Here is a 54,381-nt window from a genome sequence, read left to right as displayed (position 1 = left end):
GAGGCTACCTATTACTCCGCCGAGTCGACAACCATGCGGGCCCCCGCCTCTTGCGGCGCCCCACAACGGCGCGAGCCCCGGTCCACCGGGACCGGGGCTCACCTCGTGAAGCGCCGTGAAGCGCCGCGAAGCGTGTGACCGCGTAGCGCCTCCCGCAGGACCGCGTCAGACGCGCATCGCCTGCGGCGACTCGCGCAGGTCCGCGTCCGGGCCCGGGTACTCCCGGATGATCTCGTAGCGCGTGTTGCGCTCGACCGGGCGGAAGCCGGCTTCCCGGATGAGCTCCAGGAGGTCTTCCCGGCCCAGCTTGTTCGGGGTGCCGTAGTTGTCGGCGTCGTGCGTGATCTTGTACTCGACCACCGAGCCGTCCATGTCGTCCGCTCCGTGCTGCAGCGCGAGCTGGGCGGTCTGCACGCCGTGCATCACCCAGAAGACCTTCACGTGCGGCACGTTGTCGAACAGCAGGCGGGAGACCGCGAAGGTCTTGAGCGCCTCGGCGCCCGTCGCCATCGTCGTGCGCGCCTGGAGCTTGTTGCGGACCTTGCCGTCCTGCATGTCCACGAAGTCGTGCTGGTAGCGCAGCGGGATGAAGACCTGGAAACCGCCGGTCTCGTCCTGGAGCTCGCGCAGCCGCAGCACGTGGTCCACGCGGTGGCGCGGCTCCTCGATGTGCCCGTAGAGCATGGTCGAGGGGGTCTTGAGGCCCTTGGAGTGGGCCAGGCGGTGGATGCGCGACCAGTCTTCCCAGTGGGTGCGGTGGTCCACGATGTGCTGGCGGACCTCCCAGTCGAAGATCTCCGCGCCGCCGCCGGTCAGCGACTCCAGACCGGCCTCGATCAGCTCGTCCAGGATGTCGGAGGCCGACATGCCGGAGATCGTCTCGAAGTGGTGGATCTCGGTGGCCGTGAACGCCTTGAGCGAGACGTTCGGCAGCGCCTCCTTGAGCGCGGAGAGCGAGCGCGGGTAGTAGCGCCACGGCAGGGTCGGGTGCAGGCCGTTGACGATGTGCAGTTCGGTGAGGTTCTCGTTCTCCATGGCCTTGGCCAGGCGGACGGCTTCCTCGATGCGCATCGTGTACGCGTCCTTCTCGCCCGGCTTGCGCTGGAACGAGCAGTACGCGCAGGACGCGGTGCACACGTTGGTCATGTTGAGGTGGCGGTTGACGTTGAAGTGGACGACGTCACCGTTCTTGCGCGTGCGCACCTCGTGGGCGAGGCCGCCGAGCCAGGCCAGGTCGTCGGACTCGTAGAGGGCGATGCCGTCCTCACGGGTCAGCCGCTCGCCGGAACGGACCTTCTCCTCCAGCTCACGCTTGAGCCCAGCGTCCATGCCGGTCCTCTCCTCTGTGTGTCCTGCTCTGTCCTGCACTGCCGTGCCCTGATTCCGGTTGCCCCGCCACCTGGCGGTGGATGGCTGCAACCGCCACCCACCGTACTCTCAGCCCTCCTCGGGCAGTTCCCCGACCCGGTTCTCCCACTTGGTGGAGAGCACGATGGTGGTGCGGGTGCGGGAGACGCCCTTGGTGCCGGAGAGCTTGCGGATGATCTTCTCCAGGCCGTCCACGTCGTTGGCGCGCACCTTCAACATGAAGGAGTCGTCGCCCGCGATGAACCAGCAGTCCTCGATCTCGGCGAGGTCGCGCAGCCGGCGGGCCACGTCCTCGTGGTCGGCCGCGTCCGAGAGCGAGATGCCGATCAGGGCGGTGACGCCGAGGCCGAGCGAGGCCGCGTTCACGGTCGCGCGGTAGCCCGTGATCACGCCCGCCGTCTCCAGGCGGTTGATGCGGTCGGTGACGCTGGGGCCGGAGAGGCCCACAAGACGGCCCAGCTCCGCGTACGAGGCACGGCCGTTTTCCCGGAGTGCCTGGATGAGCTGCCTGTCCACCGTGTCCATTACGTGGAGCCTTCCATTATTCGGCGATTCTGCGACTCTAGGTATAGAATCTAAGGCACACAGGGGTCAACGCCCTGCGAAATCTTTCATCAGATCAAAGACGATCTTCAGGAGTGGTTCACCGTGTACACGATCGAGATGGCCTACGCGCACATGCGACAGCTCCAGGAGCTGGCCAACCGATCCCGCACCGACCAGCCGTCCGCCGCGCACCGCGTCGACAAGATGCGCAAGCCGCGCACCGACAAGAAGCGCTAGCCACCGCTCGCCTCCCGGGGAGCCCGGGAACCTCCGAGCTCCCCCTCCCACCGGCGGTACAGCCGGTGCGGCACGCCTGCCGCATCCAGCACCCGCCCCGCGACGAAGTCCACCAGGTCCTGGATGTGCGTCGCACCCGAGTAGAACGCCGGAGAGGCGGGCAGCACGACCGCGCCCGCCTCGTCCAGCGCCACCAGCTGCTTCAAGGTCTGCCCGTTCAGCGGGGTCTCCCGTACCGCGACCACCAGCCGGCGCCGCTCCTTGAGCGTCACGCTCGCGACGCGCTGGAGCAGGTCCTTCGACAGTCCCAGCGCGACCCCCGCCACGCACGCCGTGGACGCGGGCACGATGAGCATCCCCTTCGCCGGGTACGAGCCCGAGCTCGGGCCGGCGGCCAGGTCCCCGGCACCCCAGTAGCGCACGTCGTCCAGTGCCGGCGGGGCGAAACTGCCCGGCTTGCCGTCCGCCCCGCGTTCCAGCCAGTGGGCGAGGTCCTCGCGCCAGTGCGCGTCACGGAACGCGATGCCGGTTTCGTCCAGCAGGGTGAGCCGCGAGGCCCGGCTCACCACCAGGTCGACGCTTTCCCCCGCTGCGAGGAGCCCGCGGAGCACCGCCGCCGCGTACGGCGTCCCGGACGCCCCGGAAACCCCGACCACCCACGGGGTGCGCTTGCCGTCAGTCATGACTCCGAGACTATCCGGCCACCGCGAGCGGGCACGGAGTAAGGTGCCCGGACGTTCAAAGGGTGGACACGAAAGACGGGGGGTGTCGCCGTGAGCCGGCTGCGCGAGGGGCACGAGGGTTACGGGGTACGGCCGGGCGGCGACGCGGAGGCGGAGGGGTGGAGCCGGGCCGAGCGGGCCAAGGCCGCCGCGAAGCTGATGCTGGGCTGGGTCGCCCTGCTGTGGCTGATCGAGGCGGTGGACTACGCCACGGGCCACGCACTGGACGCGTACGGGATCGCCGCCCGCGAGGCCGACGGGCTGAGCGGGATACCCCTGGCCCCGTTCCTGCACTTCGGCTTCGACCACGTGGCGTCCAACAGCCTGCCGCTGCTGGTGCTGGGCTTCGTCACCGCCCTCGGCGGCATACGCCGCTTCCTCACGCTGTCGGCCGTCATCACCCTCGCCGACGGCCTCGCGGTCTGGCTGGTATCGCCCTCCCACACCGTCACCGCCGGCGCCTCGGGCCTGATCTTCGGCCTCTTCGGGTACCTGCTGGTGCGCGGCTTCGTGGAGCGCAGGCCGCTGGGGGTGGTGACCGGGCTGTGCATAGCCGCCGTCTGGGGCACCACGTTCCTGTCGGGGATCCTGCCCACCGACGCCATCGTCAGTTGGCAGGCCCACCTCTTCGGGCTCCTCGCGGGCGTGGCGGCGGCATTCATGTTCCGCCGCAGCAGCTCTTAGAGGACGCTTAGGCCCGCAGAGGACGGTCAGAGCGTCAGGCCCCGCGCGGCGAGGTCCAGGACGGCGCAGACGAAGAGCGCGATCCCGATGAAACCGTTCACCGTGAAGAAGGCCCGGTTCAGCCGGGACAGGTCGTGCGGCGTGACGATCGTGTGCTCGTAGAGGAACGCGGCCACGACGATCACCAGGCCCGCCCAGAAGAACGGCCCCGCATCCGTCATGACGGCGTACCAGGCGAGCAGCCCGGTGGTCACGGCGTGCGCGCCGCGCGCACCCCACAGCGCGGCCGGGATGCCGAAGCGGGCCGGGACGGACTTCACGCCCTCCGCACGGTCGGCGGCCACGTCCTGGCAGGCGAAGATCAGGTCGAAACCGCCGATCCACACGCCGACGGCGAGACCGAGCACCACCGCGTCCCAGGACCACGTGCCGGTGATCGCCAGCCAGGCCCCGACCGGGCCCATCGCCTGGGCCACGCCCAGGATGGCGTGCGGGAAGTTCGTGAACCGCTTGCCGTACGGGTAGACCACCATCGGGATCACCGCCAGCGGCGCCAGCGCCAGGCACAGCGGGTTCAGCAGCGCCGCCGAGCCGAGGAAGACGGCCAGCGCTATCCCGGCCCCGGTCCAGGCGGAGCGCACGGACACCGCGCCGGTGACGAGTTCTCGCCCGGCGGTGCGGGGATTGCGGGCGTCGATCTCACGGTCGATGATCCGGTTGGCGGCCATCGCGAAGGTCCGCAGGCCCACCATGCAGATCGTGACGAGCAGCAGCTTGACCCAGTGCATCGTCCCGTCGAGCCGGAACATGGCGGTCAGGGCGGCGATGTAGGCGAAGGGCAGCGCGAAGACCGAGTGCTCGATCATCACCAGCCGCAGGAACGCCTTGACCCTGCCGGGCGCCTGCGGCGCGGGACCGGGACCGACCACCCCGTCGGCCGTCGTCATCACGCGAGGCTCCCGCGGAAGTCTTCGAGATCGGCGCGGAGCGCGTCGGTGTCCACGGGCGGGATCTCCAGCGTGAGCGGGGACGGTTCCTCGCCCTCCGGCGGGGTGATGGTGGAGACGAAGCGGCATCCCCCGCCGGCCTGGCCCGGGTAGCCCTGGAGGCGCAGCACCTGGCCCGCGCCGACGAGGAACGGCCCGGTGTCGAAGGACAGCTCGGCCAGCAGACGGTCGGCGAAGTCCTCTGCCTCCGCGTCCCGCATGCCCGGCAGCTCGAAGCCGCCGCCCTCGCCGGTCCCGTCCTCCCACATCAGGGCCCAGACGTTGCCGGGTCCCGCGAACTCCTCGGGCGTGACGCCGGCTTGTCCGGCCGCCTCGCGGACCTCGGGGTCGGCCGGGTCCAGGCGCGGACGCAGGACGGCGACGTAGGCCGTGTCGGTGCCGATGAAGAGGGCGGGTCCGCCCATAGCGGTGCTCACAGGCCGTACTCCTTCCAGCGGCTGTCCACGAGGGCGGCCGTCGCGGGGTCGGACTCGACCATGTCGGGCCAGCCCCCGTCGCGCGTGTAGCCCTCCTCGGGCAGCTTCTTCGTCGCGTCGATGCCGGCCTTGCCGCCCCAGAACTGCTGGTAGGAGGCGTGGTCGAGGTGGTCGACCGGACCTTCCACGACGGTGAGGTCACGGCTGTAGTCCGTGTTGCCCAGCGCCCGCCAGGACACCTCGTGCAGGTCGTGGACGTCGCAGTCCTTGTCCACCACGATGATCAGCTTGGTCAGCGACATCATGTGCGCGCCCCAGATGGCGTGCATGACCTTCTGGGCGTGCTTGGGGTACTTCTTGTCGATCGAGACGATCGCGCAGTTGTGGAAGCCGCCCGACTCGGGGAGGTGGTAGTCCACGATGTCCGGCACGATGATCTTGAGCAGGGGCAGGAAGAAGCGTTCCGTCGCGCGTCCCAGCGGACCGTCCTCGGTCGGCGGGCGGCCGACCACGATCGACTGGAGGAGCGGGCGCTTGCGCATCGTCACGCAGTCGATCGTGAGCGCCGGGAAGGGCTCCTGCGGGGTGTAGAAGCCGGTGTGGTCGCCGAATGGCCCCTCCGGCAGCATCTCGCCCGGCTCCAGCCAGCCCTCGATGACGACTTCGGCGTTCGCGGGCACCTGGAGCGGGACCGTCTTGCAGTCGACCATCTCGATGCGCTTGCCCGCGACGAACCCGGCGAACAGGTACTCGTCGATGTCACCCGGAAGCGGCGCGGTGGACGCGTACGTCACCGCCGGCGGGCAGCCGAAGGCGATCGCGACCGGCAGCCGCTCGCCGCGCGCGGCGGCGACCGCGTAGTGGTTGCGGCTGTCCTTGTGGATCTGCCAGTGCATGCCGATGGTGCGCTTGTCGTGGCGCTGGAGGCGGTACAGGCCGAGGTTGCGCACGCCCGTCTCCGGGTGCTTGGTGTGCGTCAGGCCGAGGTTGAAGAAGGAGCCGCCGTCCTTGGGCCAGGTGAACAGGGCCGGGAGCAGGTCGAGGTCGACGTCGTCGCCGGTGAGGACGACCTCCTGGACGGGGGCGGAGTCGCCCTTCACCTTCTTCGGCGGTACGTGCACCATCGAGCCGAGCTTGCCGAACGCCTCGCGGACGCCGATGAAGCCCTGGGGCAGCTCGGGCTTGAGGAGACCGCCGATCTTGTCGCTGATCTCCGCGTACGACGTGAGGCCGAGGGCCTTGAGCAGCCGGCGGTCGGTCCCGAAGACGTTCATGGCGAGCGGCATCGCCGAGCCCTTGACGTTCTCGAAGAGCAGCGCGGGCCCGCCCGCCTTGTTGACCCTGTCGACGATCTCCCCGACCTCCAGACAGGGGTCGACTTCGGCCTTGATGCGCTTGAGGTCGCCCTCCCGCTCCAGAGCCCGGAGCAGCGAGCGGAGATCGTCGTAAGCCATGGGGCCCAGTATCCGTCACCTACTACCCTGGGGGCGTCACCGGGGCTCCGCGTGGGCCCGCCGCCACTGCCTGGGAGTCGGTCCCGCACCGTGCTGCGCTACCTGCCGTTCCTGCTGATCATCGCGCTGACCATCTACGCCTTCATCGACTGCCTGAACACGCCGGAGGAGGAGGTCAAGCACCTGCCGAAGGTGGTGTGGGTGCTGATCATCCTGCTGTTCTCGATCGTCGGGCCGGTGGTGTGGCTGTTCGCGGGCAGGACCCGGGCGGCGGCCGGCGGCGGGCGGGTCCGCCGCAGCGACTGGGTGGCGCCGGACGACAACCCGGAGTTCCTGCGGTCCCTGCGCGAAGAGCGCGAAAGGGGCCGTGACGGGGACCGTGACAAGGGCCGCGGCAAGGACAAAGACAAGGACAAGGACGCCGACAACGAGTGACGGCCGTGCCGCTCAGGGCCGTCTGGTGAGGGGCCGCGCGTAGGACTCGCGCAGCTCCGCACGGCGGCCCTCGGTCCAGGTGCCGCCCGGGCCCGTCAGCGCCGATTCGAGGAGTTCGAAGTGCTGGTGCCAGTCCGCGAGGACGCCCGGCGGGTCGGCGCCCGGCCCCTCGCGCTCGTTCAGGAACCGGATCACCGTGGAGTCGGTGCCGACCGGCTCCAGGTGGAAGCGGATCCGGCCGAGGCCGCCGAGGGTGTACTCCACGACCCGTTCGACGTCCCAGGCGGTGATCCGGCCGGACGCCGCGGGGCCGCCGTCGAGCGGGCGCAGGGTGACGGCTCCGTCGAGGTGCCGCTCCAGGACCTCCGCCTCGCCCAGCCAGCGGCGCAGCCCGTCCGCCGTGGTCAGCGCGGGCCACAGGCCCTCGTAGGAGCACGGCAGGTGCGGTTCGAAGCGGATCAGCCGGCGGTCCTCGGCGCGGCTCTCGCTGGTGCCATGGCTCACAGGAGACATGACACCAGCGTCCCACTGCCGCCGGTCAGACGCCCGCGTACGAGTGCTTGCCGTTGAGCAGGATGTTCACGCCGTAGTAGTTCCAGATCCAGCAGGCGAAGGCGAAGAGCGCCAGGTAGGCGGCCTTGCGGCCCTTCCAGCCCGCCGTGGCCCGCGCGTGCAGGTAGCAGGCGTACGCCACCCAGGTCACGAAGGACCAGACCTCCTTGGGGTCCCAGCCCCAGTAGCGGCCCCACGCGTCGCCGGCCCAGATCGAGCCCGCGATGATCGTGAACGTCCACAGCGGGAAGAACGCCGCGTTGAGCCGGTACGAGAACTTGTCGAGCGTGGCGGCCGAGGGCAGGCGCTCCATGACCGAGGTCGCGAACCGGCCCGGCTGCACGCCGCGCTCCAGCCGGGCCTCGTACCCGTCGCGGAACAGGTACAGCAGCGTGCCCGTCGCACCGATGTAGAAGACGGCGCCGCAGATGATGGCGGTCGAGACGTGGATCCACAGCCAGTACGAGTGCAGGGCCGGGACCAGCTGGTCGCTCGCCGTGTACAGCCAGGTGGTGGCGATGCCCAGGTCCAGCAGGACGCTCGTGACCAGGATCAGACCCATCCAGCGGACGTTCTTCTTGAGCAGCAGCAGGATCAGGTACGCGCCGACGGCCACCGTGGAGAAGGTGAGCGAGAACTCGTACATGTTGCCCCAGGGGGCCCGCTTGACCGAGGTCGCGCGCGCGACGACACCGGCCGCCTCGATGACGAACGCGAGCGCGGTCAGGGAAACCGCGATCCGCCCGTACAGGTCGCCCTGCTCGGTGCCGCCGGCGGCGCCGGGGCCGTCCGGGACGTCGCGGGTGCCGGCGGCGGAACGGGTGACGACCTTCGGCCGGTCGAGGACGGCGGTGCCCCCCTTGCCGCGCACCTGCACGGCCGGGGCCTCGGCGGCCCGGGCGTTCCCGGTCAGCGCGGCGGCCGTACGGCCGACCTTGCTGCGGCTGCCGAAGATCCACTCGGCGATGTGGGCGAGGAAGGCGAGCGTGTAGACCGCCATCGACGAATAGACCAGGTAGTTGCTGATCTGGGCCAGGTTCTCATTGGCCTCGGCTGCGAGCGGCGTCATCCGCGCTCCCCTTCAACGTTTTCCTTGACAGGTCGGTCGGGCGCCGTGGGCGCCTGCTGGTGGAGCGCGGCGGCGAGCGCGGCCAGCTCCTCCGGGAGCTTGGTGGACTCGCTGCGGCCGAGGGCCGCCATCTCCACGACGGTCACCCCGTCCTCTCCCGCGGTCGCCCGGACCCAGATCCGGCGGCGCTGGATGAACAGGGAGCCGGCCAGGCCGCCGATGGCGGCGATCGCGCCCGCGAGGGCGAGGCCGCTGCCGGGCTGGTGGGTGATCGAGAAAGTGGCCCAGCGCTCGATGCCCTCGAACTTCACGGTGCCCGCGCCGCCCGGCAGGGTCATCGTCTCCCCGGGCAGCATCTTCTGCTTGAACAGCTGGCCCGAGTCGTCCTTGAACATCTGCATCTTCGACGTGTCGAGCTGGTAGACGTTCTGCGGCAGACCCGAGTCCACGCCGAGGCTGCCGTGCCAGGCGCTGAGCATGAGCGCCGGGAAGTCCAGGTCGGGGAACTGGGAGAACATCGTCCCCTTGCCCTCGCCCGCGTACGTCGGCACGAACATGGCGCCGAAGCCGAGCTGTTCCTTCTTGCCGTCCTTGTCCTTGTATCCGTCGGTGACCTTGATGGCACCGGAGGACGTGAGGTTGGAGTCCTGCGGCAGCATCGGCACGGCGTCCTTGAAGATCACCTTGCCGGTGGGGTCGGTCACCGAGACGACCGGCGCGTAGCCGTGGCCGAGGAGGTAGACCTTGGAGCCGTCGACCTCCAGCGGCTTGTTGACCTCGATCTCGCGCTTGTGCGGCGCGCCGTCGGCCCCCTCGCGGAAGGTGACGTACGCCTTGAAGTCGCGCGCGGTGCCCTTCTGCGGGCCGGTCTTCGCGTACGAGGCGTCGAACCGGTCCAGGGTGAAGGAGAACGGCGGGAGGTCGTCGGGGGTGAAGAAGGACCCGGACTTGAAGTCGTCGTACTGGGTGAGCGTGTTGGAGAAGCCCTTGCCGCGCAGGACGAGCTTGCCGCCCTCGGACTTGTAGAGCTGCCCCCAGGCGAAGGCCACCAGCATGACGATGAGGGCGATGTGGAAGACCAGGTTCCCGGCCTCGCGCAGGTAGCCCTTCTCGGCGGCCACGGAGCTCGCGCCCGTCTCGGTGCGGAAGCGGCTGCCGCCCAGTACCTTCCCGGCCGCCGCGATGACCTCGTCGGCGGGCTTGTCCGTACGCCACGTCGTGTACGCGGGCAGCCGGTCGAGCCGCTTGGGGGCGCGGGGCGGGCGGCCGCGGAGCTGGCCGACGAACTGCCAGGAGCGGGGCAGGATGCAGCCGATCAGCGAGACGAACAGCAGCAGGTAGATCGCGGAGAACCACACCGAGCTGTAGACGTCGAAGAGCTGGAGCTTCTCGGCGACCGTCACCCAGGAGGCGTGCTCGCGCTTCCAGGTGGCGACCTTCATCGCGTCGACCTGGGTCTGCGGGATGAGGGAGCCCGGGATGGAGGCGAGGGAGAGCAGGAACAGCAGGATCAGCGCCACCCGCATGGAGGTGAGCTGGCGCCAGAACCAGCGCAGCCAGCCGAGCACGCCGATGCCCACGGGGCCGCCGGGGGCGTCCTCCAGGGGGGCGGTGGACAGCTGCGCTCCGGCGGCGGCGTCGTCGTCGACGCGCGCGGACGCGGAGGATTGCTGGGACGCCTCGGGGGACGCCTTGTCGGTCGTACTCATGTCCGTGTAGTCCTCAGATCCCCACCGTGAAGCCGTTGGTCCAGCTCTGCATGTCGCTGATGAGCGTGCCCCACCAACCTGTGACGAGGAGCAGTCCGGTGACGATCAGCATGCCGCCGCCGATCCGCATCACCCACGCATAGTGCTGCTTCACCCAGCCGAACGCGCCGAGCGCCTTGCGGAACGCGAGCGCCGTGAGGATGAACGGCACCCCCAGGCCCAGGCAGAACACGGTGGTCAGCAGGGCGCCGCGGCCCGCGGTCGCCTGGTCGATGGAGAGCGTGTTGACGGCGGCGAGGGTCGGACCCATGCAGGGGGTCCATCCGACGCCGAAGAGTACGCCGAGCAGCGGCGCGCCGATGAGACCGGCGGCCGGCTTCTTGTGGAAGCGGAACTCGCGCATCGTCACGCCGGGGATCGCGCCCATGAAGAACAGGCCGAGCACGATCACCAGGCCGCCGAGGACCCGGGCTATGACGTCCTTGTTCTCGGCGAGGGTGTCCCCGAAGTAGCCGAAGAGCGCCCCCGTCGAGACGAAGACCGCCGTGAAGCCGAGGACGAACAGGCTCGCGCCGGCCAGCATCCGGCCGCGCCGGGCCTCGGCGAGGTCGGCGCCGCCCACTCCCGTCACGTAGGAGAGGTAGCCGGGGACCAGCGGCAGCACGCAGGGCGAGAAGAAGGAGACCAGGCCGGCCAGGAGCGAGAGGGGCAGCGCGAGCAGCAGCGCCCCGTTGAGGACGGTGGTGTTCACGCCGGTCGCCCCGGCGGCGAGGAGGTGGAGCCCGGTGACCACGCCGGTCACTTCTCCGCGAGCAGCGGGTCGATCATCGAGCGCAGCTGGGTCTCGTTGAGCGCGACCAGCGTGCGGGCGGCGATCTTGCCCTCCTTGTCGAGGACGACCGTGGAGGGGATCGACTGCGGGTTGAGCGTGCCCTTGGGGAAGCGCAGGATCAGCCGGCCGTCGGGGTCGTAGAGGCTCGGGTAGGTGATCCCGAAGTTCTCCTCGAAGGCGGCGGCGTTCTGCTTGCTGTTGTCGCGGATGTTCAGGCCGACGAAGGCGACGTCCTTGCCGGCGTCGGTCAGCTCCTTCGACACCTTCGCGAAGTACGGGGCCTCGGCCCGGCAGGGCGGGCACCAGGAGCCCCAGACGTTGAGGACGACGACCTTGCCCTTGAGGGCGGTCGTGTCGAGCGTCTTGCCGTCGACGGTCTCGCCGTCGAGCTTGGGTGCCTGGGTCCGCTCGCCCTTGGCGACGGTGGAGATGCCGCCGGCGCCCGCGACGTAGTTCCCGCCGGCGGAACCGGAGGGTTTGCTGCTGCCCGAATCGCCGCACGCCGTAAGGGTCAGGGCGCTCGCGAGGGTCATCGCGGTCAGCAGGCTGACGCGGCCGCTGGTCGAGCGGCGGCGGGGGGCTTGGCCAAGGCTCATGTGAAAAGTTTCGCATGACCGATTTGCGGATCTTCCGCGCCCCCCGGGCGTGTGTTAAGCCGCTGGTCAGCTGAGGGTGAGGTAGGTGCGCCAGCCACCGGCCGGCTGCTGACCGGGGGCGAGGGTGCGCAGCTTGGCCAGCAGGCGGGGGTCCTGGACGTCGAGCCAGTCGGCGAACTGCCGGAAGGATACGAGCCTTACATCCTTTTTGTCCGCAATGCCCTTGAGGGCTTCCTCGACGGCGTCCATGTAGATCCCGCCGTTCCACTCCTCGAAATGGTTTCCGATGAACAGGGGCGCGCGGTTGGTCTCGTACGCCCGCCGGAAACCCCCCAGGTAGGCGTCCGTGGCCTGGGTGCGCCAGGCGGGGTAGTTGCCGGGAACGCCCTTGGTGGTGTTGACGGACTGGTTCGCCAGGATGTTGTAGTCCATCGACAGCACCTCGAACGAGTGCCCGGGGAAGGGCATCGACTGGAGGGGCAGGTCCCACAGGCCCTCCCGCTTCTGCGGCCACCGCTGGTCGCCGCCGGGCGAGGAGGCGTCGTAGCGCCAGCCCAGCTCGCGGGCCGTGGGCAGCAGGCCGTCCTGGCCGAGCAGGCAGGGGGTGCGGGCGCCGACCAGCTCCTTGCCGTAGTCGAAGGGCAGCGGTTCGAGGTCGGTGAACCCGGTGTTCGTGCGCCAGTTGGTGACGAAGGACACGGCCTGCTCGATCTCGCTCCGCCAGTCCTGCGGGCTCCAGTGGGCGACGGAGCCGGACCCGGAGCAGAAGTGGCCGTTGAAGTGGGTGCCCACCTCGTGGCCGTCCAGCCAGGCCTGGCGCACATGGGTGAGGGTGGCGCGGATGTGCTCGTCGCTGAGGTAGCCGATGTCGGAGGCGCCCACGGGGTTGCCGGGCGGCCGGTAGAGCTCCCTCTTGGACTCGGGCAGCAGGTAGAGCCCGGAGAGGAAGAAGGTCATGGCCGCGCCGTGGTCCTTGGCGGCCTTGAGGAAGCGCGGGAAGAGGCCGTTGCCCACCTCGCCGGCGCCGTCCCAGCTGAACACCACGAACTGGGGCGGGGTCTCGCCCGGCTGGAGCGGTACGGGGGCGGCGGGCTGGTGCGGCTGCGGGCCGGTGTCGGCGGTGGAGCCGTCACCGAGCAGCTTGACCGGGGGCGGACCGGGCTCGGGCTCGCGGGTCGGGCCCGGGGCGCCCTGGCCGGGCGAGCTGCCGCCGCATCCGGCGAGGCCGGCCGCTGCGGCGCCAAGTCCGAGGCCGAGCAACGCCCTTCGGCTGTAGTCGCGCACATCGCTCATGAAATGTCATACAAACCGACATTCAGGCGGGGTGGGAGGGCGACACGGCTCCCCCCGGAACGGCTTGTACGAAAATAGGCCAACTCTTGGCACATTCCAGGCCGAGCGGGCCCGGACCGACGGCCGGGACGGCGCCGGGCGGGGGCCGGAGCGCCGGGCGGGCGGCGGGCGGGCGGCGGAAGCCGGGACGGCGCCGGGCGGGCGGGGGCCGGAGCCCCGTACCGCCCGGCCGGGGCCCTACGCGCCGAAGGCCTTCGACTTCCCCTTCACCGGCTTGGCGCCCGCCAGCAGATGCGCCGGGACCAGGTCCCGGGCCGGCTCGCTGTAGCCCACCGACACCAGCGCGTCGCCCCGGAACGTGAACGACGTCAGCGACGCCAGCGTGCACTGACGGCGGCGCGGGTCGTGCCACAGACGCCGCTTCTCCGCGAAGCTGCGCACGATCCAGATCGGCAGCTGGTGGCTGACCGCCACCGCCTCGTGCCCGCGCGCCGCGTCACGCGCCGCCTCCAGCGCGCTCATCATCCGCACGACCTGCTCGACGTACGGCTCGCCCCAGGACGGCTTGAACGGGTTCGTCAGGTGCTTCCAGTTCGCCGGCTTGCGAAGCGCCCCGTCACCGACCCCGAAGGTCTTGCCCTCGAAGACGTTCCCCGCCTCCAGCAGGCGCGCGTCGGTCGCCACGTCCAGCCCGTGCGCCTTGGCGACCGGCTCGGCCGTCTCCTGCGCCCGCTCCAGCGGGGAGGACACGACGTACGTGATGTCCCGCGACTGGAGGTGCTCCGCGACCCGCTCGGCCATCTGCCGGCCCAGCTCGGACAGGTGGTAGCCGGAACGGCGGCCGTAGAGCACGCCGTCCGGGTTGTGCACCTCTCCGTGCCGCATCAGGTGGACGACGGTGATCTCACCCGGCGTGCTGCTGCTCATGCGGTGGCCTCCGCGGCGGCGCGGGCGGCGGCGGGCAGGGCGGCGGCGATGCGCTCGACGGCCCGCTCGTCGTGGGCGGTGGACACGAACCACGACTCGAACGCCGACGGCGGCAGGTAGACGCCCTGCGCCAGCATCGAGTGGAAGAACCCGTTGAAGCGGAAGGCGTCCTGCTTCTTCGCGTCGTCGTAGTTCTTCACCTCGTCCTCGGTGAAGAACACCGAGAACATGTTGGAGGCGGTCTGCAGCCGGTGCGCGACGCCCTCCTTGGTCAGCGCCTCGGTGACCAGCTGCCGGATCTGCTTCGACACGGCGTCGACCTTGTCGTACGCCGCCTCGTCCAGCAGGCGCAGCTGCGCGAGACCGGCGGCGGTGGCGACCGGGTTACCGGAGAGCGTGCCCGCCTGGTAGACCGGGCCGGCCGGGGCCAGGTGGCCCATCACGTCGGCGCGGCCGCCGAACGCCGCGGCCGGGAAGCCGCCGCCCATGACCTTGCCGAAGGTCATCAGGTCCGGCTTGACCCCGTCGACCCCGTACCAGCCGGCGCGGGAGGTACGGAAGCCCGTCATCACCTCGTCGGAGATGTAGAGGGCGCCGTTCTCGCGGCACAGGTCGGCCAGGCCCTGGTTGAAGCCCTCGCCGGGGGTGACGACGCCCATGTTGCCGGGCGCGGCCTCCGTGATCACACAGGCGATCTCGCCGGGGTGCGCGGCGAACGCCGCCCGGACCGCCTCCAGGTCGTTGTAGGGGAGCACGATCGTGTCGCCGGCCTGCGCGCCCGTGACACCCGGGGTGTCGGGGAGCGCGAAGGTCGCGAGCCCGGAACCGGCCGAGGCCAGCAGGGCGTCGACGTGGCCGTGGTAGCAGCCGGCGAACTTGACGACCTTGGCGCGGCCGGTGAAACCGCGGGCCAGCCGGATCGCCGACATGGTCGCCTCGGTGCCGGAGGACACCAGGCGCACCTGCTCGACGGGTTCGATGCGCGCCACGATCTCCTCGGCGAGCGCGACCTCGCCCTCGCCCGGCGTACCGAAGGACGTGCCGCGGGCGACGGCGGCCTGGACCGCCTCGATCACGGCGGGGTGGGAATGGCCGAGGATCATCGGTCCCCACGAGCAGACCAGGTCGACGTACTCGCGGCCGTCGGCATCGGTCAGATACGGACCGGTACCAGACACCATGAACCTGGGCGTACCCCCCACGGCGCGGAAGGCGCGCACGGGAGAGTTCACGCCGCCGGGCGTCACTACGGACGCGCGCGTAAACAGGTTCTGCGAGACTGGGGCTTCATACGGATACGGGTAGCTCACACCAGCCATGGTCTCAGAGGCCGCGACAGACTTGCGGACGGGCGTTTCACCGCGCCACCCCGGGGGAGGTCACTGCCATGATGATCAGGCTGCGTGGCGGGGGCCGCGGGGCCGGGGCAGGCAATACCAGTCGGGTGGAGATATGCAACGCGGTGGTGGACCGGGCGAGGGTACGGACGGCCTGGACCCGCAGCGCGCCCGTGATGCCCGCCGTCGAGGCAAGCACCGGCGGCGCGGCACCGAGGCCGCCGATGCGGCACCCGAACCGATCATGCCGCCGGACGCGCTGCCCAAGGGGCGTGGCATGGGGGTGACCTACAAGTACTTCGGCGCCCCGGACGGCGCGACGGCGGCGCGGGTGCCCGTGACCATGCGGCCGGAGGAGCTCGGCGGGGACGAGCTGGGCATGGGCGGTCTGTTCACCAAGATCAAGCCGGAGACCATGGCCGCGATGGTCCTGACCGGCATCGAGGGCATACCCCTGCACAAGGTGCCCCCGCTGGAACTGGTCGTCCTGCACCCCGACTACGCGGTGGTCAAGCTCCCGATGACGGTGGTCGACCCGCTGCGCGGCGTCGGCGAGGAGTCGGTCGGCGCGGCGGCCTTCATCTGGTCCACGGTCCCCGACCGCGGGGGGCCGAGCGACGCGTTCAACGTCTACCAGCTCCTGCACGAGTGGCAGGACTTCTCCCACCGCCTCCACGAGGCGGGCCACCAGGCGTACTGCCTCGTCTGGCCATGACGCACCCGCACCCGTCGTGGGGCCCGGCCGGTTGTGAGGCCCGGCCGTTGTGAGGCCCGGCCCGTTGTGAGGCCCGGCCCGTTGTGAGGCCCGGCCGTTGTGGGGCCCGGCCGTCGTGGGGCCCGGCCGTCGTGGGGCCCGGCCTCACCCGGCCAGGATCTTGAGGGCGCGCTCGCGCAGCGGGGCCAGCCGGACGCGGGGGGCGCCGTTGTGGACGGCGTTGGTGACGATGACCACGTACCGGCCGGTGGCGGGGGCGAGGTAGAGGCTCGTCCCGGTGAAGCCGTGGTGGTAGGCCACCGTGCCGCCGGCGGCGAGGACCCAGCCCAGGCCCCGGTAGAGGCCGGGCTCGATCTCCGCCTGGGGGGCCAGGCTCTCGCGCAGCCACAGGGTGAGCGGGCTGGTCTCGTGCGGGTCCCCGTGGCCTCCCAGCAGGTGCTCGGCGTACGTGGCGAGGTCGGCTGCGGGCGCGAAGACCCCGGCGTGGCCCGCGACCCCGCCCATCGTCGCGGCGTTCTCGTCGTGCACCACGCCCCACAGGCGGTCGTGGCCGTCGGGGTGCTCGGTCGGCGCGACGTCGGGGGCCTGGGCGATCGGGCCGTAGCCGGTGCGGCCCATGCCCAGCTCGGCCCAGAAGTCGGCGGCCAGGCGGTCCAGCGGCCGGCCGGTGACGTGGGCGAGGGAGAGGCCGAGCAGGATGTAGCCGCGGTTGACGTAGCGGTGGGTGCCCGGCAGGTTCTCCATCAGCTCGTGGCAGATCAGCTCGTGCAGCGGCCTGGAGGTGAGGTCGTAGAGGTCGAGGCGGGTCGCGGCCTGGAGGCCGCCGGTGTGCGACAGCAGCTGGCGCATGGTGGCCTCACCGCTGGGCATCAGGCCCTCCATCGGCGGCAGGTACGCCCGGACCGGGGTGTCGAGGTCGAGCAGCCCGTCGGCGACGGCGCGGCCGACGAGCGGCCAGGTCGCCGTGACCTTCGTCAGCGAGGCCAGGTCGTAGACCGTGTTCTCGTCGGGGGCCTTGGGGTTGGTGTACGGGGAGACGACCCCCGCGGAGATCACGGTCCGCTCCCCCGCGGCGGTGCCGCAGACGAGGACGCCGCCGGGGGTGGCACGGGCGGCGACGATCTCGTCCAGCGTGTCCCGCAGCCCGTGGGTCTCGGCGGTCGTGAACGGTACGGCCTGTGTCATCTCTGCCTCCGGGTGGTGCGGTGCGGTGGTGATCTCGGCACTTAGCGTGGCCAGAGCCGGTCCGGGCCGCCCGTCGCCGCGCCGGACCGTGCGCCGGGTCCCCCGGGCGGGTGGCTTCCGTACGCTCCCGGGCGCGCCCGGAGCCGTTGCCCGGGGCGGGCAGAGCCGTTGCCCGGCGCGCCCGGAGCCGGTGCCCGGCGGAGGCGCGGGCGTCCGGGGCCGATGCCCGCGGGCGGGTGCGCGGCTCAGCGGCGCAGGGCGGTCTCCCGGCGCGCCCGGAGCCGGTGCCCGGCGGAGGCGCGGGCGTCCGGGGCCGATGCCCGCGGGCGGGTGCGCGCCTCAGCGGCGCAGGGCGGTCTCCCGGTGCATGTGCGACAGCTTCTCGGGGTTGCGCACGGCGTACAGCCCGGTGATGAGGCCGTCGTCGATCCGCACCGCCAGGACGGTGTCGAGTTCGCCGTCGAGGTGGAGGACCACCGCCGGGTAGGCGTTGACCTGCGCCGACCGCAGCGCCGCCGTGGTCTGCCTGCCCAGGCCGGCGACGAGGAGGCGGGCCACCTTGTCGGCCCCCACGACGGGACGCAGGACGGCCTGCTTGATCCCGCCGCCGTCACCGAGGAGGACGACGTCCGGTGCGAGCAGATCGAGCAGGCCCTGGAGGTCACCCGTCTCGACCGCCCGCCGGAACGCGTCGAGCGCACCCCGGGTCTCGGTCGGGGAGACGGCCCCGCGCGGGCGGCGCGCGGCGACGTGCGCACGTGCCCGGTGGGCGATCTGGCGGACCGCGGCCGGGGACTTGTCGACGGCCTCGGCGATCTCCTCGTACCCGAGGTCGAACACCTCGCGCAGCACGAACACCGCCCGCTCGGTCGGCGCGAGCGTCTCCAGGACGAGCATCATCGCCATGGAGACGCTGTCGGCCAGCTCGACGTCCTCGGCCACGTCGGGGGTGGTCAGCAGCGGCTCGGGCAGCCAGGAGCCGACGTACGACTCCTTGCGCCGGCCGAGCGTCCGCAGCCGGATCAGCGCCTGGCGGGTCGTGATCCGGACCAGGTACGCCCGGCGGTCGCGCACCGCGGCGAGATCGACGCCGGCCCAGCGCAGCCAGGTCTCCTGTAGCACGTCCTCCGCGTCGGCGGCCGAGCCGAGCATCTCGTAGGCGACCGTGAACAGCAGGTTGCGGTGGGCCACGAACGCCTCGGTGGCGGCGTCCGCGTCCGCCGGGGGCCCGCTGTGCCGGCCACGGCGGCCGTGCTCGCCGTGTTCGCCGTGTTCGCCGTGTTCGCCGTGTTCGCCGTGTTCGCTGTTCACCCGCTGCTCCTGCCTGCCTGTTCGCCGTGACGGTGACACGCGCACAAGATGCCGCCGGCCGCCGCCGTGTGACATACCGCGGCGGTGACGCTCGTCACAGCGCCGTTCCTGTCACAGGAGGCGGGCCGCCGGCATCTGGTGTTCGTTCGCGCAGGACCACGAGTGAGGACGAGATCATGGAAACCCGGTTCAACCTGTTCGAGAACGAGATCGCGGTCAAGTTCGCCAAGCGGTTCGCCAACACCGGTCTGGTGATCGACCAGTCGCCGCTGGCGAAGTCCACGCAGGAGCTGGTGTCGCTGCGGGCCAGCCAGATCAACGGCTGCGGCTGGTGCATCGACATCCACACCAAGGAGGCCGCGGCCGCCGGTGAGAGCGCGGTCCGGCTCCACCTGGTCGCCGCCTGGCGCGAGTCGACCGTGTTCACCGAGGCCGAGCGGGCCGCGCTGGCGCTCGCCGAGGAGGGCACCCGGCTCGCCGACGCCCACCAGGGTGTGTCCGACGAGACCTGGGCCGAGGTGCGCAAGCACTACGACGACGACCAGATCGCGGCGCTGGTCTCGCTGATCGCCCTGATCAACGCGGCCAACCGCCTCGCCGTGATCGTCCGCCAACAGGGCGGCTCCTACGAACCCGGCATGTTCGCAACCCTCCTCCCCTAACCCTCCGCCCCGCGGCGGGGGCGGCGGCCCGCACGATGGGCGGCGGCCACTGGGGCCGGGTGGCCAACGGCCGCAACCCGACGAGCGGGCCGGCCAGGGCGGGCCGGGCGGTGACGTCCAGCCCGGCCCGCACCGGCCGGGCGCCGCCCGCCACGCCGGCGGGCGGCCGCCGCTGGAGCCGGGTCGGCCCACAGCCGCCTCCCGCCGAAGGGGATCCGTGCGCGTCGCACCGCCCCCGGGGCCCGGACAGGCCGGGCTGGCGCCGCGAGCCGTTCGGCGGACGGACCCCGGTTGGTACCCGTCACATCTGCGCCAGCGTTGACCGCCTCCCGCCGAGCAGGGCGGGGCAGGGCGGTGACGCCCGGACCGGCGGCGCGCACCCGGCCGGCACCGCGCGTCGTGGCCGTGGGCCGGCCCCCAGAACCCGGGTGCCCAACAGCCGGCACACGCCGAGCGGGATCCGTGCGCGTCGCACCGCCCCGGACCCGGGCCGCCCTGGCGCCGGGCTGGCGCCGCGAGCCGTTCGGCAGGCGGCGCCGGTCCGTGCCCGTCACCTCTGTGGACAGCGTTGACCGCCGGGCGGGGGTCGGGTGGCAACGCACGGGCGGACAGCAGCGGGCGCCGGGGGGCCGGAGTCGGCCGGGCGGCTTCGGGGGCGGCGGTCGTGGGGTGGGCGGCTGCCGAAATTCCTCCCGGGGCGCCGGGGGCGAATGGCATGCTGGCAGGGTGAACGGACCCGGCATTCAGCTCACCCTCGCGCCCGAACTGCACGTCTTCGCCGCGCCCAGTCGGCGCGCCGAGCGGGTTCCCACCGTGACCGACGGCGCCTCCAGCGTCGGGCACGTCGTCGAGTCCGCCGGGGTCCCGCTCACCGAGGTCGGCCGGCTGCTCGTGGACGGGCAGGAGGTGCCCGTCTCGTACGTGCCCCAAGCAGGCGAGCTGGTCGAGGTGTTCGGCGTCGACCGCCCCCAACGGATCCCGCAGCGCAGCGACGACGGCACGCCCCTCCGCTTCCTCCTCGACGTCCACCTCGGCACGCTCGCGCGCCGCCTGCGCCTGCTCGGAGTCGACGCCGCCTACGAGAACGAGGACATCGGCGACCCCGCCCTCGCCACCCGTTCCGCCACCGAGCGCCGCGTCCTCCTCTCCCGCGACCGCGGCCTGCTGCGCCGCCGCGAGATCTTCGCCGGCGCGTACGTCTACAGCGACAACCCCGACGAGCAACTGCGCGACGTACTCAGCCGCTTCGCCCCGCGCCTGTCACCCTGGACCCGCTGCACCGCCTGCAACGGACCGCTCCGCGAAGCCGACAAGGACAGCGTGGGCGACCGCCTCCAGCACGGCACGCAGCGCTCCTACGACGTGTTCGCCCAGTGCGCCGACTGCGAACGCGTGTACTGGCGCGGCGCCCACCACGCCCGCCTGGAGCGGATCGTCTCCGAAGCCGTGGCCGAATTCGGCCAGGGCGACACGCGCCAGGGCGATGGCGACGGTGACGCCGCCGCATGAGGTGCGGCAGACTGCCGAGGCATGACTGCCGCTGAGGAACACACCCCCAACGCCGTTGTCGACGTCGCCGTTGTCGGCGCCGGACCCACCGGGCTGCTGCTCGCCGGCGACCTCGCCGCCGCCGGCCTCTCCGTCACCCTCATCGAGCGGCGCCCCCGGACCGCCGCCAATCTGACCCGGGCCTTCGCCGTCCACGCCCGCACCCTCGAACTCCTCGACGCGCGCGGCATCGCCGACCAGCTCGTCTCCACCGGCCGACGGATCGACCGCCTGCGCCCCTTCGGTGGCATGGCCCTCTCCCTCCAACAGCTGCGTTCCCGCTACCCCTTCGTACTCATCACCCCCCAATATGAGACAGAGAAACTGCTGGAGCGCCGAGCTCTGTCCACAGGGGCGGTCATCCGATATGACTGCGAAGTCACCGGCCTCCACCAGGACCACGACAGCGTCACCCTCGACATCACCACCGCCGCCGGCCCCGCCCGCCAGACCACCCGCCAGACCGCCCGCCACGTCGTCGGCGCCGACGGAGTCCGCTCCACCATCCGCCGGGCCCTGGGCCTGCCCTTCCCCGGCCAGGCGGTCGTCCGCTCCATGGTCCTGGCCGACGTGCGGCTGACCGATCCCCCCGAGGACTTCCTCGCCGTCAACGGCAGCGCCGACGCCTTCGCCCTCGTCGTCCCCTTCGGCGACGGCTGGTACCGCACCATCGCCTGGCACCGCGACGCCCGCGCCGCCGACACCGACCCCGTCGGCCTCGACGAACTGCGCGCCATCACCCGCGCCGCCCTCGGCACCGACCACGGCATGCACGACCCCCGCTGGATGTCCCGCTTCCACAGCGACGAACGCCAGGTCCCCCACTACCGCGCGGGCCGCGTCTTCCTCGCCGGGGACGCCGCCCACGTCCACTCCCCCGCCGGCGGCCTCGGCATGAACACCGGTCTCCAGGACGCCGCCAACCTCTCCTGGAAGCTCGCCGCCGTCCTGCACGGCCACAGCCCCGACCCCGAGGCCCTCCTCGACAGCTACCACCGCGAACGCCACCCCGTCGGCCGGCTCGTCCTGCGCGCGAGCGGCGCCCTCGTGCGCACCGCCATGGTCAGCGACCCCGCCCGGCGCGCCGCCCGCGCGCTCGGCGCCGCGGTCCTCGCCCGGTCCGGCCCCGCCCGCGAGCGCGCGCTCGGCCTCATCTCCGGCACCGGGATCGCCTACCCGCCCCCGCCGGGCACCCGCCGCCCGACCACCGCGGGCCGCCGCGCCCCCGACCTGCCCCTCGCCGGCGGCCTGCGCCTCTACGAGGCCCTGCGCACCGGCAGCTTCGTCCTCATCACCCCTCCCGGCCGGCCCACCCCGCCCGGGAGCCCCCTCTCCCACCACCACTGGCCCACCGGGCGGCCGCGCACGGCGTCCGTCCTCGTACGCCCCGACGGCTACGTCGCCTGGAGCTCCGAGCGGGCCGACGACGCCGCCACCGCGTTCGCCGTGGCGTCCTGGCTCCTACCGCAGCCCGCGCCGCAGAAGGAACAGCAGTAGCAGAGAACAGCAGGAGCAGAGAACAGCAGGAGCAGGGGGGTCAGAAGGCGTACGAGTCGCCCGTGTCCAGGGCCAGCACCACGTGCTCGTTGTTGCCGCTGTTGCGGTCGGCGGCGTCGCCGTTCCACCACGTGTCGACCCGTACCACCACCTCCGGAACCCGCTCCCGCAGCCCGAGCAGCAGCCCGATGTGCCGGCCCCGCCCGTGCGCGGGCAGCGGGCCGGTCTCGCAGACCACCTCGCGCCGCCCCGCCCGCGCGCACCCCTCGGCCGGCTCCTGCGTGTCCCCGAGGTCCGCCGACAGCCGCACCCGCAGCGTGGCGTCGGCCAGCGCGTTCGGCCCCTCGTTCTGCGGGACCAGCCACACGCGCAGCTGCCCCTGGTCCAGCGAGACCCGGCCGTGGTACGAGACGTCCGCCTCCGGCTCGGGCGCCCGGGCCCCGGCGCTCCCCGCGCTCCCGGCACCGCCCAGCACCAGCAAGCCCGCCACCACCACACTGCGTACGGCACCACGGCGCACCGCCACCACCTCCTCGCGCGGACGCTAGACCGCCCCGGCCCCCGCCGGTCGGACCATCACACGAACGAGGGCGTGGCGCGGCCCCTCAGGACGGCCAACCGGATGCGCCGTGGGATCCGCCTATGCTGGCCGGGAATCGCCCGTACGAACGAACGACGAACGACGAACGAGGAGTACGCCCATGAGCCCCGCCACCCGTACCGCCGTGGTCACCGGCGCGAGCAGCGGCATCGGCGCGGCCACCGCCCGGCAGCTCGCGGCGGCCGGCTACCACGTCGTCCTCACCGCCCGCCGCAAGGACCGCATCGAGGCCCTGGCCGCCGAGATCACCGACGCGGGCCACGAGGCCACCGCCCACGCCCTCGACGTCACCGACCGCGCCGCCGTGGACGCCTTCGCGGCGTCCCTCCCGCGCTGCGACGTGCTCGTCAACAACGCCGGCGGTGCGATCGGCGCGGAGCCCGTGGCCACCGGCGACCCGGCCGACTGGCGCACGATGTACGAGGTCAACGTCATCGGCACGCTCCACGTCACCCAGGCCCTCCTCCCGGCCCTGGTCGCCTCCGGCGACGGCACGGTGGTCGTCCTGTCCTCCACCGCCGGGCACTCCACCTACGAGGGCGGCGCGGGCTACGTCGCCGCGAAGAACGGCGCCCGCGTGCTCGCCGAGACGCTCCGCCTGGAGATCGTCGGGCAGCCCGTCCGCGTCATCGAGATCGCGCCGGGCATGGTCAAGACGGAGGAGTTCGCGAAGACCCGCTTCCGGGGCGACGCGGAGAAGGCCGAGAAGGTCTACGCGGGCGTCGCGCACCCCCTGTCCGCCGACGACGTGGCCGACACCATCACCTGGGCGGTGACCCGCCCCAGCCACGTCAACATCGACCTCCTGGTGGTCCGCCCCCGCGCCCAGGCCTCGAACACGAAGGTCCACCGCGAGCTGTGACGCTCGCCCCCCGGGGGCGGCCACGCGCCGCAAGCAGACGTGTTCCGCCCCGGGGGTCCCGGCGCCCCACCGCGCTCGGCGGCGCCCCACCGGGCGCGGCCCGGCCACGACCCCGGCCGGCCCTGCGTCAGCCCTTGATGCAGATGACCTGCCTGAGCTTGGCCACCACCTCGACCAGGTCGGTCTGCTGGTCGATGACCTGCTCGATCGACTTGTACGCGCCCGGGATCTCGTCCACCACACCGGAGTCCTTACGGCACTCCACGCCCTTGGTCTGCTCCGCCAGGTCCCGCGCCGAGAAACGCTTCTTCGCCGCCGTGCGGCTCATCTTCCGGCCCGCGCCGTGCGAAGCCGAGTTGAAGGACTTCTCGTTGCCGAGCCCCTTCACGATGTACGAACCTGTCCCCATCGAGCCGGGGATGATCCCGAAGTCCCCGCTGCCCGCGCGGATCGCTCCCTTGCGCGTGACCAGCAGGTCCATCCCGTCGTACCGCTCCTGCGCCACGTAGTTGTGGTGGCAGCTGATCTCCTGTTCGAAGGAGACCTTGGCCTTGCGGAACTCCTTGCGGATGACCTCTTTGAACAGGCTCATCATCACGGCGCGGTTGAACTTCGCGTACTCCTGCGCCCAGAACAGGTCGTTGCGGTAGGCCTCCATCTCGGGGGTCGCCGCCAGGAACACCGCCAGGTCCCGGTCGACCAGGCCCTGGTTGTGCGCGAGGCCGCGGGCCACGCCGATGTGGAAGTTCGCCAGCTCGTTGCCGATGTTGCGCGAGCCCGAGTGCAGCATGAGCCAGACCGAGCCGTCCGTGTCGATGCACACCTCGCAGAAGTGGTTGCCCTGCCCCAGGCTGCCCATCTGTCGCATCGCGCGGTCGCGCCGGTACTTCACCGAGTCCGTGACGTAGTCGAAGCGCTCCCACAAGTCCCCGAACCCGGCCGCCCCGAAGCCGTACAGCCGCGCCGGGTCCACGGGTTCCTTGTGCATGCCCACGCCCACCGGGATGGCCTGCTCGATCTTCGATCGCAGCCCCGCCAGGTCGCCCGGCAGGTCGTTCGCCGTGAGGGAGGTCTTCACCGCCGACATGCCGCAGCCGATGTCGACGCCGACCGCCGCCGGGCACACCGCGTCCTTCATCGCGATCACGGAACCGACCGTGGCGCCCTTGCCGTAGTGGACGTCCGGCATGACGGCCAGGCCCTTGATCCAGGGCAGGGTCGCGACGTTGCGCAGCTGCTGCATCGCGTGGTCCTCGACCGACGCGGGATCGGTCCACATCCGGATCGGGACCTGGTCCCCGGGCACCTCTACATACGACATAACACCCTCAAAACCCCGTTAACCACAGGAAAGTCGGAATACGCAAAAAGCCTCGCTCATGGCCCCATAGCGGACACGGAACCGGCGCCGGCACCAGCGTGTGCGATAGACATTGTGTCCAGCCGTGCCCCAGCCACGGCAAAGCAATTTCCTGACCGCCGGGCAGCCGGCCGGCCGAAGGGAGCCACAGGACGTGCAGCGCAAGGCGGTACGACGGCGGGCCCTGCCAGGCGTAGCGATGCTCACCGCGCTCGTGGCCGGGGTCGCCGGCCTCACCGGGTGCACCGAGACGAGCGGCCCCGGGACCACCACCGACGCGAAGGCCGGCGGCAGCACCGCCGTGCCCGCACAGCCGGGGAAGTACCGCAGCCTCCCCACCCCGTGCAAGGCCGCCGACCTCAAGCGGCTGCGGGGCATGCTCCCCGCCGACGAGAGCCTCACCGACGAGCAGCGCGAGCTGCTCTACGCCGGGACGGCGGACGCCTCGTACGACGCCGACCGGCGCGTCGGCTGCCGCTGGACCGCGCAGACGCCCTCGGAGACCCGGCTGCTGTCCATCGGCTTCGAGCGCGTGGTCTCGTACGACCGCGCCGCCGCGAGCGACGACGACAAGGCGCGGCAGGTGTACGTACGGCGTCTCACCGACGCCCACCTTCCGTTCCCCGGCGCTTCGGCGACGCCCTCCGCGCCCGCCGCACCCCCCGCGCCCTCCACGGCCCCCGGCGCCTCCGGCGCTCCCGGCGCTCCCGGCGCTCCCGGCGCTCCCGGCGCTCCCGGCGCTCCCGGCGCGACCCCGAACCCCGCGGGCGCCGGCGGCAGCCCGAGCGGGAGCCCCACCCCCACCGCCCCACCGGAGCTCGGCTCCCGGGTGCTGGAGGGGCTGGGCAACGAGGCGTACATCGAGGACAAGCTGAGCCCGGCCGGCACCACCGCACCGCAGTCGCGCACCGTGCGCACTGTGTTCCGCACCTCGAACGTCATCGTCACCATCGAGTACAGCGTCCAGCCCTCCCAGCCCGGCGTCGTCCCCTCCAGCGCGGAAACCCAGGACAAGGTCCGGCAGTTGGCGCAGGCGCTCGTCGAGCGGTTCAACGACTGACCGCACGCGCCCCCATGGGGCGTGCGCGGCCCGCGTGACGGCGCGCACAGCAGCCGGGCGCCGGGTCGGGCTACCGTTGTTCGAGTCCCGCGCCCCGAAACGGCCCCCAACGACTGAAGGAACCATGCACCGATCAGCCTCGCGCCTCACCCGCGTTCTCGCCTGCGCAGCCGTCCCGGTGATCCTCACCGTCGCCGGATGCTCCTCCGATTCGGGCAAGGCCTCGGGCTCGGACGGCAAGAAGTCCGATTCCTCCGCATCCTCCAAGCCGGGCGGAAAGGCGTCGCCCAAGCTGGAGAAGGTGGCGTTCGCCACGCTGCCGGAGCCCTGCAAGGCGGTGCAGTCGAAGACCATCGACACCCTCGTGCCCGAAGCGAAGGACAAGAACGGCACGGCGACGAAGTCGAACGACCTCTCCAGCCGCGCCAGCTGCTCCTGGAACGGCCTCGACGAGGACGGCCTCAAGGGCTCGCAGTACCACTGGCTGTCGATCTCCCTGGTCCGCTACGACTCCCACGCCACGCTCGGCAGCGGCAACAAGCGCGCCGAGGACCAGTACAACAAGCAGGTCGAGACGGCGAAGAAGGTCGACGGCGCCCACGACGTCAAGGTCGAGCAGGCCGGCGGGATCGGCGACCAGGGCACCTCGGTCGTCTACGGCGTGAAGAAGGACGTCGACTTCTTCAACACCACCATCGTCGTACGCGACAAGAACGTCGTGATCACCCTCGACTACAACGGCGCCGCCTACGAGGGCGCCGCCGCCCCCGACCAGGGCAAGCTGCTCCAGGACGCCGTCGCCGCCGCCAAGGAGACGGCCGCTTCGGTCGAGGCCGCGGGCACCGGCCAGCCGGCCCCCGACCAGGGCGGACAGCAGTCCCCCGCGCCCTCGCAGTCCGCACAGGGCCAGGGTCAAGGCCAGGGCCAGGGTCAAGGCCAGGGCCAGGGGCAAGGCCAGGGGCAGGGCCAGGGCCAGGGCCAGGGCCAGGAGTCCAAAGCCCCGGAGCCCTCGAAGTCCGCGTAGCAGCAGGAAGCGCCCGGCCGAAGCCGGTGAAGCCGACGGAACCGGCGGAACCGGCAGGGACAGGGGCAGGGACAGCGGCGGGGCAGGGGCAGAGGTGGGGCTGACATCCAGTCACCCGTACTCTGTGCCTGCCCGGGCTCGAACAGCTCCCGGCAGCAGCTCGTAGCACGTCGAAGGACAGGGGATCACGCGTGGCCGCGATGCAGTTGACTCGTACGCACCGGATACTCATCGGTGTCGTGGTCGCCGGAGCCGTGGTCATCGCGGGCATCGGCTTCGCCGGTTCGTACTCCGCGGTGCGCGCCCTGGCCTTGAAGAAAGGCTTCGGCAACTTCTCCCTGGTGTTCCCCATCGGCATCGACGCCGGCATCTGCGTGCTGCTGGCGCTCGACCTGCTGCTGACCTGGATCCGGATCCCCTTCCCGCTGCTGCGCCAGACGGCGTGGCTGCTGACGGCCGCCACGATCGCCTTCAACGGCGCGGCCGCGTGGCCGGATCCGCTCGGTGTCGGCATGCACGCCGTGATCCCGATCCTGTTCGTGGTCACCGTCGAGGCGGCCCGGCACGCGGTCGGCCGGATCGCGGACATCACCGCCGACCGGCACATGGAGGGCGTCCGGATCACCCGCTGGCTGCTCTCCCCCGTCCCCACCTTCAAACTGTGGCGCCGGATGAAGCTGTGGGAACTGCGCTCCTACGAGCAGGCCGTCGGCATGGAGCAGGACCGGCTGATCTACCAGGCCCGCCTCCAGGCCCGCTACGGGCGCGCCTGGCGCCGCAAGGCCCCCGTGGAGGCGCTGATGCCGCTGCGCCTGGCCCGGATCGGGGTGCCGCTCGCCCAGACCGCCCCGACGGGCCTCGCGGCGGCCGGTATCGACCCGGTACTGCTGCCCCCGGCCGAGGCCGGACCGGAGGACACCGCCCCGGCCCCCGCCCTCGAAGCGGCGCCCGAACAGCCGGAGGCGCACGCCGCACCGCAGGGCCGCCCCGCCCCCCAGGCCGCCCCCCAGCCGGCGGTCCCCGGCCCCCTCCCCGCCCAACTGCCCTTCGCCGTCGAGCCCACCGCGATGCCCGCCGCCCACGACAGCGCCTGGTTCGCCGCGCCCCTGGCCCCCCAGGCGGCGTACGAGGGCGGCTACAACCCCCAGTACGTCGAGGGCCTGGAGCCGACGCCGGTCATGCCTCCGGCCGGCCCGGACCAGCAGGAGCAGGCCGCCGCCCCGGAGCCGGAGACCGCCCCCGACCCGGACGTCGACGAGGTGAAGTTCGCGGAGGCCGCCTACGAGGTGTTCCGCGCCTTCCTCGACGAGCACTCGCAGTTCCCGACCCCCGAGCAGGTGGACATACACCTGTCGGACCGCCACGGGATCGTGCACCCGCGCAGCGCCTCGATGATCCGCCGCCTGATGCCGGAGCTCAAGCTCCGCTACCAGCGGGACCTGGAGAACGAGCACATCGCGTAACCCGCACGACGGACGAAGGGCCCGCACCCCCCACGGGGTACGGGCCCTTCGCACGTCCTACGGGGCTACGCCGTTCAGGCGGCCAGCAGCTTGCGCACCCGGTCCGCCCCCACCGCCAGCAGCAGCGTGGGCAGGCGCGGCCCGGTCTCCCGGGTCACCAGCAGCCGGTACAGCAGCGCGAAGAAGGTGCGCTGCGCGACCTTGAGCTCCGGCGTCGGCTTGGCGTCGGGCTCCAGCCCGGCCATCACCTTGGGCACGCCGTAGACCAGCGTGGTCAGCCCGTCGAGCGACCAGTGCGAGTCCAGCCCCTCCAGGAGCAGCCGCAGCGACTCCCGGCCCTCGTGGTCCAGCGAGGACAGCAGCTCGGTGTCCGGCTCCTCGCGCACCAGGGTCCGCTGGTCGGCCGGGACCTGGGTGGTGATCCAGTTCTCGGCGCGGTCCAGCCGCGGCCGCACCTCGTCCAGCGAGGCCAGCGGCCGCTGCGGGTCCAGGTCGGACAGGATGCGCAGCGTCTGCTCGTCGTGTCCGGCGGTGATGTCGACCACCGAGGCCAGCGTCCGGTACGGCAGGGGGCGCGGGGTGCGCGGCAGCTCGTGCGAGGCGACGCGTACGGCGCGCGCGTGGGCGGCCGCGTCGGCCGGCAGCACGGAGCCGTCGGCGACCTTCGCCTCCAGCTTGTCCCACTCGTCGTACAGCCGCTGGATCTCCTGGTCGAAGGCGATCTTGAACGACTGGTTCGGGCGGCGGCGCGCGTACAGCCAGCGCAGCAGCTGCGGCTCCATGATCTTGAGCGCGTCGGCGGGGGTCGGGACCCCGCCCTTGCTGGACGACATCTTGGCCATGCCGCTGATGCCGACGAACGCGTACATCGGTCCGATCGGCTGCTCGCCGCCGAAGATGTGTACGATCTGGCCGCCGACCTGGAACGACGAACCGGGCGAGGAGTGGTCGACGCCGGAGGGCTCGAAGATGACTCCCTCGTACGCCCAGCGCATCGGCCAGTCGACCTTCCAGACCAGCTTGCCGCGGTTGAACTCGCTGAGCGCGACCGTCTCGGTGAACTCGTCCTCGGTGCAGACGTAGGTCAGCTCGGTGGTCTCGTCGTCGTACGCGGTGACCTTGGTGAAGTCCTTGCCGCACTGGCCGCAGTACGGCTTGTACGGGAAGTAACCGCCCTCGGCGCTGCTGCCGTCGTCCTCGGCGGCGGCGCCCGAACCCTCGGCGGCCTCCAGCTCGGCCTCGTCGACCTGCTTCTGCTGCGGCTTCTTGCCGCCCGGCTTCTGCTTCGTGCGGTACTGGTCGAGCACGGCGTCGATGTCCGCGCGGTGCTTCATCGCGAACAGCACCTGCTCGCGGTAGACGCCCGTCGTGTACTGCTCGGTCTGGCTGATCGGGTCGTACTCGACGCCCAGCTCGGCCAGCGACTCGACCATCGCGGCCTTGAAGTGCTCGGCCCAGCTGCCGTACGCGGACCCGGCCGGGGCCGGGACGGCGGTCAGCGGCTTGCCGATGTGCTGCGCCCAGCTCTCGTCCACGCCCTCGACGCCCGCCGGAACCTTGCGGTAGCGGTCGTAGTCGTCCCAGGACAGGACGTGCCGGACCTCGATGCCGCGGCGGCGGATCTCGTCGGCGACCAGGTGCGGGGTCATGACCTCGCGCAGGTTGCCGAGGTGGATCGGGCCGGAGGGGGAGAGTCCGGACGCGACGACGACAGGTTTGCCGGGTGCTCGGCGCTCCGCCTCGGCGATGACCTCGTCCGCGAAACGGGAGACCCAGTCGGTCTCGGTGCTGCTCTGAGCCACGACACGTCCTTCTATCTCGAATGCTGGCTTACGCCATTCTCCCAGACGGAAGGAGCCGCTCCGGGGTTGCTCTCCTCCCGCATTCTCCCGAGAAACGGAAGGCCCCCGCGTGGGATACTCGGCTCTTGTCGGAACAACCAAGTTCACCTCACAGGAACGGCAGCTCATGGCCTCGGTCCCTTCCCTCGCTTCCTCCGTCCATCAGCGCGTCGCGGACGCCCTCGCCTCCGCCCTGCCGGAGGCCGGTGCCGCCGACCCGCTGCTGCGACGAAGCGACCGGGCCGACTTCCAGGCCAACGGCATCCTGGCGCTCGCGAAGAAGGCCAAGGCCAACCCGCGCGAGCTGGCGTCGACCGTCCTCGAAGGGCTGGACAAGGGCGGTGTGATCGAGGAGATCGAGGTCTCCGGACCCGGCTTCCTCAACATCACGGTCTCCGACCGGGCGATCGTCGAGACCCTGGCGGCCCGCGCCGCCGACGACCGGCTGGGCGTGCCGCTGAACGCCGCCGCCGGCACCACGGTGATCGACTACGCGCAGCCCAACGTCGCCAAGGAGATGCACGTCGGCCACCTGCGCTCCGCCGTCATCGGCGCCGCGATGGTCGAGATCCTGGAGTTCACGGGCGAGAAGGTGGTCCGCCGGCACCACATCGGCGACTGGGGCACCCAGTTCGGCATGCTCATCCAGTACCTCCTGGAGCACCCGCACGAGCTGGACCACAAGGCCGACGGCGGGGAGGAAATCTCCGGCGAGGAGGCCATGTCCAACCTGAACCGCCTCTACAAGGCCTCGCGCACCCTCTTCGACTCCGACGAGGAGTTCAAGACGCGCGCCCGCGCCCGGGTCGTCGACCTCCAGGCCGGGGACCCCGAGACCCTCGCCCTGTGGCAGCGGTTCGTCGACGAGTCGAAGATCTACTTCTACTCCGTCTTCCACAAGCTGGACATGGACATCCAGGACGCTGACGTGGTCGGCGAGTCCGGCTACAACGACATGCTCGCCGAGACCTGCAAGCTGCTGGAGGACTCGGGCGTCGCCGTCCGCTCCAACGGCGCGCTGTGCGTCTTCTTCGACGAGTACAAGGGCCCGGACGGCAACCCGACGCCGCTGATCGTCCAGAAGTCCGACGGCGGCTTCGGCTACGCCGCGACCGACCTGTCCGCGATCCGCAACCGCGTGGGCGAGCTCAAGGCCGACACGCTCATCTACGTGGTCGACGCCCGGCAGTCCCTGCACTTCAAGATGGTCTTCGAGACGGCCCGCCGGGCCGGCTGGCTGAACGACGACGTCAAGGCCGTCCAGCTGGCCTTCGGCACGGTCCTCGGCAAGGACGGCAAGCCGTTCAAGACCCGTGAGGGCGAGACCGTCCGCCTGGTCGACCTGCTGGACGAGGCCGTCGAGCGGGCGACGGCCGTCGTGCGCGAGAAGAGCGAGAAGATCGGCCTGAGCGAGGAGGAGATCGTCTCCAACGGCCAGTACGTGGGCATCGGCGCGGTCAAGTACGCCGACCTCTCCACCTCCGCCGGCCGCGACTACAAGTTCGACCTGGACCAGATGGTCTCGCTGACCGGTGACACGTCCGTGTACCTCCAGTACGCGTACGCCCGTAACCGCTCGATCCTGCGCAAGGCCGGCGAGACCCGGCCCGTCGCGCACCCCGAGCTGGCGCTCGCCCCGGCCGAACGCGCCCTGGGCCTGCACATCGACCAGTTCGGGGAGGTCATCGCGGACGCGGCCGCCGAGTACGCCCCGCACAAGGTCGCGGCGTTCCTCTTCCAGCTCGCGACGCTCTACTCGACCTTCTTCGACCAGTGCCCGGTCCTCAAGGCCGACACCGCCGAGCAGATGGAGAACCGCCTCTTCCTCTGCGACCTGACCGCCCGCACCCTCACCAAGGGCATGGCGCTCCTCGGCATCCGCACCCCCGAGCGCCTCTGACGGTCCGGTACGCAGCCCCGCCCGGCGTACCGCCCGGGCGGGGCTGCGCCTTTCTATGCCGAGCCGAGGACCTCGATCTTGCAGCGGGCGCTTCCGGACCGTGCGATCCGCGCATCGCACGTGACGAGCGGGACCTGGAGCCCTTCGGCGAGGGTGACGTACGCGGCGTCCAACTGCCGGTCGGAGAGCTTTTCGCCCCGGTGACGGCCGAGCAGCGCATGGGCGACTTCCACGTCGAGCAGGTGGGGCGCGGCAAGCCGTTCGCCGAGCACTCGCTCATGAACCGCCTCGCCCGTCGATCCCGCGTCGGCGACCAGCAGGACGACCGCGCTCGCGTCGACCACGATCATTCGCGCCGCCGTCCGGCGTCAAGATCCCCCAGGACCTCGTCCACGCGCAGATCAGCCGACACGCGGGAACGGATCCGCGCGATGACATCCACGATCGACGGTGTCGCGGCCTCTTCCTCCAGCAGCGCACGGGCATATGCCTGGAGTGACTGACGGCTGCGTGCGGCTCGTATCTTCAGCTCGGCGAGCGCCTCGTCGGACAGATCGCGTACCTACAAGGTAGCCATGCAACAAGAAGAGTTGCAGCGCAAGCATGGTGCGAGCAATCCTCCCAGCTGCCTTCGGGCCGCCATGGGGACAGCCGGTCGCCGGCGTGTGACGCGGAACACAGGGAACGTTCCGCGCGGGCGGCTCCTCTCCAGGGTGTTGGTACGCACACCGAGGGGGAGCACATGAACGACACCACCCGCCGCCGCCTGGGCACGGCCCTCGCGGCCCTGCTGGCCGCGGACGGCCTCGCGCACCTGTACTGGGCCACCGGGCGGACCTGGCCCGCCGCCGACGCGCACGCGCTCTCCCTCGCCGTCCTCGGCACCGAGGTCTCCTTCGCGCCGCCCGTCGTCCTGCCGCTCGCCGCCCTCACCCTCACCGGCGCCTCGGCCGTCCTGGCCCACTCCCGCCGCCGGGGCGGCCCCGCGACCCGGCTGGTGACCGGTGCCGTCGCCGCCGGGCTCGCCGTACGGGGCCTGGCGGGCCTGGGCTGGGCCGCAGGGGTCCTCGACAGCCCGCCCGGGCCCTTCTACGCACTCAACCTCGCGCTCTACACCCCTGCCTGCCTCGGCTTCGGCTGGGCCGCCGCCCGTCTGGCGCGCGCCCGGTGACCCCGGCGGAACGCGAGCGCGGAGTCTCCCTCGCCCGGGCCGCCCGCGCCGGCAACACCCTGGCGATGCACGACCTCCTCGACCACCTCACCCCGTACGTCGCCCGCGTCTGCGCCCCGATCGCCCTCGCGGACGGCCCGGACGCCACGCAGGAGGCGCTGGTCGCCGTCTTCGGGGCGCTGAGGACGCTGCGCGAGCCCGAGGCCCTGTACGGCTGGGTGCGGGCCATCGCGGTCCGCGAGGCGGTGCGCACCGCCCGCCGCGCGGCCCGGACCCACCCGGCCGAACTCGCCGACGTCCCCGAACGCGGCGACCCCCAGCTCGCCGCCGACATCGACGACGTACTGGCCCGCCTGTCCCCCGACCACCGGGCGGTGCTGGTACTGCGGGACATCGAGGGACTGGACGAGGAGGCCGCCGCGGCCGTCCTCGGAGTGCCGCCCGGCACCGCCAAGTCCCGGCTCCACCGGGCCCGTACGAGCTTCCGGAAGGCGTGGTTCTCATGACGTACGCGATGGACACCGTCGGCCGCCTGCGGGTGATGGCGGCCGGCATCCCGGGCGCCCGGATCGCCGAACGGGTGCTGCCCGCCGACCCGGACACCGTCTGGGCGGTGATGGCCGACCTGGAGGGCGAGTTCGGCCGCTTCCAGCCGGACATGCGCCGGGTGCGGGTGCTGCGGGTGAGCGGCGACCGGGTGGAAGCCCTGGCCCGCAGCAAGTACGGGCTGCGGGCCCACTTCCGGGGGGTGCTGCGCCCGGGCTGGTGCTGGCTCCAGAGCCGCTTCCTGATCGTCGGCATGGCGGCGGCCCCGGAGCCGGGCGGCGGCACCCGGGTGGCCCTGACCGGCGGCGTACGGGTCCCCGGCCGCGCGGCGATCGTCCCGCTGGGCACGGCCGGCGAACTGGCCCGGGCGATGGCCCGCCTGGAGGAGCGGGTCGGGGAGCAGGGCTAGGGGGTGTCCAGCTCGCACCACACCGTCTTGCCGGGGCTGCGCGTGCCGACCCCCCACCGGTCGGCGACGGCCGCGACGAGCAGCAGCCCGCGCCCCCGCTCGGCGTCGGCGTCCCGGCCCCCGACCCGCGGCCGCCCGCCCCCGCTGTCGTGCACCTCGACCCGGACCACCCCGCCGAAGCGCAACAGCCGCAGGCGGTAGCCCCGGCCGGACGGCACGCCGTGCAGCAGCGCGTTGGTGGCCAGCTCGCTCACGCAGAGCAACACGTCGTCCAGCCGGTCGGCGGCCGCCCAGGCATCGATCGTCTGGGCCGCGAACCGCCTGGCGGCGGCGACGGTTTGGCGGCTGCGCGGATAGAACCGGTCCCGCACCAGGGTGGGTTCATTCGTCACGTTCACCTGACGAGCGTCGCGGTGTGTGACTAGCGTGATGCAGTACGCCTATCCGTACTGACCATCCAGTACGGATGGGTACGGGTAGTCCGCTTGCGCAGGTGGGGAGTTCAGGTCCATGCCACCAAGGAACAGGACGCGGCCCAACGCGACGGCGATGAGGATGGTCGGCGCCCAGGTCGCCGCCGCCCGCGTCGCCAAAGGACTTACACAGCGGGAGCTCGGAAAAAGGGTCGGCCTCCAGGAGGAGAGCATCGCCTCCATCGAGCAGGGCAGGCGCCCCTTGATGCCCGACGTGGCGGCGCTGATGGACGCCGTGCTCGGGCTGCCCGGCTTGCTCGCCGTTGCGGCCGACCGGTTGCCCCAGATGGACGTGATACCGCCTTGGGCGGAGCCGCTGATGAGCCTGGAGAAGAAGGCCCTGGCCTTGTCCTCGTACGAGAACCAGGTCATCCCGGGTCTGCTCCAGACCAAAGCGTACGCGGAGGCGGTCTTCCGCAGCCGCATCCCCATGTACACCGACGAGGAGATCGCCGACCAGACGACCGCCCGGATCGACCGGCAGTCGGTCCTACACCGCGAGAAGCCGATGCTGGTCAGCTTCGTCATCTGGGAGCCGGCCCTGAGGTGCCCGCTCGGCGGCCCAGAGGTACTACGGGAGCAGCTCCAGCACCTGGCGGCCTGCTCACGGCTCCCCGGCGTGATGATTCAGGTGCTGCCGCTGGACCGGACCGCCCACCCGGCCCTCGACGGACCGTTCGTCCTGCTGGAAACGCCGAACCACGAGCACATCGCGTACGTCGAAAGCCAACGCGGCAGTCTGGTCGTCTCCGACCTCGATGAGGTCAGCATCATCGCCCAGAGGTATGCGATGCTGCGGACACAGGCCCTCAACCCCGATGAAACCAGGGACCTGTTGAACCGGCTGCTAGGAGATACATGAGCACCGAACTCACGTGGTTCAAGTCCAGCTACAGCGGCAGCGACGGCGGCAACTGCGTCGAAGTGGGCTACGCCTGGCAGAAGTCGACGTACAGCGGCGACGAGGGCGGCCAGTGCGTCGAGGTCGCGCCCTGCGCCGACCGGGTACACGTGCGGGACTCGAAGGTCCCGCACGGTCCCGTCCTCACCCTTTCACCGGCTACCTGGACCCGCCTCGCTCACTGGGTCAGCGGGTAGGAGTGCCGGCCCGACTCCGCGTCGATCTCGGTGTGGGCCTTGTCCAGTAGCTGCGACGCGAGATCCATGAGCGCCCGGGCGCCCGCGATCTCCTCACCGACGCGGAGCTGGTCCGTGTCGGACGGATGCCGCATGGCGTAGCCGCGCGCCCGCAGTTCTGTGCCGTCCATGAGCCTGAGCAGGGCTGCCGCGCTGGTGCGGTGGCCCTCCTCGGTGAATTCCATCTCCACGTGCCACCCGGCGAGCGTGGCCATGAGGGATCACCTCCAGAGGTCGACCTCTTGCCTCCAGGGTGCGCCCACCACCGCGCCCGCGGCTACTCGGCCGGCCAGTCGACCATGCCGTAGAAGAGCAGCCACGCCACGAGGACGGCCGTCGGCGCGAGCGCGGCGAGGAGCACCCGCTTCGCGGCGTTGCGCCGCTGCCAGGGCAGCGCCCAGGTGGCCACCAGCAGCACCAGCGCCACGACCAGCCCCGCCTGGAACACCACGAAGGCCGTACCGAAGCTGTCGTCGAAGCGCCGGGCCGCCTCACCGTTGCAGGAATCGCAGGCCATCGGGCTGAGGCCGGCGAACCCGAACGCCCCGAGCCCGAGCGGCAGCGTGATCAGGGTCGTCACGATCGGAGCGATGAGGGCGTACCGGTCCCGGCCGGCGTCGTTGTGTTCCATGCCCCCATCCAGCCACCCCGACGGACCCGCCGCATGAGTGCGGGTACTCATCCGCGCCGGGCGGGACTACCCACGGCGCGGCGCGCTCAGCGCTCCCGGCCGAGCCACTGGGCGGCTTCGGTCGCCCAGTACGTGAGGATCGTGTCCGCGCCCGCGCGCTTGATGCCCAGCAGGGCCTCCAGCACCGCGCGGTCCCGGTCGATCCAGCCCTTCTCGGCGGCCGCCTCGATCATCGCGTACTCGCCGCTGATCTGGTACGCGGCCACCGGCACGTCCACCGCCTGCGCGACCCGGTACAGGATGTCCAGGTAGGGGCCCGCCGGCTTGACCATGACCATGTCGGCGCCCTCCTCCAGGTCCAGCGCCAGCTCCCGCAGGGACTCGCGGGCGTTCGCCGGGTCCTGCTGGTAGGTCTTGCGGTCACCCTGGAGGGAGGAGCCGACGGCCTCCCGGAAGGGGCCGTAGAACGCCGAGGAGTACTTGGCCGTGTAGGCGAGGATCGCCACGTCCTCGTGCCCGGTCTCGTCCAGCGCGTCGCGGATCACCCCGACCTGGCCGTCCATCATCCCGCTGGGGCCCACGACGTGGACGCCCGCGTCGGCCTGGACCTGCGCCATCTCGGCGTAGCGCTCCAGCGTCGCGTCGTTGTCGACGCGGCCGTGCTCGTCCAGCACCCCGCAGTGCCCGTGGTCGGTGTACTCGTCCAGGCACAGGTCGGACATGATCACGAGGTCGTCGCCCACCTCGGACCTCACGTCGCGGATCGCCACCTGGAGGATGCCGTCCGGCTCCGTGCCCGCCGTACCCAGCGCGTCCTTGTTCTCGTCCGCCGGGACACCGAACAGCATGATCCCCGAGACGCCCGCCTCCACGGCCTCCACGGCAGCCTTGCGCAGCGTGTCCCGCGTGTGCTGCATCACGCCCGGCATCGCCGAGATGGGCAGCGGTTCGCTGATGCCCTCGCGCACGAACGCGGGGAGGATCAGGTCCGAGGGGTGCAGGCGGGTCTCCGCGACCATCCGCCGCATCGCCGGGGTGGTGCGCAGCCGGCGGGGGCGCGAGCCGGGGAAGGATCCGTACGTGCTCATCTTCTAGTCGCCTCTTCGAGCGTCGAGAACAGTCGGGAACCAGCGTAGGCCGTCCGCCCGCGCGCCCCCGCGCCGCACCACGCCCCGGCAACGGCGCGGGGCCCGGACGCGATGCGTCCGGGCCCCCTCGGAGCTGCTGCCCGCCGTCAGGTCGTACGGCGGCGGCGCGCGCCGGGGCGGCGCTCGCTCGGCCGGTACACCGACTCGCCGGCCTCCTTGGCCGCCTCGCGGCGCGCCGCGCCGTACTCGGCCAGCGCCTCCGCCAGCTTGCCCACGCTCGGCTCGGGCGAGAGCACGTCGACCCGCAGGCCGTGCTCCTCCGCCGTCTTGGCCGTCGCCGGGCCGATGCAGGCGATCACGGTGACGTTGTGCGGCTTGCCGGCGATCCCGACGAGGTTGCGCACCGTGGAGGACGAGGTGAAGAGCACGGCGTCGAAGCCGCCGCCCTTGATCGCCTCACGCGTGTCCGCCGGCGGCGGCGACGCGCGCACCGTCCGGTAGGCGGTGACGTCGTCGACCTCCCACCCGAGCTCTATCAGGCCCGCAACCAGCGTCTCGGTCGCGATGTCGGCGCGCGGCAGGAAGACGCGGTCGATCGGGTCGAAGACCGGGTCGTACGGCGGCCAGTCCTCCAGCAGCCCGGCGGCCGACTGCTCGCCGCTCGGCACCAGGTCCGGCTTCACACCGAACTCGACCAGCGCGGCGGCGGTCTGCTCGCCCACCGCGGCGACCTTGATGCCCGCGAAGGCGCGCGCGTCGAGCCCGTACTCCTCGAACTTCTCCCGCACCGCCTTCACGGCGTTGACGGAGGTGAACGCGATCCACTCGTAGCGGCCGGTGACCAGGCCCTTGACGGCCCGCTCCATCTGCTGCGGGGTGCGCGGCGGCTCCACGGCGATGGTCGGCACCTCGTGCGGCACCGCGCCGTACGAACGGAGCTGGTCGGAGAGCGAGGCGGCCTGCTCCTTGGTGCGCGGCACGAGCACCCGCCAGCCGAACAGCGGCTTCGACTCGAACCAGGCCATGTCCTCACGCCGCGCGGCGGCGCCGTGCTCACCGACCACGGCTATGACCGGCCGCGAGCCCTCGGGCGAGGGCAGCACCTTGCCCTGCTTGAAGACCTGCGCGATGGAACCCAGCGTCGCGCTCCAGGTCCGCTGCCGGGTCGTCGTACCGGCCACGGTCACCGTCAGCGGCGTGTCTGCCCCCCGCCCGGCGCCCACCAGCTCCGCGGCGGCCGCCGACACCGTCTCCAGCGTCGCGGAGACGACGAGGACGCCGTCGCTCGCACCGACCTCGCTCCAGCACCGCGCCGAGGCGGTACGCGCGTCCACGAAGCGCACGTCGGCGCCGCCCCGGCCGCGCAGCGGCACACCGGCGTACGCGGGCACGCCCACGGCGGTCGCGACACCGGGCACCACCTCGAAGGGGATCCCCTCGGTGGCGCAGACGAGCATCTCCTCGGCCGCGTTGCCGTCGAGTCCGGGGTCGCCGGTGACGGCACGCACGACCCGCCTGCCGGACCGCGCGGCCTCCATGACAAGATTGGTCGCGTCGCGGATCACCGGTACCCCGGCGGCTGCTGACATTTCGTCAGCGACCGTCAGCTGCGGCGTGTCGACACCCGCGCGCGCGTGGGTACGTACGACCTCCAGCACCTCGGGTTCCGCGATCAGCACGTCCGCCGAGGCGAGCGCCTCCACGGCCCGCAGTGTCAGCAGACCCGGGTCACCGGGGCCGGCACCCAGGAAGGTGACGTGCCCGTGGGCGGCGACCGCCGCGAAGGCGGAGGGGGTGGGACTTGAGGGGTTCAAAGCGATCGCTCCCCCATCAGACCGGCCGCGCCCTTGGCCAGCATCTCGTCCGCGAGTTCGCGGCCGAGCGCCATGGCCTCGTCGTAAGACTGGGGCACGGGACCGGTGGTGGACAGCTGCACCAGCGTCGAGCCGTCGAGGGTTCCGACGACGCCGCGCAGGCGCATCTCATTGACAATCTGCCCGTCGGCCAGAAGGTCGGCGAGCGCGCCCACGGGGGCGCTGCATCCGGCCTCCAGGGCGGCGAGGAGGGACCGCTCGGCGGTCACGGCGGCCCGGGTGAACGGGTCGTCGAGTTCGGCGAGGGCGGCGATCAGGGCCGTGTCCGACGCGAGGCACTCCACGGCCAGGGCTCCCTGGCCGGGTGCGGGCAGCACGTTGTCCACGGACAGCAGGTCGGTGGCTTCACCACCGCGGCCGATCCGGTTCAGGCCGGCGGCGGCCAGGACGACGGCGTCGAGCTCACCGGCGCGCACGTACCCGATCCGGGTGTCGACGTTCCCGCGGATCGGCACGGTCTCGACGACCTTGCCCAGGCTCTTGGCGTACGCGTGCAGCTGCGCCATCCGGCGCGGCGAACCGGTACCGATCCGCGCGCCGTCCGGCAGCTGCTCGAAGGTCAGGCCGTCACGGGCGACGAGCGCGTCCCGCGCGTCCTCCCGCTTCGGCATGGCCGCGATCACCAGCTCCTCGGGCTGCGTGGTCGGCAGGTCCTTGAGCGAGTGGACGGCGAAGTCCACCTCGCCCCGGACCAGCGCGTCGCGCAGGGCGGTGACGAAGACGCCGGTGCCCCCGATCTGCGCGAGGTGCTCCCGGGACACGTCACCGTAGGTCGTGATTTCCACGAGCTCGACGGGCCGGCCGGTGACCGCCCGTACCGCCTCGGCGACGTGCCCGGACTGGGACATGGCCAGCTTGCTGCGTCGCGTGCCAAGCCGGAGGGGCTGGTCGGGACGTGTGTTCATGATGCCCGTCCTGGGTCGTCGTTCTTCGGATCGGCCGCGTCCGCCCGGCTGACGGAGGCCACCGTCTGAGGGTCGAGGTCGAAGAGTTCGCGCAGCGCCTCCGCGTACCCGGCGCCGCCGGGCTCGCTCGCGAGCTGCTTGACGCGCACGGTCGGCGCGTGGAGGAGCTTGTCTACGACGCGCCGCACGGTCTGCGTCACTTCGGCCCGCTGGCGCTCGTCCAGGTCCGGCAGGCGTCCGTCGAGCCGGGCCACCTCCATGGCCACCACCTCGGCGGCCATGGCGCGCAGCGCGACGACGGTGGGCGTGATGTGCGCGGCCCGCTGGGCCGCGCCGAAGGCCGCCACTTCCTCGGCGACGATCGCGCGCACCGCGTCGACGTCGGCGGCCATCGGGGCGTCCGCCGAGGCCTCGGCGAGCGACTCGATGTCGACCAGCCGTACGCCGGGGATCCGGTGGACGGCCGCGTCGATGTCACGCGGCATGGCCAGGTCGAGCAGCGCGAGGCGGACCGGCCGGGCGTCGACCTGGCCGCGGGCGCCCTTGCGGGGCTGCCGGTGTGCGGTGGCCTCGCCCTGGTCGGCCCACGTCCCGTGCAGCTCCAGTGAGTTGGCGTCGACCCCGGTGAGCGCGGAGCGCCCGTCGGGCCCGAGGGGGCACTCGTCGCGCTCGGCGGGAGCGCTGAGGACCCGCACGGCCCCGGCGTCGGCGAGCCTGCGCCCGCCCTCGGCGGCGGCCACGAGCCGCGCGAGCACGCCCGGGTCCACCCCGTCCACACCCGCCGCCTCCGGCTCCGCGCGGGGGTACTCCGGGACGGACTCCGCGGGAGTCCGGGGCGCGGGGTCCGGGACGGCGCCCCGGGAAGCCGCGGCGAGCACGTCATCGGCGGTCAGCACCAGCCCGGTCGCGCCGGTACAGGAGACGACCAGGTCGGCCCGCGCCAGCTCACCCGCCACGGAGGCCATCGGTACGGCCCGCGCCGCCACCCCGGTGCCCGAGGCAACCAGAATCCCGGCCAAACGCTCCGCCCGCTCCGCGGTCCGGTTCGCCACGACGATCTCGGCGACGCCGACCCGCGCCAGCGTCGCCGCCGCCAGCGACGACATCGAGCCGGCGCCGATCACCAGCGCCCGCTTGCCCGCCGCCCACTGCGGGACCTCGGCCCCCATGGACAGCTGCTCCAGCCCGAACGTCACCAGCGACTGCCCGGCCCGGTCGATCCCGGTCTCCGAGTGCGCCCGCTTGCCGACCCGCAGCGCCTGCTGGAACAGGTCGTTGATCAACCGGCCCGCCGTGTGCTGCTCCTGCCCCAGCGCCAGCGCGTCCTTGATCTGCCCGAGGATCTGGCCCTCGCCGACCACCATCGAGTCCAGCCCGCACGCCACCGAGAACAGGTGGTGCACCGCCCGGTCCTCGTAGTGCACGTAGAGATACGGAGTGAGCTCCTCCAGCGCCACCCCGCTGTGCTGCGCCAGCAACGTCGACAGCTCGGCCACACCGGCGTGGAACTTGTCCACGTCGGCGTACAGCTCGATGCGGTTGCAGGTGGCGAGCACCGTCGCCTCCGTCGCCGGCTCGGCGGCGAGGGTGTCGTGCAGCAGCTTGACCTTGGCGTCGGCGGACAGCGAGGCCCGCTCCAGCACGCTCACCGGCGCACTGCGGTGGCTCAGCCCTACGACCAGCAGACTCATGCCGGCATCACCGCCGGGACGTCACCCTCGGGACCGCCCTTGCGGACCCCGGAGGCGGCAGCGGCAGCGGCGGCAGCAGCAGCGGCCGTCACGGGGCTCTCGGCGGCGGCACCCGCACCCGCGTCCCCGGCGGGACCCGCGGCGGCCGCCGCTTCCTCGCCGGCCTTGCGCTGCTCGTGGAACGCCAGGATCTGGAGCTCGATCGACAGGTCCACCTTGCGCACGTCCACGCCGTCCGGCACGGACAGCACGGTCGGCGCGAAGTTCAGGATGGAGGTGACGCCCGCCGCGATGAGCCGCTCGCTCACCTGCTGCGCCGCGCCCGCCGGGGTCGCGATGACCCCGATGGAGACGCCGTTCTCCTCGATGATCTTCTCCAGGTCATCGGTGTGCTGCACGGGCATGCCGGCCACCGGCTTGCCCGCCATCGCCGGGTCGGCGTCGATGAGCGCCGCGACCCGGAAGCCGCGCGAGGCGAAACCGCCGTAGTTGGCCAGGGCCGCGCCGAGGTTGCCGATGCCGACGATGACGACCGGCCAGTCCTGGGTCAGCCCGAGTTCGCGGGAGATCTGGTAGACGAGGTACTCGACGTCGTAGCCGACGCCGCGCGTGCCGTAGGAGCCGAGGTAGGAGAAGTCCTTGCGCAGCTTGGCGGAGTTCACCCCGGCGGCGGCCGCGAGCTCCTCGGAGGACACCGTGGGCACCGATCGCTCGGAGAGCGCGGTGAGGGCACGCAAGTACAGCGGAAGCCTGGCGACAGTGGCCTCGGGAATACCTCGGCTGCGGGTCGCCGGTCGGTGAGTTCGGCCAGTTGCCACGATGCTCCTGCGGGATGAGCGGGGCTGCAGGCGGTCACTTGTCCCAAGACCGCCCCGTCGGAAGCAGGCTATGTCTTTGTGAACGCGTGCACAAAGATTGTGTCCGTTTTGTCCGTCCAAAGTGACCGGGGTCACGCGGTCGGCGCGCCGAAGGGCGGAACTGGGAACGGGCCGAACTCGTTCAAATCCGGAGGGGGGCAAAACGGTGCACACTCCTCATCGATACGCCCCCGAGCCCCCACAAATCGCCCATGATGGTAACCGGCCGGACGGTCAGCTCTCCAACGCCCGGCGCAGCCGCTCAGGGTTCACCCTCCAGAAGGTGTGCTGTTCACCGTCCACCAGCACCACGGGGATCTGCTCCCAGTGCAGCCGGTACAGCTCCGCGTCCTGCGAGATGTCCTTCTTCTCCCACCGCGCCCCGGTCTCGGCACAGACCTTCTCCACCACCTCCTGGGCGTCGTCGCACAGATGGCAACCCGGCTTCCCGATGAGCGTGACCAGCCGCTCCTCGGGGCGCTTCTTCTCCTTGCGGCGCAACAGAGGACTCATGCCCTCATTGTCCCGCGCCGCGCGAGTGCGCCCGACGGGCCCGCGCGGCATCGGCCGACGGGTCCGCGCGCCCTGCGCCGGGGGCTCTGCGAGGATCCCGCCGGCCGCCGTGGAGCCGGTCGTTCCGAAGAGTTCACGCCCTCGTTCCTCCTCGGTTCGGGAACTCCCGAACACAGTGGCTATGCTCGCGTCATGGCCGCTCTGGGATGGCTCACCCCCCGTAGGCGCTCCGCCACCGCGCGGAGCGTGCTGGCAGGCGAGGCCTCGGCCGAGGCCGCCCGCAAGAGCGCGCAGGACGAGACACCGTCCCTCACCGGGGCACGGCAGGCGCCCCCCGAGGAGCCGGCCGAGGCCGAGTTCCCGGTCCAGGGCGACGACCTCGCCGCCGCGTTCTTCGACCTCGACAACACCGTCATGCAGGGCGCGGCGATCTTCCACTTCGGCCGCGGCCTCTACAAGCGCGAGTTCTTCCGCCGCCGCGAACTGGCCCGCTTCGCCTGGCAGCAGGCCTGGTTCCGGCTCGCCGGGGTCGAGGACCCCGAGCACATGCAGGACGCCCGCGACAGCGCGCTGTCCATCGTCAAGGGCCACAAGGTCTGCGAACTCATGTCGATCGGCGAGGAGATCTACGACGAGTACATGGCCGAGCGGATCTGGCCGGGCACCCGCGCCCTGGCCCAGGCCCACCTCGACGCCGGCCAGAAGGTGTGGCTGGTGACGGCCGCCCCCGTCGAGACCGCCACGATCATCGCCCGCCGCCTCGGCCTGACCGGCGCCCTGGGCACCGTCGCCGAGTCCGTCGACGGCGTCTACACCGGCCGCCTGGTCGGCGAGCCGCTGCACGGCCCCGCGAAGGCTGAGGCGGTGCGCGCCCTGGCGGCCGCCGAAGGACTCGATCTCGAACGCTGCGCCGCCTACAGCGATTCGCACAACGACATTCCGATGCTGTCGCTGGTCGGACATCCGTACGCGATCAATCCCGATACAAAACTGCGCAAGCATGCCCGAGCCCACGACTGGCGGCTGCGCGACTATCGGACCGGCCGCAAGGCCGTGAAGGTCGGCGTCCCGGCGGCCGCCGGGGTCGGCGCGATCGCGGGCGGCACGGCCGCCGCCATCGCCCTGCACCGCCGCCGCAAGTAGCCCCCGGGGCCCCGCGCGCAATCCCGCACCTTTACCCGCGTCGTCGGCGCGGCACTCCGGCATGCCCGACTCGGTCGCGCAGCACCGTGGAAGCGCCCATTCCGCGTATCCAACCGATCAGGAACCGATCACCAACTGCGACTGAATATGCCCTCGGTACGCAACAGAAGTGTCGGAACCGGTGATTTGAGCAACTGGGTGTAGTGCTGCCTGTACGAAGCGTTATTCTCCTCAAACGCATGCCACCGACCATCTGTCGCCACGACGGGTGAACGGTCCCGCACTGCACGTGATGGAAGCTCTGCCTCTGGGAGTCCCGTGTACCCACCTGTCGGGGTTGACGCCTCGGGCCTGGCTACGCTGCGCGCAACGGTCCTCGACCACCTGCGCGGCTTCGTCCCCACCGCGTACGCCGTCCCCGCCTTCGCCGCCGCGGTCCCTGCCGGCCTCGGCCCGGCCGGTCCTTGCTACGCCCTGACCGACGGCGGAGCGACGGTGGGCAGACGCGGTCGCGCGGGCGGTGCGGGCACCGCCACCGGCACGAGCGCGCCAGCCGCCCGCCGCCCCACCGCGGACAGCGACCAGGCCCGCATGATGGACCTGGTCGAACGCGCCCAGGCCGGCGAGGCCGAGGCCTTCGGCCGGCTCTACGACCAGTACAGCGACACGGTGTACCGCTACATCTACTACCGCGTCGGCGGCAAGGCGACCGCGGAGGATCTCACCAGCGAGACCTTCCTGCGCGCGCTGCGCCGCATCTCCACCTTCACCTGGCAGGGCCGCGACTTCGGGGCCTGGCTGGTGACGATCGCCCGCAACCTGGTGGCCGACCACTTCAAGTCCAGCCGCTTCCGCCTGGAAGTGACCACGGGCGAGATGCTGGACGCCAACGAGGTGGAACGCTCCCCCGAGGACTCCGTCCTGGAGTCCCTCTCCAACGCGGCCCTGCTGGAGGCCGTACGAAAACTCAACCCGCAGCAGCAGGAGTGCGTGACCCTGCGCTTCCTGCAGGGCCTCTCGGTCGCCGAGACGGCCCGGGTGATGGGGAAGAACGAGGGCGCGATCAAAACCCTCCAGTACCGGGCGGTCCGCACCCTGGCCCGCCTCCTCCCGGACGACGCCCGCTGACCGCCTCCCGACACCACCTACCCCTTGATGACTCCGATGCCGCTGTGGTCCGATCATCCTTCGTCCGTAACCCAAGTGCCGCGCCGCTCGTTGTGCGGAATGCAGGCTCCCTGTGGACACGCCCTGCCCGAAGCCGCTCACTCGAAAGTGTGGATGTGCTCAAGGAAGGCAACCTTCCGGACACCTGGGGGAGTCGATCGTCATGACGAGAGGAGGTGCCGCCAGTGATCGCGAACGTGACTCCGCACCGGCGGGCGAACGCCTTCGCCCAGGCCCTGGAGGATCGGACCCCGTCCGACCTTTCGGAACCGGACCCGGCGGCCGAGCAGTCCGAGGCACCTGCCGAATCTGCCGACCACGACCGGTTGTTGGCCCTGGCGAACGTGCTCGGCGAAAGAATGCCGCGCCCGGTGCTGGACCCCGAGGTCAAAGTGGTGCAACGAGCACAGCTCGTCGCCGCCATGGAGGCCTTGGTGATGGAAGAGAGGGCCGGGGGCGGTGCCGCACCGGACCCTCTCGTGCCCGAACAGCGGACCGGCCGCGGCGCCCACCGGGCGACCTCGCTCCGGAAATTGCGGCCCCGCTCCCGCTGGTCCAAGGGCATCGCAGCGGGCGGCCTCACCGTGGGTGTGGCAGCGGGGGCCTTCGGCGGAGTGGCCGCTGCCAGCACCGACGCCCTGCCCGGTGACTCCCTCTACCCCGTCAAGCGGGGCATGGAGGACATCAAGCTGGGCATGGCCGACGAGGACTCGGACCGGGGCGAGCTCTACCTCGACCAGGCCTCGAACCGGCTCTCGGAAGCCCGCAGACTCATGGAACGCGGCCGGACCGGTGTCCTGGACCACGAGTCCCTCGGCGCCATCCGCCGGGCCCTGGCAGGCATGAGCCACGACGCGGCGGAAGGCCACCGGCTGCTCCAGGCGGCGTACGAGCGGGACGGCTCGCTCGGCCCGATGCAGATGCTGTCCTCGTTCTCCCGCTCGCACCGCGACGCCTGGGGCAAGCTCCGGGACAAGCTCCCGGCGCAGCTCACCGACGTCGGGGGCGAGGTCGAGTCGGTCTTCCAGGCCATAGACGAAGACGTGGCGCCCATCCAGAACCTGCTGCCCAAGCCACCGGAGCAGTCCCGCGGCTCCACGGGCGGCCAGGCGAAGCCCAGCGCCTCCCCCGGGAAGCAGCAGCCCGAGTCCCCCGCAGGCCGGCCGGCGGCGTCCCCCCCGAGCGCGCCCCCGTCAGCGGCCTCCAAGCCCTCGGCTCCCGGCGGGCTCCTGGGCGGCACCGGCGATCTGCTCCACCCGTCCGACCCGGGCCACGCCACACCGCCCCCCTCGGGAGCGGCCCCGCAGCAGCCCCAGCCGGACATCACCCTCCCGCCGATCCTGCCCGGCCTGCTCCCCGGCCTGGGCATCAAGGCGGAGGACGCCGAGTAACCACGCGAAGCGGTGCCGGGCGGACCATCCCGCCGGGCACCGCTTCGTCGTGCTGATGAGAACGCCTCACCGTCAGCAGGCGTCGGGGGAGGGCCGTCAGAAGAAGACGGACCGCCGCTGCACCAGCAGCCGGTACAAGGTGTGCTGTATCTGCTCCCGCACCTGGTCCGTCAGGTTGAACATCAGCATCGGATCCTCCGCCGCCTCCGCCGGGAACCCCTCCGTGGGGATCGGCTCCCCGAACTGGATGGTCCACTTCGTCGGCAACGGCACCATCCCGAGCGGCCCCAGCCACGGGAACGTCGGAGTCACCGGGAAGTACGGCACCCCCAGCAGCCGCGCCAGCGTCTTCGCGTTGCCGACCATCGGGTAGATCTCCTCCGCCCCCACGATCGAACACGGCACGATCGGCGTCCGCGCCCGCAGCGCGGTCGACACGAACCCGCCCCGCCCGAACCGCTGGAGCTTGTACCGCTCCCGGAACGGCTTCCCTATCCCCTTGAACCCCTCCGGCATCACCCCGACGAGTTCCCCGGCCTCCAGCAGCCGCTGCGCGTCCTCCGCGCAGGCCAGCGTGTGACCGGCCTTGCGGGCGAGCTCGTTCACCACCGGCAGCATGAACACCAGATCCGCGGCCAGCAGCCGCAGGTGCCGCTCCGCCGGATGGTGGTCGTGCACCGCCACCTGGAGCATCAGCCCGTCCAGCGGCAGCGTCCCGGAGTGGTTCGACACGATCAGCGCGCCGCCCTCCTTCGGGATGTTCTCGATGCCCTTGACCTCGACCCGGAAGTACTTGTCGAACAGCGGCCGCATCATGGACATCAGGACCTGGTCCGTCAGCTCCTTGTCGTAGCCGAAGTCGTCGACCTCGTACTCGCCGGTGATCCGCCTGCGCAGAAACGCCAGCCCACCGGCGATCCGCCGGTCCCAGTCACCCGGCCGCCCCACGGGCCCGCCACTCCCACCGGCCCCTTCGGCCGCCGCCTCCGCCGTCTCCCGTCCCTGCTCCGGTACGGGCTGCACCACCGGCTCACCGGCCGGCGGAGCCACCCGCACCCGCCGCGGCGGCCGCCGGCGCGGCCGCTCCTCGTCGAAGGGGATGACCTTCGCGTCCGCCACTATCGCTCCGCTCCCTCAGCCACCGGCCCGACACCCGGCAGATCCGCGTTCAGCATCCCGGCCACCCGGTCCACGGCCCGCCCCACCCGCTCCGGCGGCAACAGCCCGCTTCCCCTGCTCCGCGCGAAGTCCGCGAACGTCTCGGCGGTCGTGTACATCGGCTCGAACCCTAGGGTGGACCGCATCTGCGTGGTCTCCACGACCCGCCCGTGCGTCAGCAACCGGATCTGTTCGGGCGAGAACTCCGTCACCCCGACCGCCCGCAGCGCCGATCCCACCCAGGTCACAGCCGGCATCACCAGCGGCACCGTGGGCCGCCCCAGCCGCCGCGCGCACTGCGACAGCAGCAACACCCCGTCACCCGCGATGTTGAAGGTCCCGCTGTTCAGCGTCCCGCGCGCGGGCTCCCCGGCCGCCAGCCGCAGCACGTCCACCACGTCGTCCTCGTGGACGAACTGCAGCCTCGGGTCGTAACCCAGCACCGTCGGCATCACCGGGATCGAGAAGTACTCCGCCAGCGCGGAATCCGCGTACGGCCCCAGGATGTTCGCGAACCGCAGCACGCACACCGCCACGTCCGGCCGCCTGCGCGCGAAGCCCCGTACGTACCCCTCGACCTCGACCGCGTCCTTCGCGAAGCCGGCCGCCGGCAGCGACTTCGGCTGCGTCGTCTCGGTGAAGACGGCCGGATCCCGCGAGGTGCCCCCGTACACACTGGTACTGGACTTCACGACGAGCCGCCGTACCGTCGGGGACTTCTGACACGCCCCGAGCAGCTGCATCGTCCCGATGACGTTCGTTTCCTTCACGGCGCTGCGCGCACCGCCGCTGCCCGCGCTGCCACCCGTCACGGCGAGGTGGACCACCGTGTCGACGGCGTGCTCGGCCAGCACCCGGGCGATCGCCGACCGTCTGATGTCCGTACGGACGAACTCGGCCGAGCCGAGCCGGTGCGCAGGACCGACCGAATCCACCGCGATGACCCGCTCGACGTCCGGCTCCCGCTGGATGCGGCGCACGAAGCGGGCCCCCAGCTGCCGGGCAGCCCCAGTGACGAGAACGACCTTGCCCACGAGTTCAGCGCCTCCCTCGAAGAAGTCCCCCGGCTACACCGCAGCCCCTCCACCAGGATGGTGGAGGGGCTGCGGAGAACACGTACAGCTGCCGTTTACTTCTTGTTACGGCGCTGGACGCGGGTGCGCTTGAGCAGCTTGCGGTGCTTCTTCTTGGCCATCCGCTTACGCCGCTTCTTGATAACAGAGCCCACGACTACCCTCGCTCACTTCTCGGAACATCCCCGCGCCAGCGGGGATCGGTGCGGGGCGTCTGGGCCCACACGACCTACGTCGGCCTAGCCTACCCGCCCGAGCTCTGAGCTTGTAATCCGAGGGCAACCCGAGAGTCATCTCAAGCCGACTCCACCCCCACATAGGACTCTCGGAGGTACTCGTGAACCGCGTTCTCGGGGACCCGGAAGGACCGGCCCACCCGGATGGCGGGCAGATGACCGTTGTGCACCAGGCGGTACACGGTCATCTTCGACACTCGCATCACCGAGGCGACCTCCGCCACGGTCAGGAACTGAACCTCACTGAGAGGCCTCTCGCCAGCAGCCATGACACACCTTGACCTTCCGCGCATGACGGGCACCGGCTTCCCCTCCGGTTACACCCCGTCGTCGCACGCTCACTCCCAGAGTAGGGGCGTGTGATACGAGTGGGGAAGAGGAGCTACGGCCACTCCTGACGCCACGGCAGACCGGCGCGGCCCAGTACGTAACGCACGAGGGGCCGGTAGAAATCCGACGACACCCCGTCATCAAGCGGAACCGTCACCGCGACCCGCCCCTCGGCCTCCCCCACGAACAGCGCCGGATCGTCCGTATCCGCCAGCCCGATCGCCTCCACACCCAACTGACCTGCACCGCAGACCCAGCCGTGGTCCCCCACCACCAATTCCGGCAACGGCCCTCCGCCCTCCGCCAGCGCCCCCAGCGCGACCCGAACCGGCAGCGGCGAATGGGTGTGCGCGCCGGTGACACTCACCGGTGGCCGCGCGCCGGGTTCCCGCACCAGTGCGACCCCCCGTACGTAATCGATGCGGTGCCCCCGTACGCCGAACCGGGTCGCCATGTCGACATGCACCCCCTGCGCCGGGGTGAGGACAACACACCCCGCCGCCGACAGGGCACGCGCCAAACCGGCGTAGAACGCAAGGAGGCGGTGCGGGTGCCCCGTCCCGAACAACACCGGCGACCGCCGCCGCGCCGCCTCCCCCAGCCGCGCCGCGAACGCCTCCAGCCCGGCGAGCGTCCGCTCCGGATCGATCACGTCCGGCCCGCTGACGTGCGCCGGGTCCGCCGAGACCCCGCACCTGTCCGCCATCAGCCGCAGCAGATCACGCTCACCCCAGTGCCACTGCGGCTCCAGCCCCAGCAGCACCCGCGGATCCCGCGCCGCGAACAGTCTGTAACTGCGCAGGCTCTCCTCACGTGAAGTCGCGACGGGCCCGGCCAACCGGGAAGCCAGCAGATGCGCACGCAGCGCGCCGATGCTCAACACCCTCTGATGCTGCCGCACCGCACCCTGCACCTCATCAATTCCCGTGCACAGCCCCACGGTTGGCGTAACGATGCGCTGCCACGCCACCCCGGAGCCCACCGCCTACACGAGCATCCCGCGCAGCGGGAACACCGCCCGCCGCGTCGCCAGGACGGCCTGATCCGTACTGTCCGCCGGGTCGTAGCCCGCCTCCCAGTCCCGCCACCCGACCGTCCGGCCGTCCGTCATCCGCACCGGCCCCGGCTGCCGGGTCCGCGCGTACACCTCGCTGCGCCACTCCTGCGGCACCTCGGACGACGGATCGACCGGCCGGTGCGCCGCGATCCCCACCAGATGGGTCCAGGAGCGCGGTACGACGTCCACCACCGCGTAGCCGCCCCCGCCCAGGGCGAGCCAGCGGCCGTCCGCGTACTCGTGCGCCAGCCGGTGACACGCCTCCTGGACGGCCCGCTGCGCGTCCAGCGACACCGCCAGATGGGCCAGCGGATCCTCGAAGTGCGTGTCGGCCCCGTGCTGGGACACCAGGACCTGCGGCCGGAAGTCCGCGAGCAGCTCCGGCACCGTCGCGTGGAACGCCCGCAGCCAGCCCTCGTCACCCGTCCCCGCCGGCAGCGCCACATTGACCGCCGACCCCTCGGCGGCCGGCCCGCCCGTCTCCTGCGGCCACCCGGTCTGCGGGAACAGCGTCCGCGGATGCTCGTGCAGGGACACCGTCAGCACGCGCGGATCGTCCCAGAACGCCGCCTGCACCCCGTCCCCGTGGTGCACGTCCACATCCACGTACGCGACGCGCTCGGCACCCAGCTCCAGCAGCCGGGCCACCGCCAGCGCCGCGTCGTTGTACACGCAGAACCCGGACGCGCCGCCCGGCATGGCGTGGTGCAGCCCGCCCGCGAAGTTCACGGCGTGCCCGGCCTCCCCGCGCCAGATCGCCTCGGCCGCGGCCACCGACTGTCCCGCGATCAGCGCCGACGCCTCGTGCATCCCGTGGAACGCCGGATCGTCGACGGTCCCGAGCCCGTACGAGCCGTCGGCCACACCGGGATCAGCCGACACCTCCCGCACCGCGGCGACGTAGTCCTCCCGGTGCACGAGCCGCAGCGTCGAATCACCGGCCGCCCGGCCCGCCCGCACTTCCATCGCCCGGTCCAGCCCGAAGGCCCGCACCAGACCCATGGTCAGCGCCAGGCGCACCGGATCCATCGGATGGCTCGGTCCGAAGTCATACCTCGTTACCGCCTCGTCCCACATCAACAGCCCGGTCACCGGCTCGCCGCTCATGCCCGACACCGTATCGGGCGCCGCCGACGCCGAAGGAACGGGCGTAGAACAGCGTCACCAACACCAGCACCATCGGCACCAGCATCGCGCCGCGGTAGCTCCACGCGTCCCCGATCCCGCCCACCAGCGGCGAACCGACCAGGAACCCGACGTAGTTGAAGATGTTCAGCCGCGCGACGGCCGTGTCCGACGCCCCGGGGCCGAACCTCTCGAAAGCGAGCCTTCCCGCGGCGGCGAACGTCTGCGGCACGATCACGCACAGCCCGATCCCCAGCAACGTGAACCCCAGCATCCCCGTCCACGCCCCGGGCGCGGCCGCCACCACCGCGAAACCGCCGGCCGCGACCACCGTCCCCGCCCGCACCACCGCGACCGGCCCGAAACGGCGCACGCCCAGGTCCCCGACGGCCCGCCCGAGCAGCGTGGTCACCATGTACACGTTGTACGGGACCGTCGCCAGCTGCTCGGAGCTCCCCAGCACGTCCTGGAGGTACTTGGCGCTCCAGTTCGACACGGTCGAATCCCCGATGTACGCGCACGCCATCACCAGGCACAGCGGCAGCAACAGCCCGAACCCGCCCGGCCCCAGGCCCTTCCCGGCTCCGCCCTGCGGCCCCGGCTCACCCTGGTCGACATAGAAGCGGCTGCCCGCCACGGCCGCCGGCAGCAACAGGACGACGGCCGGCAGGTAACTCACGAAGAGCCCCAGATGCCAGTGCGCCCCGGCCCACGCGGCGGAGGCCCCGACGATCCCGCCCAGGCTGTACGAGGCGTGGAAGCCGAGCATGATGCTGCGGCCGTACGTCCGCTGGAGACTCACGCCGAGCATGTTCATGGAGGCGTCGAGCGCCCCGACCGACAGCCCGAACGCCCCGAGCGCCAGGGCCACGTGCCACATCTGCCCGCCGCCGCCGACGCCGAGCAGGGCGAGCAGTACCAGCGGCTGGGCCCACCTCAGGACCACGCTGGGCGCGACCCGCTTCACCAGGTGCTCGGTCGCGACGCTGGAAATCCCCGCGAGGACCGGCACCGCGGCCAGGAAGGCGGGCAGCAGCCCGTCGGATATCCCGTACTGGTCCTGGATGGCGGGGATGCGGGTCACGAGGAGGGCGAAGGTCACGCCCTGCACGAAGAAACTGAACCCCAAGGACAACCGGCCACGGCGCAGCCGCACGTCATCTGTCATGGCGGCTCAGCGTAGGTGCCTCGGCTACCGGTGGGTAGAGCGATCACCACACCAATCACGTGTCAGCAGGCCGGCCCTGGCCCCTGCACCGCCTCACTCCGGACGGGTCACTCGTCGAGCCCGAGCAGGCGGACCAGGTCCTTCATCTCCCCGAAGCAGGCCTTCGCCCCGGCCAGCCGGTCCGCCGGCATCATCCCCGTGAAGCCGTAGACGTCCATCCCCGCGGCCACGGCGGCCTCCACCCCGAGCGGGCTGTCCTCGACCACCACGCACCGCGCCGGCTCGACGCCCATCCGGTCGGCGGCGTGCAGGAACAGGTCCGGCGCGGGCTTTCCGCGGCCCACGTCCTGGGAGCTGAAAATCCACTCCTCCTCGAACCACCCGTCGATCCCGGCGGCGCGGTGTCCGACCCGGATCCGCTCATGGCTCCCGGAGGAGGCGAGGCAGTAGGCGATCCCGTTCGCGGTGAGCGCCCCGAGCACCTCCTCCACGCCGTCGACGGGCCGCAATTCCCGTGCGAACGCCTCGAACGTGCGGGAGTGCAGCCTCTCGTCGAAGTCCTCGGGCAACCGCTGCCCCGTACGCTCCAGCACGAGGTCGTGCACCCGGTGGACGGCGCCGCCCATGTAGTCGCGGAGCGACTCGTCGTACGTGGTGGGGTGCCCGATCTCGGTCAGGTACCCGGCGAGGATCCGATTGGCCAGCGGCTCGCTGTCCACCAGCACGCCGTCGTTGTCGAAGATGACGAGGTCATATCCCATAAGCCCACCCTACGAGCCGTCAGCTCGGGCGGGGCGCAACCCCGTGCGGGTGATCGGCTGAAAACGCCGGCAAACGCCGGGTGCCGTATGCCGTATGCCGTATGCGGGGTGAACGCAGAAAAGCCCCGCACCGGCCCCGAAGGGCTGGTGCGGGGCTTCCCGCAATAAATGTTCGGCGGCGTCCTACTCTCCCACAGGGTCCCCCCTGCAGTACCATCGGCGCTGAAAGGCTTAGCTTCCGGGTTCGGAATGTAACCGGGCGTT

General features: G+C 71.7%; 58 protein-coding genes and 1 rRNA gene. 20 read left to right on the top strand and 39 right to left on the bottom strand.

All coding sequences use genetic code 11. The annotated features are described in order from the left end of the window. Positions 1-165 precede the first annotated feature (165 nt). Both mqnE and ACIA6C_RS25480 read right to left on the bottom strand, forming a co-directional pair. Entirely contained in the window at positions 166-1,329 is a 1,164-nt protein-coding gene (mqnE, locus tag ACIA6C_RS25485; protein WP_329196026.1) for an aminofutalosine synthase MqnE, read from the bottom strand. Positions 1,330-1,437: 108 nt separating this feature from the next. Continuing rightward, positions 1,438-1,893 carry an Lrp/AsnC family transcriptional regulator gene (locus ACIA6C_RS25480; RefSeq protein WP_190186407.1) on the bottom strand — a complete coding sequence of 152 codons (456 nt, stop codon included), beginning with the start codon at positions 1,891-1,893 and terminating at the stop codon, positions 1,438-1,440. Between the two features lie 123 nt (positions 1,894-2,016). Here ACIA6C_RS25480 and ACIA6C_RS25475 point away from each other — a divergent pair, with 123 nt between their 5' ends. Beyond that, positions 2,017-2,151: a hypothetical protein gene (locus tag ACIA6C_RS25475; protein WP_268250203.1), complete on the top strand. Its 135-nt coding sequence runs from the start codon at positions 2,017-2,019 to the stop codon at positions 2,149-2,151. Here ACIA6C_RS25475 and ACIA6C_RS25470 read toward each other — a convergent pair. Continuing rightward, positions 2,148-2,834: a UbiX family flavin prenyltransferase gene (locus ACIA6C_RS25470; protein WP_366081085.1), complete on the bottom strand. Its 687-nt coding sequence runs from the start codon at positions 2,832-2,834 to the stop codon at positions 2,148-2,150. The two genes, ACIA6C_RS25475 and ACIA6C_RS25470, sit on opposite strands and share 4 nt — an antisense overlap. A gap of 198 nt (positions 2,835-3,032) precedes the next feature. Here ACIA6C_RS25470 and ACIA6C_RS25465 point away from each other — a divergent pair, with 198 nt between their 5' ends. Beyond that, on the top strand, positions 3,033-3,557 hold the full coding sequence (locus ACIA6C_RS25465) for a rhomboid family intramembrane serine protease (protein WP_399279512.1): 525 nt from the start codon (positions 3,033-3,035) through the stop codon (positions 3,555-3,557). Positions 3,558-3,583: 26 nt separating this feature from the next. Here the strand turns inward: ACIA6C_RS25465 and mqnP are convergent, their stop codons facing one another. From mqnP to ACIA6C_RS25450, 3 genes are read right to left on the bottom strand one after another with little or no spacing between them, the layout of a single operon-like run. Then, positions 3,584-4,504 carry a menaquinone biosynthesis prenyltransferase MqnP gene (gene mqnP, locus ACIA6C_RS25460; protein WP_366081084.1) on the bottom strand — a complete coding sequence of 307 codons (921 nt, stop codon included), beginning with the start codon at positions 4,502-4,504 and terminating at the stop codon, positions 3,584-3,586. Next, positions 4,504-4,980, bottom strand: coding sequence for a hypothetical protein (locus tag ACIA6C_RS25455; RefSeq protein ID WP_399279189.1), 477 nt, complete (start codon positions 4,978-4,980; stop codon positions 4,504-4,506). The genes mqnP and ACIA6C_RS25455 overlap by 1 nt, the downstream gene beginning before the upstream one ends. Then, complete coding sequence (locus tag ACIA6C_RS25450) at positions 4,977-6,434, bottom strand: menaquinone biosynthesis decarboxylase (protein ID WP_399279187.1); 1,458 nt, start codon at positions 6,432-6,434, stop codon at positions 4,977-4,979. Before ACIA6C_RS25450 ends, ACIA6C_RS25455 begins: the two co-directional genes overlap by 4 nt. 90 nt (positions 6,435-6,524) lie before the next feature. Between ACIA6C_RS25450 and ACIA6C_RS25445 the strand changes: the two genes are divergently transcribed. Further along, a complete protein-coding gene (locus tag ACIA6C_RS25445) occupies positions 6,525-6,869 on the top strand; it encodes a PLD nuclease N-terminal domain-containing protein (protein WP_366081082.1) in 345 nt (114 codons plus the stop codon). Between the two features lie 12 nt (positions 6,870-6,881). On the opposite strand, the gene ACIA6C_RS25440 is transcribed toward ACIA6C_RS25445, so the two are convergent. From ACIA6C_RS25440 to hemL, 8 genes are all read right to left on the bottom strand, one after another. Beyond that, complete coding sequence (locus tag ACIA6C_RS25440; protein ID WP_399279185.1) at positions 6,882-7,382, bottom strand: SRPBCC domain-containing protein; 501 nt, start codon at positions 7,380-7,382, stop codon at positions 6,882-6,884. A 25-nt stretch (positions 7,383-7,407) separates the two neighbouring features. Then, entirely contained in the window at positions 7,408-8,490 is a 1,083-nt protein-coding gene (gene ccsB / locus ACIA6C_RS25435; RefSeq protein ID WP_399279183.1) for a c-type cytochrome biogenesis protein CcsB, read from the bottom strand. Continuing rightward, complete coding sequence (locus ACIA6C_RS25430; RefSeq protein ID WP_399279181.1) at positions 8,487-10,199, bottom strand: cytochrome c biogenesis protein ResB; 1,713 nt, start codon at positions 10,197-10,199, stop codon at positions 8,487-8,489. Before ACIA6C_RS25430 ends, ccsB begins: the two co-directional genes overlap by 4 nt. A gap of 13 nt (positions 10,200-10,212) precedes the next feature. Next, positions 10,213-10,992, bottom strand: coding sequence for a cytochrome c biogenesis protein CcdA (locus ACIA6C_RS25425; protein ID WP_366081079.1), 780 nt, complete (start codon positions 10,990-10,992; stop codon positions 10,213-10,215). 5 nt (positions 10,993-10,997) lie between these two features. Further along, complete coding sequence (locus ACIA6C_RS25420) at positions 10,998-11,627, bottom strand: TlpA disulfide reductase family protein (RefSeq protein WP_361139490.1); 630 nt, start codon at positions 11,625-11,627, stop codon at positions 10,998-11,000. Positions 11,628-11,693: 66 nt separating this feature from the next. Continuing rightward, the gene (locus tag ACIA6C_RS25415) at positions 11,694-12,911 is read right to left on the bottom strand and encodes a hypothetical protein (RefSeq protein ID WP_399279510.1); all 1,218 of its coding nucleotides are present in this window, start codon (positions 12,909-12,911) and stop codon (positions 11,694-11,696) included. A 246-nt stretch (positions 12,912-13,157) separates the two neighbouring features. Then, a complete protein-coding gene (locus ACIA6C_RS25410) occupies positions 13,158-13,847 on the bottom strand; it encodes a histidine phosphatase family protein (protein ID WP_399279179.1) in 690 nt (229 codons plus the stop codon). Beyond that, a complete protein-coding gene (hemL, locus tag ACIA6C_RS25405) occupies positions 13,844-15,166 on the bottom strand; it encodes a glutamate-1-semialdehyde 2,1-aminomutase (RefSeq protein ID WP_361139496.1) in 1,323 nt (440 codons plus the stop codon). The genes ACIA6C_RS25410 and hemL overlap by 4 nt, the downstream gene beginning before the upstream one ends. 295 nt (positions 15,167-15,461) lie before the next feature. Here hemL and ACIA6C_RS25400 point away from each other — a divergent pair, with 295 nt between their 5' ends. Further along, positions 15,462-15,899 carry a hypothetical protein gene (locus ACIA6C_RS25400; protein WP_136216611.1) on the top strand — a complete coding sequence of 146 codons (438 nt, stop codon included), beginning with the start codon at positions 15,462-15,464 and terminating at the stop codon, positions 15,897-15,899. Between the two features lie 144 nt (positions 15,900-16,043). Here the strand turns inward: ACIA6C_RS25400 and ACIA6C_RS25395 are convergent, their stop codons facing one another. Continuing rightward, a complete protein-coding gene (locus ACIA6C_RS25395) occupies positions 16,044-17,084 on the bottom strand; it encodes a serine hydrolase domain-containing protein (RefSeq protein ID WP_361139499.1) in 1,041 nt (346 codons plus the stop codon). A gap of 339 nt (positions 17,085-17,423) precedes the next feature. After that, positions 17,424-18,395: an RNA polymerase sigma-70 factor gene (locus ACIA6C_RS25390; protein ID WP_399279176.1), complete on the bottom strand. Its 972-nt coding sequence runs from the start codon at positions 18,393-18,395 to the stop codon at positions 17,424-17,426. 176 nt (positions 18,396-18,571) lie between these two features. Here ACIA6C_RS25390 and ACIA6C_RS25385 point away from each other — a divergent pair, with 176 nt between their 5' ends. From ACIA6C_RS25385 to ACIA6C_RS25375, 3 genes are all read left to right on the top strand, one after another. Further along, on the top strand, positions 18,572-19,057 hold the full coding sequence (locus tag ACIA6C_RS25385; protein WP_361139505.1) for a carboxymuconolactone decarboxylase family protein: 486 nt from the start codon (positions 18,572-18,574) through the stop codon (positions 19,055-19,057). A gap of 726 nt (positions 19,058-19,783) precedes the next feature. Further along, positions 19,784-20,566, top strand: coding sequence for a Mut7-C RNAse domain-containing protein (locus ACIA6C_RS25380; RefSeq protein WP_399279174.1), 783 nt, complete (start codon positions 19,784-19,786; stop codon positions 20,564-20,566). A 21-nt stretch (positions 20,567-20,587) separates the two neighbouring features. Further along, on the top strand, positions 20,588-22,102 hold the full coding sequence (locus ACIA6C_RS25375; RefSeq protein ID WP_399279172.1) for an FAD-dependent monooxygenase: 1,515 nt from the start codon (positions 20,588-20,590) through the stop codon (positions 22,100-22,102). Between the two features lie 40 nt (positions 22,103-22,142). On the opposite strand, the gene ACIA6C_RS25370 is transcribed toward ACIA6C_RS25375, so the two are convergent. Beyond that, positions 22,143-22,622, bottom strand: a complete 480-nt coding sequence (locus tag ACIA6C_RS25370) for a hypothetical protein (RefSeq protein ID WP_399279170.1) — start codon at positions 22,620-22,622, stop codon at positions 22,143-22,145. 181 nt (positions 22,623-22,803) lie between these two features. Between ACIA6C_RS25370 and ACIA6C_RS25365 the strand changes: the two genes are divergently transcribed. Beyond that, positions 22,804-23,565, top strand: a complete 762-nt coding sequence (locus ACIA6C_RS25365; RefSeq protein WP_361139517.1) for an SDR family oxidoreductase — start codon at positions 22,804-22,806, stop codon at positions 23,563-23,565. 127 nt (positions 23,566-23,692) lie between these two features. Here the strand turns inward: ACIA6C_RS25365 and ACIA6C_RS25360 are convergent, their stop codons facing one another. Continuing rightward, entirely contained in the window at positions 23,693-24,886 is a 1,194-nt protein-coding gene (locus ACIA6C_RS25360) for an RtcB family protein (RefSeq protein ID WP_399279168.1), read from the bottom strand. A gap of 193 nt (positions 24,887-25,079) precedes the next feature. On the opposite strand from ACIA6C_RS25360, the gene ACIA6C_RS25355 reads away from it, so the two are divergent. From ACIA6C_RS25355 to ACIA6C_RS25345, 3 genes are all read left to right on the top strand, one after another. Further along, positions 25,080-25,985, top strand: a complete 906-nt coding sequence (locus ACIA6C_RS25355; protein WP_399279166.1) for a DUF3558 domain-containing protein — start codon at positions 25,080-25,082, stop codon at positions 25,983-25,985. A gap of 124 nt (positions 25,986-26,109) precedes the next feature. Next, on the top strand, positions 26,110-27,009 hold the full coding sequence (locus ACIA6C_RS25350) for a DUF3558 domain-containing protein (RefSeq protein WP_399279164.1): 900 nt from the start codon (positions 26,110-26,112) through the stop codon (positions 27,007-27,009). 200 nt (positions 27,010-27,209) lie between these two features. Next, entirely contained in the window at positions 27,210-28,472 is a 1,263-nt protein-coding gene (locus ACIA6C_RS25345) for a DUF2637 domain-containing protein (protein ID WP_399279508.1), read from the top strand. A gap of 74 nt (positions 28,473-28,546) precedes the next feature. Here the strand turns inward: ACIA6C_RS25345 and lysS are convergent, their stop codons facing one another. Continuing rightward, positions 28,547-30,274, bottom strand: coding sequence for a lysine--tRNA ligase (gene lysS / locus ACIA6C_RS25340; protein ID WP_399279162.1), 1,728 nt, complete (start codon positions 30,272-30,274; stop codon positions 28,547-28,549). Positions 30,275-30,440: 166 nt separating this feature from the next. On the opposite strand from lysS, the gene argS reads away from it, so the two are divergent. After that, positions 30,441-32,213, top strand: a complete 1,773-nt coding sequence (argS, locus tag ACIA6C_RS25335; RefSeq protein ID WP_399279160.1) for an arginine--tRNA ligase — start codon at positions 30,441-30,443, stop codon at positions 32,211-32,213. A 53-nt stretch (positions 32,214-32,266) separates the two neighbouring features. On the opposite strand, the gene ACIA6C_RS25330 is transcribed toward argS, so the two are convergent. Beyond that, positions 32,267-32,563 carry a type II toxin-antitoxin system VapC family toxin gene (locus ACIA6C_RS25330; protein ID WP_399279158.1) on the bottom strand — a complete coding sequence of 99 codons (297 nt, stop codon included), beginning with the start codon at positions 32,561-32,563 and terminating at the stop codon, positions 32,267-32,269. Continuing rightward, positions 32,560-32,766, bottom strand: a complete 207-nt coding sequence (locus tag ACIA6C_RS25325; RefSeq protein ID WP_399279506.1) for an antitoxin — start codon at positions 32,764-32,766, stop codon at positions 32,560-32,562. Before ACIA6C_RS25325 ends, ACIA6C_RS25330 begins: the two co-directional genes overlap by 4 nt. Positions 32,767-32,955: 189 nt before the next feature. On the opposite strand from ACIA6C_RS25325, the gene ACIA6C_RS25320 reads away from it, so the two are divergent. From ACIA6C_RS25320 to ACIA6C_RS25310, 3 genes are read left to right on the top strand one after another with little or no spacing between them, the layout of a single operon-like run. Then, positions 32,956-33,384: a DUF3995 domain-containing protein gene (locus ACIA6C_RS25320; protein ID WP_361139537.1), complete on the top strand. Its 429-nt coding sequence runs from the start codon at positions 32,956-32,958 to the stop codon at positions 33,382-33,384. Then, positions 33,381-33,890 carry an RNA polymerase sigma factor gene (locus ACIA6C_RS25315; RefSeq protein WP_399279156.1) on the top strand — a complete coding sequence of 170 codons (510 nt, stop codon included), beginning with the start codon at positions 33,381-33,383 and terminating at the stop codon, positions 33,888-33,890. Before ACIA6C_RS25320 ends, ACIA6C_RS25315 begins: the two co-directional genes overlap by 4 nt. Next, on the top strand, positions 33,887-34,339 hold the full coding sequence (locus ACIA6C_RS25310; protein ID WP_399279154.1) for a hypothetical protein: 453 nt from the start codon (positions 33,887-33,889) through the stop codon (positions 34,337-34,339). The genes ACIA6C_RS25315 and ACIA6C_RS25310 overlap by 4 nt, the downstream gene beginning before the upstream one ends. Here the strand turns inward: ACIA6C_RS25310 and ACIA6C_RS25305 are convergent. After that, complete coding sequence (locus ACIA6C_RS25305) at positions 34,336-34,737, bottom strand: ATP-binding protein (RefSeq protein ID WP_399279152.1); 402 nt, start codon at positions 34,735-34,737, stop codon at positions 34,336-34,338. The genes ACIA6C_RS25310 and ACIA6C_RS25305 overlap by 4 nt on opposite strands. A 112-nt stretch (positions 34,738-34,849) precedes the next feature. On the opposite strand from ACIA6C_RS25305, the gene ACIA6C_RS25300 reads away from it, so the two are divergent. Next, the gene (locus ACIA6C_RS25300; protein ID WP_399279150.1) at positions 34,850-35,674 is read left to right on the top strand and encodes a Scr1 family TA system antitoxin-like transcriptional regulator; all 825 of its coding nucleotides are present in this window, start codon (positions 34,850-34,852) and stop codon (positions 35,672-35,674) included. Beyond that, on the top strand, positions 35,671-35,910 hold the full coding sequence (locus tag ACIA6C_RS25295) for a DUF397 domain-containing protein (RefSeq protein ID WP_399279148.1): 240 nt from the start codon (positions 35,671-35,673) through the stop codon (positions 35,908-35,910). The genes ACIA6C_RS25300 and ACIA6C_RS25295 overlap by 4 nt, the downstream gene beginning before the upstream one ends. Here the strand turns inward: ACIA6C_RS25295 and ACIA6C_RS25290 are convergent. The 8 genes from ACIA6C_RS25290 to ACIA6C_RS25255 all read right to left on the bottom strand — a co-directional run bounded on the left by ACIA6C_RS25290 (position 35,892) and on the right by ACIA6C_RS25255 (position 43,508). Next, positions 35,892-36,164 (bottom strand): DUF1876 domain-containing protein, encoded by a 273-nt coding sequence (locus tag ACIA6C_RS25290; protein ID WP_136216588.1) that lies wholly within the window; start codon positions 36,162-36,164, stop codon positions 35,892-35,894. The genes ACIA6C_RS25295 and ACIA6C_RS25290 overlap by 19 nt on opposite strands. Before the next feature lie 62 nt (positions 36,165-36,226). After that, on the bottom strand, positions 36,227-36,580 hold the full coding sequence (locus ACIA6C_RS25285) for a hypothetical protein (RefSeq protein ID WP_399279146.1): 354 nt from the start codon (positions 36,578-36,580) through the stop codon (positions 36,227-36,229). Positions 36,581-36,666: 86 nt separating this feature from the next. Then, positions 36,667-37,668, bottom strand: a complete 1,002-nt coding sequence (hemB, locus tag ACIA6C_RS25280) for a porphobilinogen synthase (RefSeq protein WP_399279144.1) — start codon at positions 37,666-37,668, stop codon at positions 36,667-36,669. A gap of 146 nt (positions 37,669-37,814) precedes the next feature. After that, positions 37,815-39,482, bottom strand: coding sequence for a bifunctional uroporphyrinogen-III C-methyltransferase/uroporphyrinogen-III synthase (locus ACIA6C_RS25275; protein ID WP_361139562.1), 1,668 nt, complete (start codon positions 39,480-39,482; stop codon positions 37,815-37,817). Next, complete coding sequence (hemC, locus tag ACIA6C_RS25270) at positions 39,479-40,447, bottom strand: hydroxymethylbilane synthase (RefSeq protein ID WP_399279142.1); 969 nt, start codon at positions 40,445-40,447, stop codon at positions 39,479-39,481. Before hemC ends, ACIA6C_RS25275 begins: the two co-directional genes overlap by 4 nt. Beyond that, a complete protein-coding gene (locus ACIA6C_RS25265; protein ID WP_399279140.1) occupies positions 40,444-42,138 on the bottom strand; it encodes a glutamyl-tRNA reductase in 1,695 nt (564 codons plus the stop codon). The genes hemC and ACIA6C_RS25265 overlap by 4 nt, the downstream gene beginning before the upstream one ends. Next, positions 42,135-42,956 (bottom strand): redox-sensing transcriptional repressor Rex, encoded by an 822-nt coding sequence (locus tag ACIA6C_RS25260; RefSeq protein WP_399279138.1) that lies wholly within the window; start codon positions 42,954-42,956, stop codon positions 42,135-42,137. Before ACIA6C_RS25260 ends, ACIA6C_RS25265 begins: the two co-directional genes overlap by 4 nt. A 273-nt stretch (positions 42,957-43,229) precedes the next feature. After that, entirely contained in the window at positions 43,230-43,508 is a 279-nt protein-coding gene (locus ACIA6C_RS25255; RefSeq protein ID WP_399279136.1) for a glutaredoxin family protein, read from the bottom strand. Positions 43,509-43,700: 192 nt separating this feature from the next. Between ACIA6C_RS25255 and ACIA6C_RS25250 the strand changes: the two genes are divergently transcribed. From ACIA6C_RS25250 to ACIA6C_RS25240, 3 genes are all read left to right on the top strand, one after another. Continuing rightward, positions 43,701-44,651 carry an HAD family hydrolase gene (locus ACIA6C_RS25250; protein ID WP_399279134.1) on the top strand — a complete coding sequence of 317 codons (951 nt, stop codon included), beginning with the start codon at positions 43,701-43,703 and terminating at the stop codon, positions 44,649-44,651. 318 nt (positions 44,652-44,969) lie between these two features. After that, on the top strand, positions 44,970-45,779 hold the full coding sequence (locus tag ACIA6C_RS25245; RefSeq protein WP_329196095.1) for an ECF subfamily RNA polymerase sigma factor, BldN family: 810 nt from the start codon (positions 44,970-44,972) through the stop codon (positions 45,777-45,779). A gap of 224 nt (positions 45,780-46,003) precedes the next feature. After that, positions 46,004-47,209, top strand: coding sequence for a DUF5667 domain-containing protein (locus ACIA6C_RS25240; RefSeq protein ID WP_366082665.1), 1,206 nt, complete (start codon positions 46,004-46,006; stop codon positions 47,207-47,209). A gap of 96 nt (positions 47,210-47,305) precedes the next feature. On the opposite strand, the gene ACIA6C_RS25235 is transcribed toward ACIA6C_RS25240, so the two are convergent. The 9 genes from ACIA6C_RS25235 to rrf form a co-directional block, all read right to left on the bottom strand. Beyond that, a complete protein-coding gene (locus tag ACIA6C_RS25235; RefSeq protein ID WP_399279131.1) occupies positions 47,306-48,328 on the bottom strand; it encodes a lysophospholipid acyltransferase family protein in 1,023 nt (340 codons plus the stop codon). Next, positions 48,328-49,401, bottom strand: a complete 1,074-nt coding sequence (locus ACIA6C_RS25230; RefSeq protein WP_366082667.1) for an NAD-dependent epimerase/dehydratase family protein — start codon at positions 49,399-49,401, stop codon at positions 48,328-48,330. The genes ACIA6C_RS25235 and ACIA6C_RS25230 overlap by 1 nt, the downstream gene beginning before the upstream one ends. A gap of 95 nt (positions 49,402-49,496) precedes the next feature. Then, entirely contained in the window at positions 49,497-49,595 is a 99-nt protein-coding gene (locus ACIA6C_RS25225; RefSeq protein WP_003948845.1) for a 30S ribosomal protein bS22, read from the bottom strand. 140 nt (positions 49,596-49,735) lie between these two features. Further along, complete coding sequence (locus ACIA6C_RS25220) at positions 49,736-49,945, bottom strand: helix-turn-helix domain-containing protein (RefSeq protein ID WP_008738568.1); 210 nt, start codon at positions 49,943-49,945, stop codon at positions 49,736-49,738. A 113-nt stretch (positions 49,946-50,058) separates the two neighbouring features. Then, positions 50,059-50,889 (bottom strand): phosphatase, encoded by an 831-nt coding sequence (locus tag ACIA6C_RS25215; RefSeq protein WP_399279129.1) that lies wholly within the window; start codon positions 50,887-50,889, stop codon positions 50,059-50,061. 102 nt (positions 50,890-50,991) lie between these two features. Beyond that, the gene (locus ACIA6C_RS25210; RefSeq protein WP_361139609.1) at positions 50,992-52,140 is read right to left on the bottom strand and encodes an acetoin utilization protein AcuC; all 1,149 of its coding nucleotides are present in this window, start codon (positions 52,138-52,140) and stop codon (positions 50,992-50,994) included. Beyond that, positions 52,112-53,356: an MFS transporter gene (locus ACIA6C_RS25205; RefSeq protein WP_399279127.1), complete on the bottom strand. Its 1,245-nt coding sequence runs from the start codon at positions 53,354-53,356 to the stop codon at positions 52,112-52,114. The genes ACIA6C_RS25210 and ACIA6C_RS25205 overlap by 29 nt, the downstream gene beginning before the upstream one ends. A 107-nt stretch (positions 53,357-53,463) precedes the next feature. Beyond that, entirely contained in the window at positions 53,464-54,117 is a 654-nt protein-coding gene (locus ACIA6C_RS25200; protein WP_361139597.1) for an HAD family hydrolase, read from the bottom strand. 170 nt (positions 54,118-54,287) lie between these two features. Further along, a 5S ribosomal RNA gene (rrf, locus tag ACIA6C_RS25195) occupies positions 54,288-54,381 on the bottom strand; the annotation flags it as partial.

It is taken from the genome of Streptomyces sp. NPDC051578, from assembly GCF_044454045.1.
Lineage (GTDB): Bacteria > Actinomycetota > Actinomycetes > Streptomycetales > Streptomycetaceae > Streptomyces.
This window is presented reverse-complemented; position numbering and strand designations above follow the sequence as displayed.

Excerpts from the sequence above, each read along its gene's own strand:
- ACIA6C_RS25210 (WP_361139609.1), bottom strand. The coding sequence starts at position 52,140 with ATGTGGGACGAGGCGGTAACGAGGTATGACTTCGGACCGAGCCATCCG.
- ACIA6C_RS25375 (WP_399279172.1), top strand. The coding sequence starts at position 20,588 with ATGACTGCCGCTGAGGAACACACCCCCAACGCCGTTGTCGACGTCGCC.
- hemL (WP_361139496.1), bottom strand. The coding sequence starts at position 15,166 with ATGGCTGGTGTGAGCTACCCGTATCCGTATGAAGCCCCAGTCTCGCAG.
- hemC (WP_399279142.1), bottom strand. The coding sequence starts at position 40,447 with ATGAACACACGTCCCGACCAGCCCCTCCGGCTTGGCACGCGACGCAGC.
- ACIA6C_RS25350 (WP_399279164.1), top strand. The coding sequence starts at position 26,110 with ATGCACCGATCAGCCTCGCGCCTCACCCGCGTTCTCGCCTGCGCAGCC.
- ACIA6C_RS25200 (WP_361139597.1), bottom strand. The coding sequence starts at position 54,117 with ATGGGATATGACCTCGTCATCTTCGACAACGACGGCGTGCTGGTGGAC.
- ACIA6C_RS25360 (WP_399279168.1), bottom strand. The coding sequence starts at position 24,886 with ATGTCGTATGTAGAGGTGCCCGGGGACCAGGTCCCGATCCGGATGTGG.
- ACIA6C_RS25470 (WP_366081085.1), bottom strand. The coding sequence starts at position 2,834 with ATGACTGACGGCAAGCGCACCCCGTGGGTGGTCGGGGTTTCCGGGGCG.
- ACIA6C_RS25295 (WP_399279148.1), top strand. The coding sequence starts at position 35,671 with ATGAGCACCGAACTCACGTGGTTCAAGTCCAGCTACAGCGGCAGCGAC.
- mqnP (WP_366081084.1), bottom strand. The coding sequence starts at position 4,504 with ATGACGACGGCCGACGGGGTGGTCGGTCCCGGTCCCGCGCCGCAGGCG.
- ACIA6C_RS25220 (WP_008738568.1), bottom strand. The coding sequence starts at position 49,945 with ATGGCTGCTGGCGAGAGGCCTCTCAGTGAGGTTCAGTTCCTGACCGTG.
- ACIA6C_RS25365 (WP_361139517.1), top strand. The coding sequence starts at position 22,804 with ATGAGCCCCGCCACCCGTACCGCCGTGGTCACCGGCGCGAGCAGCGGC.
- ACIA6C_RS25320 (WP_361139537.1), top strand. The coding sequence starts at position 32,956 with ATGAACGACACCACCCGCCGCCGCCTGGGCACGGCCCTCGCGGCCCTG.
- ccsB (WP_399279183.1), bottom strand. The coding sequence starts at position 8,490 with ATGACGCCGCTCGCAGCCGAGGCCAATGAGAACCTGGCCCAGATCAGC.
- ACIA6C_RS25310 (WP_399279154.1), top strand. The coding sequence starts at position 33,887 with ATGACGTACGCGATGGACACCGTCGGCCGCCTGCGGGTGATGGCGGCC.
- ACIA6C_RS25205 (WP_399279127.1), bottom strand. The coding sequence starts at position 53,356 with ATGACAGATGACGTGCGGCTGCGCCGTGGCCGGTTGTCCTTGGGGTTC.
- ACIA6C_RS25400 (WP_136216611.1), top strand. The coding sequence starts at position 15,462 with ATGGGGGTGACCTACAAGTACTTCGGCGCCCCGGACGGCGCGACGGCG.
- ACIA6C_RS25440 (WP_399279185.1), bottom strand. The coding sequence starts at position 7,382 with ATGTCTCCTGTGAGCCATGGCACCAGCGAGAGCCGCGCCGAGGACCGC.
- ACIA6C_RS25385 (WP_361139505.1), top strand. The coding sequence starts at position 18,572 with ATGGAAACCCGGTTCAACCTGTTCGAGAACGAGATCGCGGTCAAGTTC.
- ACIA6C_RS25290 (WP_136216588.1), bottom strand. The coding sequence starts at position 36,164 with ATGGCCACGCTCGCCGGGTGGCACGTGGAGATGGAATTCACCGAGGAG.
- ACIA6C_RS25450 (WP_399279187.1), bottom strand. The coding sequence starts at position 6,434 with ATGGCTTACGACGATCTCCGCTCGCTGCTCCGGGCTCTGGAGCGGGAG.
- argS (WP_399279160.1), top strand. The coding sequence starts at position 30,441 with ATGGCCTCGGTCCCTTCCCTCGCTTCCTCCGTCCATCAGCGCGTCGCG.
- ACIA6C_RS25265 (WP_399279140.1), bottom strand. The coding sequence starts at position 42,138 with ATGAGTCTGCTGGTCGTAGGGCTGAGCCACCGCAGTGCGCCGGTGAGC.
- ACIA6C_RS25255 (WP_399279136.1), bottom strand. The coding sequence starts at position 43,508 with ATGAGTCCTCTGTTGCGCCGCAAGGAGAAGAAGCGCCCCGAGGAGCGG.
- hemB (WP_399279144.1), bottom strand. The coding sequence starts at position 37,668 with ATGAGCACGTACGGATCCTTCCCCGGCTCGCGCCCCCGCCGGCTGCGC.
- ACIA6C_RS25465 (WP_399279512.1), top strand. The coding sequence starts at position 3,033 with ATGCTGGGCTGGGTCGCCCTGCTGTGGCTGATCGAGGCGGTGGACTAC.
- ACIA6C_RS25345 (WP_399279508.1), top strand. The coding sequence starts at position 27,210 with ATGCAGTTGACTCGTACGCACCGGATACTCATCGGTGTCGTGGTCGCC.
- ACIA6C_RS25420 (WP_361139490.1), bottom strand. The coding sequence starts at position 11,627 with ATGAGCCTTGGCCAAGCCCCCCGCCGCCGCTCGACCAGCGGCCGCGTC.
- ACIA6C_RS25395 (WP_361139499.1), bottom strand. The coding sequence starts at position 17,084 with ATGACACAGGCCGTACCGTTCACGACCGCCGAGACCCACGGGCTGCGG.
- mqnE (WP_329196026.1), bottom strand. The coding sequence starts at position 1,329 with ATGGACGCTGGGCTCAAGCGTGAGCTGGAGGAGAAGGTCCGTTCCGGC.
- ACIA6C_RS25430 (WP_399279181.1), bottom strand. The coding sequence starts at position 10,199 with ATGAGTACGACCGACAAGGCGTCCCCCGAGGCGTCCCAGCAATCCTCC.
- ACIA6C_RS25410 (WP_399279179.1), bottom strand. The coding sequence starts at position 13,847 with ATGAGCAGCAGCACGCCGGGTGAGATCACCGTCGTCCACCTGATGCGG.
- ACIA6C_RS25250 (WP_399279134.1), top strand. The coding sequence starts at position 43,701 with ATGGCCGCTCTGGGATGGCTCACCCCCCGTAGGCGCTCCGCCACCGCG.
- ACIA6C_RS25300 (WP_399279150.1), top strand. The coding sequence starts at position 34,850 with ATGCCACCAAGGAACAGGACGCGGCCCAACGCGACGGCGATGAGGATG.
- ACIA6C_RS25330 (WP_399279158.1), bottom strand. The coding sequence starts at position 32,563 with ATGATCGTGGTCGACGCGAGCGCGGTCGTCCTGCTGGTCGCCGACGCG.
- ACIA6C_RS25480 (WP_190186407.1), bottom strand. The coding sequence starts at position 1,893 with ATGGACACGGTGGACAGGCAGCTCATCCAGGCACTCCGGGAAAACGGC.
- ACIA6C_RS25285 (WP_399279146.1), bottom strand. The coding sequence starts at position 36,580 with ATGGAACACAACGACGCCGGCCGGGACCGGTACGCCCTCATCGCTCCG.